Genomic DNA, 57,671 nt, shown 5'->3' with positions numbered 1-57,671 from the left:
AGCCTAACCTAACCTACGATGGAGGTCTGGAGAACGTGCCTAACCAGTCGCGTCCCAAGGTCAAGAAGAGCCGCGCGCTCGGCATTGCGCTGACGCCGAAGGCCGTCAAGTACTTCGAGGCCCGCCCCTACCCGCCGGGCGAGCACGGCCGCGGCCGCAAGCAGAACTCGGACTACAAGGTCCGTCTGCTGGAGAAGCAGCGTCTTCGCGCCCAGTACGACATCAGCGAGCGCCAGATGGCGCGCGCCTACGACCGCGCCAAGAAGGCCGAGGGCAAGACGGGCGAGGCGCTCGTCGTCGAGCTGGAGCGCCGTCTCGACGCCCTGGTTCTGCGTTCGGGCATCGCCAAGACCATCTACCAGGCCCGTCAGATGGTCGTCCACGGCCACATCGAGGTCAACGGTGGCAAGGTCGACAAGCCGTCCTTCCGCGTGCGTCCCGACGACGTCGTGCAGGTCCGCGAGCGCAGCCGTTCCAAGGTCCCCTTCCAGGTGGCCCGTGAGGGTGGCAACGACACCGACGGCGAGACCCCGCGCTACCTGCAGGTGAACCTGAAGGCCCTGGCCTTCCGCCTTGACCGGGACCCGAACCGCAAGGAAATCCCCGTGATCTGCGACGAGCAGCTCGTCGTCGAGTACTACGCCCGCTGATCCAGGCGTAGTCGTTTCAACGGCGCTCCGGCCCGCTTCCTCCCGATGTACGGGAAGGGGCGGGCCGGAGTGGTTTTCCGGGAGGCGCCACCGCTCCGGGCCGGGGCGCCGGGGGCTGCCGCCGGACCGCGGGGCCGTTCCCCAGCGCCCTGGCCACCGCCGCGTCCGGATCCAGCCGCCCACCCTCGCGCAGCCCGGACTCGTAGCGGGTGTCCCCCAGCTTCCGGCGGGCCAGCTCCTCGCACCGCGCCCGGACCTGCCCGAAGTGCGCCGAACCGAACAGCGGCAGCCCCACCGAGGGCCAGAGCCGGTCGGCGGCCCCCTGGAGCACCGCCGCCTCCGCCGCGTCGCCCTCCACCACCGTGACCAGCGCCAGCAGCTCCAGGGCGAGCACCGAACCGATCAGGTCGTGGAAGGCGCCACTGATCGTCAGTGACTGCCCGAGCAGTTCCCGGGCCCGTGCCGGACGGCCCTGCCGGGCGGCCGCGAAGGCCAGCACGTACCACGCGTACGACCGAGCCCACAGCTCCCCGTGGTCCTCGCACTCCGCCGTGATCTCCTCGCAGATCGCGGCCGCCCCGTCCGGGTCCCCGTCGAACCCGACCGCGGCCGCCAGCTCGACCCGGGCCATCAGCACATTGCTGTTCAGCTCGCCGAGCTCCCGGTAACGGCGCGCCGCGTCGTCCAGCAGCTCCCGCGCCCGGCCCAGGTCGCCGGTGACGAGCGCCAGGCTCCCGAGCCGGTGCGCCGCGTAGGCGAGCGCCACGGAGTCGTCGCCCCGTTCCGCCGCCTCCCGGCACTCCTGCAGCGCGGCGACCGCGCCGACCGGGTCGCCCTGGAGCACCGCCACGTGACCCAGCACCCACAGCGCCTTCAGCCGCGAGGAGTCGTACGGGGTCTCCTCCTCCAGCACGTGGTCCAGCCAGTGCCGCCCCTCCGAGAGCCGCCCGCAGCACACCCAGACGAACCACAGCGTGCCGGCCAGATGCTGCGCGAGATGGGCCTCGCCCGGATTCTCCAGCGAGCACTCCAGCGCCCGCCGCAGATTGGGCAGCTCGCTCTCGGCCCGCGCCGCCACCTCGGCCTGCCGGGGGCCGAACCAGTCCAGCTCGCACCAGGTCGCGAGCCCCAGGTACCAGTCCCGGTGGCGCCGGCGCAGCCGCTCCGTGTCCTCGGTGGCCGCCAGCCACTCGGCGCCGTACTCCCGCACCGTGTCCAGCATCCGGTAGCGGGTGCCGTGCGCCGAGTCCTCACGCACCACGACCGACTGCGCCAGCAGCCCGGAGAGCACGTCGAGCATCGCGTCGGCCGGCAGATCGGCCCCGCCGCAGACGTACTCCACGGCCTCCAGGTCGAACGGTCCGGCGAAGACCGAGAGCCGTGCCCAGAGCAGCCGCTGCTCCGGCGCGCACAGCTCGTGGCTCCAGCCGATGGCGGTACGCAGGGTCTGGTGGCGGGCGGGCGCGCTGCGGTTCGAACCGGTGAGCAGCCGGAAGCGGTCGTCCAGACGCTGCAGCAGTTGGACGGTGGACAGGGCGCGCAGCCGTCCGGCGGCCAGCTCCAGGGCGAGCGGGATTCCGTCCAGGCGGCGGCAGAGCTCCCGGGCGGCCTCGCGCTCGTCGTCGGCCGGCCGGAAGTCCGGGCGGACCGCGGCGGCCCGCTCCTCGAACAGCAGCACCGCGTCCGCGTCCGACATCGGCGGCAGCGGGAAGACCACCTCCCCGGCCAGCTCCAGCGGAAGCCGCCCGACGGCCAGCACCCGCAGCCCCGGGGCCCGGCGCAGCAGGTCCCGCACCAGCGAGGCGCAGGCGTCCACGAGCTGCTCGAAGCCGTCGATCACCAGCAGCAGCCGGCGCGTGGCCAGATGCTCGGCGAGGGTGGCGCGGGGCGCCCTGCCGACATGGCCGGAGAGCCCGAGCGCGTCGACCAGGGCGTGCTCCAGCAGCTCGGGGTCGTGGAGGGTGGTGAGCTCGGCCATCCAGACGCCGTCGCAGTACCGTTTCTCCAGAAGACCGGCGACGCGGACGGCGCAGCGGGTCTTGCCCACCCCGCCGACGCCGACCACCGTGACCAGCCTGGACTCCTCCAGGAGCTGGGCGAGGCGGACGAGTTCGCTCTCCCGTCCGACGAATCTGTTCAGCTCCGCCGGGAGGTTCCCGGGGCCGGTCCGGGCGTGGGGAACGTGGGGGGACGCAACGGGGCGCTGGGGGCGTCGCATGAAACACGCAGAGTACTGGTACGGCGGCTCTCCGTACAATCTCGTCCGGGTGCCCCTCGACGTTTCCCCGGGTAATGCGGTACGGGGTGCGACCACCGGCGCGATAGGCTCAAGGGACGACGACCGGCCGTGACCACGGCCGTCGCCGGACCGAACAAGAGACAGTACGAAGACAGCGACGACCGAGAGAGCGGTGCACTGTGTCCGGTGGAGAGGTGGCCGGGATCCTGGTGGCCGTCTTCTGGGCGATCCTGGTCTCGTTCCTCGCCGTCGTGCTGGTGAGGCTGGCCCAGACGCTCAGGGCGACGACCAAGCTCGTGGCGGACGTGACCGAGCAGGCCGTTCCGCTGCTCGCCGACGCCTCCGCCACCGTGCGTTCCGCGCAGACCCAGCTCGACAAGGTCGACGCGATCGCGACGGACGTCCAGGAGGTCACGTCGAACGCCTCCGCGCTGTCCACCACGGTCGCCTCGACCTTCGGCGGCCCGCTGGTCAAGGTCGCCGCGTTCGGTTACGGGGTGCGCCGGGCCATCGGCCGCAGGACCGGAGCCGAACCGGAGGCCCCCCGCCGGCAGGTGATCGTCGGCCGCGCGGTGCCGTCCGCGCGCGGCCGGAAGCGCAACGGCAGAAGTTCCCGCGGACCGAAGGACTGACGCAGCATGTTCCGCCGTACGTTCTGGTTCGCCGCAGGTGCCGCCGCCGGTGTCTGGGCCACGGCCAAGGTGAATCAGAAGCTCAAGCAGCTCACCCCCGAGAGCCTCGCGGCGCAGGCCGCCGACCGGGCGATCGAGACGGGACACCGGCTCAAGGACTTCGCTCTGGACGTCCGGGAGTCCATGGTCCGGCGCGAGGCCGAACTGGGCGAGGCGCTGGGGCTGGAGGCACCGGTCGACCAGGACCTTCCGGTCCGGCCGCACCTCGTCGTGACCACCGAACACCGCAAGCTCCCCTATAAGTCGTACAACCGGAATGAGGACCACTGATGGAGTCGGCAGAAATTCGTCGCCGCTGGCTGAGCTTCTTCGAGGAGCGCGGTCACACCGTCGTCCCTTCGGCGTCGCTCATCGCGGACGACCCGACTCTGCTCCTGGTCCCCGCGGGCATGGTCCCCTTCAAGCCGTACTTCCTCGGCGAGGTCAAGCCCCCGGCCCCGCGCGTCACCAGCGTGCAGAAGTGCGTCCGTACGCCGGACATCGAGGAGGTCGGCAAGACCACCCGGCACGGCACGTTCTTCCAGATGTGCGGCAACTTCTCCTTCGGCGACTACTTCAAGGAGGGCGCCATCACGCTCTCCTGGGAGCTGCTCACCAGCTCCGTCGAGGACGGCGGCTTCGGCCTCGACCCCGAGCGGCTGTGGATCACCGTCTACCTCGACGACGACGAGGCCGAGCGGATCTGGCGCGAGAAGGTCGGCGTCCCGGCCGAGCGCATCCAGCGCCTGGGCAAGAAGGACAACTTCTGGTCCATGGGCGTCCCCGGCCCCTGCGGCCCCTGCTCCGAGATCAACTACGACCGCGGCCCCGAGTTCGGCGTCGAGGGCGGCCCGGCCGTGAACGACGAGCGGTACGTGGAGATCTGGAACCTGGTCTTCATGCAGTACGAGCGCGGCGCGGGCGACGGCAAGGAGGACTTCCCGATCCTCGGCGACCTGCCGTCGAAGAACATCGACACCGGCCTCGGCCTGGAACGCCTCGCGATGATCCTGCAGGGCGTGCAGAACATGTACGAGACCGACACCCTGCGCGTCGTCATGGACAAGGCCACCGAGCTGACCGGCGTCCGCTACGGCGCCGAGCACGGCTCGGACGTCTCGCTCCGGGTCGTCGCCGACCACATCCGCACCTCCGTGATGCTCATCGGTGACGGCGTCACCCCGGGCAACGAGGGCCGCGGCTACGTGCTGCGCCGCATCATGCGCCGCGCCGTCCGCAACATGCGCCTGCTGGGCGCCACCGGGCCGGTCGTCAAGGACCTGGTCGACGTCGTGATCGACACGATGGGGCAGCAGTACCCCGAGCTGATCACCGACCGCAAGCGCATCGAGACCGTCGCCCTCGCCGAGGAGGCCGCCTTCCTCAAGGCCCTCAAGGGCGGCACCAACATCCTCGACACCGCCGTCACCGAGACCAAGGCCGCCGGTGGCAGCGTCCTCGCCGGTGACAAGGCGTTCCTGCTCCACGACACCTGGGGCTTCCCGATCGACCTCACCCTGGAGATGGCCGCCGAACAGGGCCTCGCCGTGGACGAGGAGGGCTTCCGCCGCCTGATGAAGGAGCAGCGGGACCGCGCCAAGGCGGACGCCCGCGCCAAGAAGACCGGCCACGCCGACCTGTCCGCGTACCGCGAGGTCGCCGACAGCTCCGGCGCCACCGACTTCACCGGCTACACGACCACCGAGGGTGAGTCGGTCATCGTCGGCCTGCTCGTCGACGGGGTCTCCTCCCCGGCCGCCTCCGAGGGCGACGAGGTCGAGGTCGTCCTCGACCGCACCCCGTTCTACGCCGAGGGCGGCGGCCAGATCGCCGACCAGGGCCGCATCCGGCTCGACACCGGCGCCGTCATCGAGGTCCGCGACGTGCAGAAGCCGGTCCCCGGCGTCCACGTCCACAAGGGTGTCGTCCAGGTCGGCGAGGTCACCGTCGGTGCCCCGGCGTACGCCTCGATCGACGTGAAGCGCCGCCGGGCCATCGCCCGCGCCCACTCCGCCACGCACCTCACCCACCAGGCCCTGCGCGACGCGCTCGGCCCGACGGCCGCCCAGGCCGGTTCCGAGAACCAGCCCGGCCGCTTCCGCTTCGACTTCGGCTCGCCGAACGCCGTCCCCGGCACGGTCATGACCGACGTCGAGCAGAAGATCAACGACGTGCTCGCGCGCGAACTCGACGTCCAGGCCGAGGTCATGTCGATCGACGAGGCCAAGAAGCAGGGCGCCATCGCCGAGTTCGGCGAGAAGTACGGCGAGCGGGTCCGGGTCGTCACCATCGGCGACTTCTCCAAGGAGCTGTGCGGCGGTACGCACGTCCACAACACCGCCCAGCTGGGTCTGGTGAAGCTGCTCGGGGAGTCGTCCATCGGTTCCGGCGTGCGCCGCATCGAGGCCCTGGTCGGCGTCGACGCGTACAACTTCCTCGCCAAGGAGCACACCGTCGTCGCCCAGCTCCAGGAGCTGGTCAAGGGACGCCCGGAGGAGCTGCCCGAGAAGATCGCCGGCATGCTCGGCAAGCTGAAGGACGCCGAGAAGGAGATCGAGAAGTTCCGCGCGGAGAAGGTCCTCCAGGCCGCCGCCGGACTGGCCGAGTCGGCCAAGGACGTACGGGGCGTCGCCCTGGTCACCGGTCAGGTGCCCGACGGCACCTCGGCCGACGACCTGCGCCGGCTCGTCCTCGACGTCCGCGGCCGCATCCAGGGCGGCCGGCCGGCCGTCGTCGCCCTGTTCACCACGGCCAACGGCCGTCCGCTGACCGTCATCGCGACCAACGAGGCGGCCCGCGAGCGCGGTCTCAAGGCCGGTGACCTGGTCCGTGCCGCGGCCAAGACCCTCGGCGGCGGTGGCGGTGGGAAGCCGGACGTCGCCCAGGGCGGTGGCCAGGACCCGGAGTCGATCGGCGCCGCCGTGTCCGCCGTCGAGCGCCTCGTCACCGAAACGGCGTGACGCCGGGCATGACGCAGATGCGCCGGGGCCGTCGCCTCGCGATCGACGTCGGGGACGCCCGGATCGGGGTCGCTTCCTGCGACCCCGACGGGATCCTCGCGACGCCGGTGGAGACCGTTCCGGGACGCGACGTCCCGGCGGCCCACCGGCGTCTCGGGCAGATCGTCGAGGAGTACGAGCCGATCGAGATCATCATCGGCCTGCCGAGGTCCCTCGGCGGCGGCGAGGGGCCCGCCGCCGCCAAGATCAGGGTCTTCGCCCAGGAGGTCGCCCGCTCGGCCGCACCCGTTCCGGTGCGATTGGTGGACGAGAGGATGACCACAGTGACGGCCAGTCAAGGGCTCCGCGCTTCGGGCGTGAAGTCCAAGAAAGGGCGATCCGTCATCGACCAGGCTGCCGCTGTGGTGATCCTTCAGAACGCTCTGGAGTCCGAACGGGCCTCTGGCCGTCCGCCCGGGGAAGCCGTCGAGGTGGTTGGCTGATCGCGATACGGTAACGTTCCGCGCGATGCGGCGGTGTGTCGAACAAATACCGCACAGCAAGAGACGGAACGTCGTCTCGCGGCTCTAGGGGATCGATGACTGAGTATGGCCGGGGCCCCGGCTCCGAACCGTGGCATCCCGAGGATCCCTTGTACGGGGACCAGGGATGGGGAGGACAGCAGCCCGCCCACGGCCAGAACCAGTACGGCGGCCAGCAGCAGTCCTACCCGCACGATCCGTACGCCCAACAGCCGCACGATCCGTACGCGCAGCAGCAGCCGCAGACGCACGACCCGTACGCCCAGCAGCAGTACGAGCAGCAGCCCGGTTACGGAGTCCCCCAGGACCCGTACGCCCAGCAGGGGCACCAGCAGCCCCAGCCCCAGCAGCCCGCTCAGCCGGGTTACGGCGACGGCGGCTGGCAGACCGGGCAGCAGCAGGGTGCGATGCCCTACGCCCCCCAGCCGGCCGACCCGTACGGCGGGGGGCAGGGCGGCTACCCGGAGGCGCACGACTACTACGGCACCCCGGAGGCCTACCCGCCGCCGCAGCCCCCGGGCCGCCGCGAGGCCGCCCCGCAGCAGGAACCGGCGCCGAACCCGGACTGGGACCCCGAGGTCCAGCCGGAGGAGACCCACCCCTTCTTCACGGGCACGGACGAGCGCGACGACGACGGGGACGACCGGGGCTCCCGCAGGCGCACCCGCGACCAGGACGACGAGGACGGCGACGAGGACGACTCGCGCGCGTCCCGCCGTGGCGGACGCGGCGGCGAGCGCCGCGGCAAGGGCAAGAAGAAGAGCCGCAACGGCTGCGCCTGTCTGGTCGTCTCGCTGGTCCTGGCCGGCGGCCTCGGCGGGGTCGTCTACCTCGGCTACGGCTTCTTCAAGGACCGGTACGGCTCGGCGCCCGACTACTCCGGCGCGGGCACCGGCCAGGTCGAGGTCGAGATCGAGAAGGGCGCCTTCGGGGCCGACATCGGCAACATCCTGAAGAAGAAGGGCGTCGTCAAGAGCGTCGACGCGTTCGTCGCGGCGCAGAACGAGAACCCCAAGGGCAATTCCATCCAGGCGGGCGTCTACCTGCTCCGCAAGGAAATGTCCGCGGCCGAGGCCGTGAAGATGCTGGTCGACCCGAAGAGCCAGAACCTTCTGGTGATTCCCGAGGGATGGCGCAACGCCGCCGTCTACGAGCTCATCGACAAGAGGCTCGGCCTCAAGAAGGGGACGACCGAGGACATCGCCAAGTCCGACGCGTCGAAACTCGGCCTGCCGGGCTGGGCGGGTAAGAACAAGGACATCAAGGACCCGCTGGAGGGCTTCCTCTTCCCGGCCGCGTATTCGGTCACCAAGGAGACCAAGCCGGAGGCCGTCCTCAAGCAGATGGTCTCCCGCTCCAACGAGGAGTACAAGAAGCTCGACCTCGAAAAAACGGCCAAGAAGTACAAGCTGGACGGCCCCTGGCAGGTTCTCACCGTCGCCAGCCTCGTCCAGGCGGAGGGGCTCACGCACGACGACTTCCGCAAGATGGCCGAGGTTGTCTACAACCGCCTCGAGCCCGACAACATCGTCACCAATCGCAAGCTCCAGTTCGACTCCTCGTTCAACTACCTGAAGAAGCAGAGCAAGATCAAGATCGGGTCGAACGAGGTCCACACCAACCCGGACCCGTACAACACCTATTACCACGCCGGTCTGCCGCCCGGGCCCATCAGCAACCCCGGCGACGAGGCCCTGCGCGCCACGCTCAACCCCACCGGCGACGGGTGGATGTTCTTCATCTCGCTCGACGGCAAGAAGACCCAGTTCACCAAGACGGCCGCCGAGCACGACAAGCTCAACGAGAAGTTCAAGGAACAGCATGGCCTCGGCTGACCGGCGGTGCCGTGCCGCCGTTCTCGGATCGCCCATCGCGCACTCGCTCTCCCCGGTCCTGCACCGGGCCGCCTATGCGGAACTCGGCCTCACCCACTGGACGTACGACCGGTTCGAGGTGGACGAGGACGGTCTGGCCGCATTCATGGCGGGGCTCGACCCGACCTGGGCCGGGCTCTCGCTGACCATGCCGCTGAAGCGGGCGGTCATTCCGCTGCTGGACTCCATCAGCGCGACCGCGGCCTCGGTGGAGGCCGTCAACACGGTCGTCCTCACCGAGGACGGCCGCCGGACCGGCGACAACACCGATATCCCCGGCATGGTCGCGGCACTGCGCGAACGGGGTGTGGAGAAGGTCGAGTCCGCCGCCGTGCTCGGCGCCGGGGCCACCGCCTCCTCCGCACTCGCCGCGCTGTCCAAGATCTGCGCGGGACCGGTCACGGCATACGTCCGCAGCCCGGAACGGGCCCGGGAGATGCGCGGCTGGGGCGAGCGCCTCGGCGTCGACGTCCGGACCGCCGACTGGGCGGAGGCCGGGCAGGCGCTGGGCGCCCCGCTGGTCGTCGCCACCACCCCCGCCGGAACCACGGACGCCCTGGCCGCCGCCGTGCCGGAGCGGCCCGGCATGCTCTTCGACGTGCTGTACGACCCGTGGCCGACCCGGCTCGCCGCCGACTGGGCGGCGCGGGGCGGCGCAGTGGTCGGAGGTCTCGACCTCCTGGTACATCAGGCCGTGCTCCAGGTCGAGCAGATGACCGGCCGTGCGCCCGCGCCGCTCCCGGCCATGCGGCTGGCCGGCGAAGCGGCTCTCGCGGGGCGCTGAGGCAGGGGCGGAGCCCGGCGAGGGCCGTCCGTCTGCTGGACCGGCGGGCGGGCCGGGGCCCCGGTCGTGGGAGGATCGGGGCGGCGGGCCAGGGCCGCGCACCCGGTCGCGCCGTCGCAGTTCCAGGCGCGAGCATGAGGAGCACCGTTGAGCAGGTTGCGCTGGCTGACCGCGGGGGAGTCGCACGGCCCCGCACTCGTGGCGACGCTGGAGGGTCTTCCCGCCGGTGTCCCGATCACCACGGAGATGGTGGCGGACGCACTCGCCCGGCGACGGCTCGGTTATGGCCGCGGTGCGCGGATGAAGTTCGAGAAGGACGAGGTCACCTTCCTCGGCGGGGTGCGCCACGGACTGACCATGGGCTCCCCGGTCGCCGTGATGGTGGGCAACACCGAGTGGCCCAAGTGGGAGCAGGTCATGGCGGCCGACCCGGTCGACCCCGCCACCCTGGCCGAGCTGGCCCGCAACGCCCCGCTGACCCGCCCGAGGCCCGGCCACGCCGACCTCGCGGGCATGCAGAAGTACGGCTTCGACGAGGCCCGGCCGATCCTGGAGCGCGCCAGCGCCCGGGAGACGGCGGCCCGCGTCGCGCTCGGCACCGTGGCGCGCTCGTACCTCAAGGAGACCACGGGCATCGAGATCGTCAGCCATGTCGTCGAGCTGGCCGCGGCCAAGGCGCCCTACGGTGTCTACCCGACGCCCTCCGACGTCGAGCGGCTCGACGCCGACCCGGTGCGCTGCCTGGACGCCGACGCGAGCGAGGCGATGGTCGCGGAGATCGACCAGGCCCACAAGGACGGCGACACCCTCGGCGGCGTCGTCGAGGTCCTGGCGTACGGCGTGCCCGTCGGCCTCGGCTCGCACGTGCACTGGGACCGGCGGCTCGACGCCCGGCTCGCCGCCGCGCTGATGGGCATCCAGGCCATCAAGGGCGTCGAGGTCGGCGACGGCTTCGACCTGGCCCGGGTGCCCGGCTCCCAGGCGCACGACGAGATCCTGGTCACCGAGGACGGCATCAAGCGCGCCTCCGGCCGTTCCGGCGGCACCGAGGGCGGTCTCACCACCGGTGAGCTGCTGCGGGTCCGCGCGGCGATGAAGCCGATCGCGACCGTCCCCCGCGCGCTCGCCACCGTCGACGTCGTCACCGGCGAACCGGCCAAGGCCCACCACCAGCGCTCCGATGTCTGTGCCGTTCCGGCCGCGGGCATCGTCGCCGAGGCGATGGTCGCGCTGGTCCTCGCCGACGCCGTCGCGGAGAAGTTCGGCGGCGACAGCGTCGCCGAGACCCGGCGCAACGTGGAGTCGTACCTCGACCACCTCCACATCCGATGAGCGGCCCGCTGGTCGTCCTCGTCGGCCCCATGGGCGTCGGCAAGTCCACGGTCGGGGAGCTGCTCGCCGGGCTGCTCTCCACCGGTTACCGGGACACCGACGCGGACGTGGTCGCCGTCGCCGGGAAGCCGATCCCGGAGATCTTCTTCGACGAGGGCGAGGAGCACTTCCGCGCGCTGGAGCGGCAGGCGGTGCGCACCGCCCTCGCCGAGCACACCGGCGTCCTCTCCCTCGGCGGCGGCGCGGTGCTCGACGACACCACCCGCGCGCTGCTCGCCGGACACCCCGTCGTCTACCTCTCGATGGACGTCGAGGAGGCCGTGAAGCGCGTCGGGCTGAACACCGCCCGCCCGCTGCTCGCCGTCAACCCGCGCCGGCAGTGGCGCGAGCTGATGGAGGCCCGCCGCCCTCTGTACACCGAGGTGGCGCGGGCGACCGTCGCCACCGACGGACGCACCCCCGACGAGGTCGCCCGCGCGGTCCTCGACGCACTGGAACCGCAGGAACGCGGGGACGGCCCCGCCGCCCCCGGCCAGGAGAAGACATGACCGAGCAGGCCCCCACCCGTATCGCGATCGCCGGCAGCGCGGGCACCGACCCGTACGAGGTGCTGGTCGGCCGGCAGCTGCTGGGCGAACTGCCCACGCTCATCGGCGACCGCGCCAAGCGCGTCGCGGTCCTCCACCCCGAGGCGCTCGCCGAGACCGGCGGGGCGGTCCGCCAGGACCTCGCCGACCAGGGCTACGAGGCCATCGCGATCCAGCTGCCGAACGCCGAGGAGGCCAAGACCGCCGAGGTCGCGGCGTACTGCTGGAAGGCGCTGGGCCAGACCGGCTTCACCCGCACCGACGTGATCGTCGGCGTCGGCGGCGGCGCCACCACCGATGTCGCCGGATTCGTCGCGGCGACCTGGCTGCGCGGGGTGCGCTGGATCGCCGTGCCCACCACCGTGCTCGGCATGGTCGACGCGGCCGTCGGCGGCAAGACCGGCATCAACACCGCCGAGGGCAAGAACCTCGTCGGCGCCTTCCACCCGCCGGCCGGGGTCCTGTGCGACCTCGCCGCGCTGGACTCGCTGCCCGTCCACGACTACGTCAGCGGCATGGCCGAGGTCATCAAGGCCGGATTCATCGCCGACCCCGTCATCCTCGACCTGGTCGAGGCGGACCCGGAGGGCGCCCGTACGCCCACCGGACCGCACACCGCCGAGCTGATCGAACGGGCCATCAGGGTCAAGGCCGAGGTCGTCTCCGGCGACCTCAAGGAGTCCGGGCCGCGCGAGGTCCTCAACTACGGCCACACCCTGGCCCACGCCATCGAGAAGAACGAGCGCTACAAGTGGCGGCACGGCGCGGCCGTCTCGGTCGGCATGGTCTTCGCCGCCGAACTGGGCCGGCTGGCCGGACGCCTCGACGACGCCACCGCCGACCGGCACCGCGCCGTCCTGGCCTCCGTCGGGCTGCCGCTCACCTACCGGGGCGACCAGTGGCCCCGGCTGCTGGAGACCATGAAGGTCGACAAGAAGTCCCGCGGCGACCTGCTGCGCTTCATCGTCCTCGACGGCCTCGGCAAGCCCACCGTCCTGGAGGGCCCCGACCCGGCCGTACTGCTCGCCGCGTACGGGGAGGTGTCGGCGTGACGCGCCGGGTGCTCGTCCTCAACGGGCCGAACCTCGGCCGCCTCGGCTCCCGCGAGCCGGACGTCTACGGAGCCACCTCCTACGCCGGACTCGTCGACGCCTGCCGGAGCCTCGGCAAGGAGCTGGGCTTCGACGTCGAGGTCCGGGAGACCAACGACGAGGGCGAGCTGATCCGCTGGCTCCACGAGGCCGCCGACGGTTCGATTCCGGTCGTTCTCAACCCGGGGGCCTTCACGCACTACTCGTACGGGATGCGGGACGCGGCGGCCCAGCGCACCGCGCCGCTGATCGAGGTGCACATCTCCAACCCGTACGCGCGGGAGGAGTTCCGCCACCACTCCGTGGTCGCACCGGTGGCCACGGGAACCGTCGCCGGGTTCGGCATCGACTCCTACCGCCTCGCCCTGCGCGCCCTGGCGGACGGGCCCGCCGACTGACGGACCGGAGGATTCCCGGCCGTTCGGGCACTGCGGCGGCTTCCCGCCCGTTGTCCCTGTGGCGGCCGGGAACGGTACGGTTGCCGTCCCACCAGCGCCAGTTGACTGTACGAGACGGAGTGGCACCGGATGCAGCACGCAGTGGGGGCCCCGCTGCCGCCGCCCCAGGGCCCCGCGGGCGGACCTGGCGGCTGGTCGCACCAGGCCCAGCACCCCGGCCCGCCCCTGCCGGCGGGCCCGCCGCCCGCCGCCCCGCCCGCCCCCGGCGGGTGGAGCGGCCCGGCCCCGCAGCACGCCCCCGGGCCTCCCCCCAGGGAGACCACCGGGCATGTCCAGCTGCCGCCGGGCGGCCCGGTGCCGCTGCCCGCGCCGCCCGCCGAGCCCGGCACCGGCAGCGCGACCCTCGCCGTCCTGCTGATCGGCCCCGCCGGCGCCGGCAAGACCACCGTCGCCAAGCTCTGGGCCAGCCGCCGCCGGGTCCCCACCGCCCATGTGAGCCTCGACGACGTCCGTGAGTGGGTCTGCTCCGGCTTCGCCGACCCGCAGGCCGGGTGGAACGACCACTCCGAGGCGCAGTACCGCCTGGCCCGCCGCACCTGCGGCTTCGCCGCCCGCAACTTCCTCGCCAACGGCATCTCCTGCATCCTCGACGACGCGGTCTTCCCCGACCGGCCGGTCGTCGGCCTCGGGGGCTGGAAGCGCCATGTCGGCCCCGGGCTCCTGCCGGTCGTCCTGCTGCCCGGCCTGGAGATCGTCCTGGAGCGCAACGCCGAGCGCAGCGGCAACCGCCGCCTCTCGGACGAGGAGGTCGCCAGGATCCACGGCAGGATGGCCGGCTGGTACGGCTCCGGGCTCCCGATCATCGACAACTCGACCTACGACGTCGAGACCACCGCCCGGGTCCTGGACGACATCCTCGCCCGGTCCATAGCCTCCCCGCCGAGCTGGTGAATTCCCACCCCCCGGTCGGCTGCGCTGACCGCGCGGGCGCGCGCCCCCGCTCGTAGGCTCGTGGCATGTCAGAGGTGTACGCCGTCCGCCGCGGAGCGCTCCGCGACCGGTGCGCCGCCGCGGGTGCCGCGGCCGCCCTGGTCTCCCGCCCCGCCAACGTCCGCTATCTCGCGGGCGGTGCGCCACCGGGAGCCGTGCTGCTGCTCGGCCCCGGCGAGGACGTGCTGTTCTCGCCGCGCGAACCGGGCGGCGAGCACACCGAGGGGCGGACCGACGACCGGCTGCGGGTGTCGGTGCTGCCCGTCGCGGGCGGGGACCCGGCGGTGGCGGCCGCCGATCTGGCCGGTTCCTCCGGAGTGGAGTCCCTCGCCGTGGAGGAGCACCATCTGACGGTCGCCCGCCACCGCGCCATGGGCTCCGTCGCGCCGAGACTGCGGCTGGCCGACCTCGGGACCGCCGTCGAGCAGCAGCGGGTGGTCAAGGACGAGGAGGAAATCGCCTGTCTGCGGATCGCCGCCGAGATCACCGACCAGGCCCTGGGCGAACTCCTGGAGTCCATCCTGGTCGGCCGCACCGAGCGGCATCTCGCCCTGGAGCTGGAGCGCCGTCTGGTGGACCACGGCGCCGACGGCCCCGCCTTCGCCACCTCGGTGGCCACCGGGCCGAATTCCGGCCGGGGCCGCCACCACCCCTCGGACCGACGGGTCGAGGAAGGGGATTTCCTCTCCGTCTGTCTGGGCGCGAGCTACCGCGGCTACCGTTGCGAGATCGGCCGCACCTTCGTCATCGGGACGGCGCCGGCCGACTGGCAGATCGAGCTCTACGACCTCGTTTTCGCCGCTCAGCGGGCCGGCCGCGAGGCGCTCGTGCCGGGCGCCGCCTACCGGGACGTGGACCACGCGGCCCGGAATCTGCTGGACTCCGCGGGGCACGGCGGGAGCCTGGCGCCCTGGACCGGGCACGGGGTGGGACTCGAAATCGACGAGGACCCGCAGTTGGCACCTGCGGCCATGGGTAAACTGGACGCTTGTGTGCCGGTCACCGTCGAACCGGGGGTCCACCTCCCGGGCCGGGGCGGAGTCCGGATCGATGACACGCTCGTCGTGCGCCCCGAGGCGGACGGCGGACCCGAGCTACTCACCATCACGACCAAGGAGCTGCTCGCGCTCTAGCGCGGATCCTCGGTCGTCCACCAGCTTCAGCCCAGGAGATTCCGCAACCGTGGCTTCCACGAACGACCTCAAGAACGGCATGGTGCTCAAGCTCGACGGAGGCCAGCTCTGGTCCGTCGTCGAGTTCCAGCACGTCAAGCCCGGCAAGGGCCCGGCCTTCGTGCGCACCAAGCTCAAGAACGTGCTCTCCGGCAAGGTCGTCGACAAGACGTTCAACGCCGGTGTGAAGGTCGAAACGGCCACCATCGACCGTCGCGACATGCAGTTCTCCTACATGGACGGCGACTACTTCGTCTTCATGGACATGGAGACCTACGACCAGCTCCACGTGGACCGCAAGGCCGTCGGCGACACCGCCAACTTCCTGATCGAGGGCTTCACCGCCTCCGTGGCGCAGCACGAGGGCGAGGTGCTCTACGTCGAGCTCCCGGCCGCCGTCGAGCTCGTCATCCAGGAGACCGAGCCGGGCGTCCAGGGCGACCGCTCCACCGGTGGCACCAAGCCCGCCACCCTGGAGACCGGCCACCAGATCCAGGTCCCGCTCTTCATCACCACCGGTGAGAAGATCAAGGTCGACACCCGCACCAGCGACTACCTCGGCCGGGTGAACAGCTAACCGTGGCCGCCCGGAACAAGGCCCGCAAGCGCGCCTTCCAGATCCTCTTCGAGGCCGACCAGCGCGGTGAGTCCGTGCTGACGGTCCTCGCGGACTGGGTGCGGCACTCGCGGTCCGACACCCGTCAGCCGCCGGTCGCCGAGTACACGATGGAGCTCGTCGAGGGGTACGCGAAGTACGCGAACCGGATCGACGACCTCATCGTGACGTACGCCGTGGACTGGGAGATCGACCGCATGCCGGTCGCCGACCGGAACATCGTGCGCCTCGGTGCCTACGAGCTGATCTGGGAGGACGGTACGCCGGACGCGGTGGTGATCGACGAGGCGGTCCAGATCGCCAAGGAGTTCTCCACCGATGACTCCCCGTCCTTCGTGAACGGGCTGCTGGCCCGCTTCAAGGACCTCAAGCCGAACCTCCGCCGGGAGCAGTAGCCCGGGGGCGTTCAGCCGACGAAGGGGCCCGCGGTCTCCGTGACCGCGGGCCCCTTCGGCATGCGACGGGCGGGGCGGCGGGCACGAAAAAACCGTGCCGGCACGGGCACCCGATGGGGTGAACCCGCGCCGGCACGGCGGTGGATCTTCTCTGCGGGCCTCAGCCCTCTTCGTGGGATACGGCGCGGCGCGCGTCCGCGTCCAGCACGCCCCAGCTGATCAACTGCTCCGTGAGCACGGAGGGCGACTGGTCGTAGATCACGGCCAGGGTGCGCAGGTCGTCCTGGCGGATCGACAGCACCTTGCCGTTGTAGTCGCCGCGCTGGCTCTGGATCGTCGCGGCGTAGCGCTGGAGCGGACCGGCCTTCTCCGGCGGCACGTGGGCCAGCCGCTCCAGGTCCAGGACCAGCTTCGGCGGCGGCTCGGCGGCACCGCCGGGCGTCGTACCGGGCAGCAGCTCCTGCACCGGGACCCCGTAGAAGTCCGCGAGCTCAGCGAGGCGCTGCACGGTCACGGCACGGTCGCCGCGCTCGTACGAACCGACCACGACGGCCTTCCAGCGGCCCTGGGACTTCTCCTCCACGCCATGGAGGGAGAGACCCTGCTGGGTGCGGATGGCACGGAGTTTGGCCCCGAGCTGTTTTGCGTATTCGCTGGACATAAAGCTCCCCGGACGCTGGGACGTTGCGCGGCTCCGCCGCGTTGCTGGTAACTCACTGTGAGGTTACGCAGCGTTACTTGGTTGCGTCAAGCTGAAAGGGTGCGGACGGGCATCCCGGGGGTCCCGCCAGGGGCCGACGCAAGCCCTGGTAACGTGGATGACGCAATTTCGACGTCCTTTAAGGTCCGTCCCGTGAGGCGGAGAAGGAGGTCCGTTTCTTATGGACGCACAGTACGAAGCCACCGGCAACGCGGCACGCCCCGTTCTGGAGGCCCCGGACATCGCCCGGGTTCTGACCCGTATCGCCCACGAGATCGTCGAACGCGCCAAGGGCGCCGACGACGTGGTGCTCCTCGGCATTCCGACGCGCGGCGTCTTCCTCGCCCGTCGGCTCGCCGAAAAGCTCGAAGAGATCACCGGCGGAAAGATGCCGGTCGGCTCCCTCGACATCACGATGTACCGCGACGACCTGCGGCTGCGCCCGGCGCGCGCCCTGGCCCGCACCGACATCCCCGGTGAGGGCATCGAGGGCCGCCTGGTCGTCCTGGTCGACGACGTCCTCTTCTCGGGTCGCACGATCCGCGCCGCGCTCGACGCCCTGGGCGACATCGGCCGCCCGCGCGCGGTGCAGCTCGCCGTCCTGGTCGACCGGGGCCACCGCGAACTCCCGATCCGCGCCGACTACGTCGGCAAGAACCTCCCCACGTCGCTGCGGGAGACGGTCAAGGTCCTGCTCGCCGAGGAGGACGGCCGGGACGCCGTGCTGCTCGGTGACGGCCGGACCGCCCCCACGGGCGAGCAGTAGCTCCCGCCACCCCCGTACGGCCCGTCGCAGGTCCGTACGGCTGCTCACGCACGCCCGCATGCCTGAACCCTCCATCCCTTCGGAGAACACCCAGATGAAGCGCCACCTCATCTCGGCCGCCGACCTCACCCGCGACGACGCCGTCCTGATCCTCGACACCGCCGAGGAGATGGCCCGGGTCGCCGACCGGCCGATCAAGAAGCTCCCCACCCTCCGCGGCCGTACCGTCGTCAACCTCTTCTTCGAGGACTCGACGCGTACCCGCATCTCCTTCGAGGCCGCGGCCAAGCGCCTGTCGGCCGACGTCATCAACTTCTCCGCGAAGGGTTCGTCCGTCTCCAAGGGCGAATCGCTCAAGGACACCGCGCTGACCCTGGAGGCGATGGGCGCCGACGCCGTCGTCATCCGGCACGGCGCCTCCGGGGCCCCGTACCGCCTCGCCACCTCCGGCTGGATCGACGGCGCCGTCGTCAACGCCGGTGACGGCACCCACGAGCACCCCACCCAGGCCCTCCTGGACGCCTTCACGATCCGCCGCCGGCTGCTCGGGGCCGACAGCGGCCTCGGCCGCGACCTCGAAGGCCGCCGGGTCACCATCGTCGGCGACATCCTGCACAGCCGGGTGGCCCGCTCCAACGTCCACCTGCTGAACACCCTGGGCGCCCGGGTCACCCTGGTGGCCCCGCCGACCCTGGTCCCGGTCGGTGTCGAGCAGTGGCCCTGCGAGGTCAGCTACGGCCTCGACGAGGTGCTGCCGAAGTCCGACGCGGTGATGATGCTGCGTGTGCAGCGTGAACGGATGAACGCCGCGTACTTCCCCACCGAGCGCGAGTACTCCCGCCGCTACGGCCTGGACGCCGACCGGATGGCGCGGATGCCCGAGGACGCCATCGTCATGCACCCCGGCCCGATGGTGCGTGGCATGGAGATCACCGCCGAGGTCGCCGACTCCGGCCGGTGCACGGCCGTCGAGCAGGTCGCCAACGGCGTATCCATCCGCATGGCCGTCCTGTACCTGCTGCTCGGCGGGTACGAATCCGCTGCCCCGTCCCGTACCGAGGAGAACAAGTAACCATGAGCAAGACCCTGATCCGCGGCGCGCGCGTCCTCGGCGGCGAGCCCCAGGACGTCCTCCTCGACGGCGAGACCGTCGCGGCCGTCGGCACCGGACTCGACGCCACCGGCGCGACCGTCGTCGAGGCCGCCGGGCAGGTCCTGCTGCCCGGCCTGGTCGACCTCCACACCCATCTGCGCGAGCCGGGCCGCGAGGACTCCGAGACGGTCCTGACCGGTACGAAGGCGGCCGCGGTCGGCGGCTTCACCGCCGTGCACGCCATGGCCAACACCTTCCCCGTCGCCGACACCGCCGGTGTGGTCGAGCAGGTCTGGCGGCTCGGCCGGGAGTCCGGCTACTGCGACGTCCAGCCGGTCGGCGCCGTCACCGTCGGCCTGGAGGGCAGGAAGCTCGCCGAGCTGGGCGCCATGCACGACTCGGCGGCCGGCGTGAAGGTCTTCTCCGACGACGGCAAGTGCGTCGACGACGCGGTGATCATGCGCCGGGCCCTGGAGTACGTGAAGGCGTTCGACGGCGTCGTCGCCCAGCACGCCCAGGAGCCCCGCCTCACCGAGGGCGCCCAGATGAACGAGGGCGTCGTCTCCGCCGAGCTCGGACTGGGCGGCTGGCCCGCCGTCGCCGAGGAGTCGATCATCGCCCGCGACGTGCTGCTCGCCGCCCACGTCGGCTCCCGGGTGCACATCTGCCACCTGTCGACCGCCGGTTCCGTGGACATCGTCCGCTGGGCCAAGTCCAAGGGCTGGAACGTCACCGCCGAGGTCACCCCGCACCACCTGCTCCTCACCGACGAGCTCGTGCGCACCTACGACCCGGTCTACAAGGTGAACCCGCCGCTGCGCACCGAGGCCGACGTCATGGCGCTGCGCGAGGCGCTCGCCGACGGCACCATCGACTGCGTCGCCACCGACCACGCCCCGCACCCGCACGAGGACAAGGACTGCGAGTGGGCCGCCGCCGCCATGGGCATGGTGGGCCTGGAGACCGCGCTCTCCGTCGTCCAGCAGACGATGGTCGACACCGGGCTGCTCGACTGGGCCGGGGTCGCCGACCGGATGTCGTTCCGTCCGGCCGTCATCGGACGGCTCGACGGACACGGCCGGCCCGTCGCGGCGGGGGAACCCGCCAACCTCACCCTGGTCGATCCGGCTTACCGTGGTGTCGTGGACCCCGCGGGCTTCGCCTCCCGCAGCCGCAACACTCCGTACGAGGGGCGCGAGCTGCCGGGCCGAGTCACCCACACCTTCCTGCGGGGCCGTGCAACGGTCGTCGACGGGAAGCTCGCGTGACATCACTCATCTCTCTCCACCAGCTCGCTGCCGAACGGAAGTCCGCCGAGGTCACCGACTGGTCCGCCCGGATCAGCTGGGTCATCGCACTGGCCGTCCTGATCGCCTTCGTCTACTGGCTGATGCGCCAGGGATGGAAGTGGCGGGGCAGCCTCCAGTCGGACCTGCCGGAACTGAGCACCACCCCGGAAGGGTTCGCGGACGACCAGCCGCTGCTCACCCTGACCGGCCGCTACCACGCCTCCACCACCGCGGGGCAGTGGCTCGACCGGATCGTCGCCCACGGGCTGGGCACCCGCAGCCGGGTGGAGCTCACCCTGACCCGGCGGGGCCTGGACGTGGTCCGCCCCGGTGCCGCCGACTTCTTCGTACCGGCCGAAGCCCTGCGCGAGGCCCGGCTCGACAAGGGCATCGCGGGCAAGGTCCTCCCCGAGGGCGGCCTGCTGATCATCACCTGGGCCCACGGCGACAAGCTGATCGACTCCGGCTTCCGCTCCGACCACTCGGCCGAGCACCGGGCCTGGGTCGAAGCCGTCAACCAACTCACCATCACCGCAACGGAAGGCGCCGCACGATGACGATCTCCACCCGGGGGGCCGCCAAGGCCCCCGCCGTACTCGTCCTGGAGGACGGCCGCACATTCCGCGGCCGTGCCTACGGGGCCGTGGGGGAGACCTTCGGCGAGGCGGTTTTCTCCACCGGCATGACCGGCTACCAGGAGACGCTGACCGACCCCTCCTACCACCGCCAGGTCGTCGTGATGACCGCCCCGCACGTCGGGAACACCGGGGTCAATGACGAGGACCCCGAGTCCGGCCGCATCTGGGTCTCCGGCTACGTCGTCCGCGACCCCGCCCGGACCCCCTCCAACTGGCGCTCGCGCCGCTCCCTCGACGAGGAGCTGGAGCGCCAGGGCGTCGTCGGCATCAGCGGCATCGACACCCGCGCCCTCACCCGCCACCTGCGCGAGCGCGGCGCCATGCGCGTCGGCATCTTCTCCGGCGACGCCGTCGCCGACGAGGCCACGCTGCTGGCCCGGGTCCAGGAGGCCCCCGAGATGGTGGGCGCCGACCTCTCCGCCGAGGTCGCCACCAAGGAGGCGTACGTCGTCCCCGCGATCGGCACCAAGAAGTTCACCGTCGCCGCGATCGACCTCGGCATCAAGGGCATGACCCCGCACCGGATGGCCGAGCGCGGCATCGAGGTGCACGTGCTGCCCGCCACCGCCACCCTGGAGGACGTCTACGCGGTCGGGCCCGACGGCGTGTTCTTCTCCAACGGCCCCGGCGACCCCGCCACCGCCGACCACCCGGTCTCCGTCATGCGCGGCGTCCTGGAGCGGAAGACCCCGCTCTTCGGCATCTGCTTCGGCAACCAGATCCTGGGCCGCGCCCTCGGCTTCGGCACCTACAAGCTGAAGTACGGCCACCGCGGCATCAACCAGCCCGTGCAGGACCGCACGACCGGCAAGGTCGAGGTCACCGCGCACAACCACGGCTTCGCCGTCGACGCCCCGCTCGACAAGGTGTCCGACACCGACTTCGGCCGCGCCGAGGTCTCCCACGTCTGCCTGAACGACCAGGTCGTCGAAGGACTCCAGCTGCTCGACCAGCCGGCCTTCAGCGTCCAGTACCACCCCGAGGCGGCAGCGGGCCCGCACGACGCCGCGTACCTCTTCGACCGCTTCGTATCCCTGATGGAGGGCCAGCGTGCCTAAGCGCTCCGATATCCAGTCCGTCCTGGTCATCGGCTCCGGCCCGATCGTCATCGGCCAGGCCGCCGAGTTCGACTACTCCGGCACCCAGGCCTGCCGCGTCCTCAAGGCCGAGGGCCTGCGCGTCATCCTGGTCAACTCCAACCCGGCGACGATCATGACCGACCCGGAGATCGCCGACGCCACCTACGTCGAGCCGATCACCCCCGAGTTCGTCGAGAAGATCATCGCCAAGGAGCGCCCCGACGCGCTGCTCCCCACCCTGGGCGGCCAGACCGCGCTCAACACCGCGATCTCCATGCACGAGAACGGTGTCCTGGAGAAGTACGGCGTCGAGCTGATCGGCGCCAACGTCGAGGCCATCAACAAGGGCGAGGACCGCGACCTCTTCAAGGGCGTCGTCGAGGCCGTCAAGGAGAAGATCGGGTACGGCGAGTCCGCCCGCTCGGTCATCTGCCACTCCATGGACGACGTCCTCGCCGGCGTCGAGACGCTCGGCGGCTACCCCGTCGTCGTCCGCCCCTCCTTCACCATGGGCGGCGCCGGCTCCGGCTTCGCCCACGACGAGGCGGAGCTGCGCCGCATCGCCGGCCAGGGCCTCACGCTCTCCCCGACCACCGAGGTGCTCCTGGAGGAGTCCATCCTCGGCTGGAAGGAGTACGAGCTGGAGCTGATGCGCGACAGGAACGACAACGTCGTGGTCGTCTGCTCCATCGAGAACTTCGACCCGATGGGCGTCCACACCGGCGACTCGATCACCGTCGCCCCGGCGATGACGCTCACCGACCGCGAGTACCAGCGGCTGCGCGACGTCGGCATCGCGATCATCCGCGAGGTCGGCGTCGACACCGGCGGCTGCAACATCCAGTTCGCGATCGACCCGAAGGACGGCCGGGTCATCGTCATCGAGATGAACCCGCGCGTCTCCCGCTCCTCGGCGCTGGCCTCCAAGGCCACCGGCTTCCCGATCGCCAAGATCGCCGCCAAGCTGGCCGTCGGCTACACGCTCGACGAGATCCCCAACGACATCACCGAGAAGACCCCGGCCTCCTTCGAGCCCACCCTCGACTACGTCGTCGTCAAGGCCCCGCGGTTCGCCTTCGAGAAGTTCCCGTCCGCCGACTCCACCCTCACCACCACCATGAAGTCGGTGGGCGAGGCCATGGCGATCGGCCGGAACTTCACCGAGGCGCTCCAGAAGGCGCTCCGCTCGCTGGAGAAGAAGGGCTCGCAGTTCGCCTTCACCGGCGAGCCGGGCGACAAGGCCGAGCTGCTGGCCGAGGCCGTCCGCCCGACCGACGGCCGGATCAACACCGTCATGCAGGCGATCCGGGCCGGAGCCACCCAGGAGGAGGTCTTCGAAGCGACGAAGATCGACCCCTGGTTCGTCGACCAGCTCTTCCTGATCAAGGAGATCGCCGACGAGATCGCCACCGCCGACGAGCTGGGCGCCGAACTGCTCGCCGAGGCCAAGCGGCACGGCTTCTCCGACGCCCAGATCGCCGACATCCGCAGCCTGCGCGAGGACGTCGTGCGCGAGGTGCGGCACGCGCTGGGCATCCGCCCGGTCTACAAGACGGTCGACACCTGCGCCGCCGAGTTCGCCGCGAAGACGCCGTACTTCTACTCCAGCTACGACGAGGAGACCGAGGTCGCGCCGCGCACCAGGCCCGCGGTGATCATCCTCGGCTCCGGCCCCAACCGCATCGGCCAGGGCATCGAGTTCGACTACTCCTGCGTCCACGCCTCCTTCGCGCTGAGCGACGCGGGCTACGAGACCGTGATGGTCAACTGCAACCCGGAGACCGTCTCCACCGACTACGACACCTCCGACCGCCTGTACTTCGAGCCGCTGACGCTGGAGGACGTGCTGGAGATCGTCCACGCGGAGACCCTCGCCGGCCCGGTCGCGGGCGTCGTCGTCCAGCTCGGCGGCCAGACCCCGCTCGGCCTCTCCCAGGCGCTCAAGGACAACGGCGTGCCGGTCGTCGGTACGTCCCCGGAGGCGATCCACGCCGCCGAGGACCGCGGCGCATTCGGCCGGGTCCTCGCCGAGGCCGGACTCCCGGCCCCGAAGCACGGCACCGCCACCACCTTCGACGGGGCCAAGGCCATCGCCGACGAGATCGGCTACCCCGTCCTCGTCCGCCCCAGCTACGTGCTCGGCGGCCGGGGCATGGAGATCGTGTACGACGAGGCGCGGCTCTCCTCGTACATCGCCGAGTCCACCGAGATCAGCCCCACCCGGCCGGTCCTGGTCGACCGCTTCCTCGACGACGCGATCGAGATCGACGTCGACGCGCTCTACGACGGCACCGACCTGTACCTCGGCGGCGTCATGGAGCACATCGAGGAGGCCGGTATCCACTCCGGCGACTCCGCCTGCGCGCTGCCCCCGATCACGCTCGGCGGCCACGACATCAAGCGGCTGCGGGTCTCCACCGAGGCCATCGCCAAGGGCGTCGGCGTCCGTGGGCTGATCAACATCCAGTTCGCGCTCTCCGGCGACATCCTCTACGTGCTGGAGGCCAACCCGCGCGCCTCGCGCACCGTCCCCTTCACCTCGAAGGCGACCGCGGTGCCGCTGGCCAAGGCCGCCGCCCGCATCTCGCTCGGCGCCACCATCGCCGAGCTGCGCGCCGAGGGCCTGCTCCCGGCCAACGGCGACGGCGGCACCCTGCCGATGGACGCGCCGATCTCCGTCAAGGAGGCCGTCATGCCGTGGTCGCGCTTCCGCGACATCCACGGCCGCGGTGTCGACACCGTCCTCGGCCCGGAGATGCGCTCCACCGGCGAGGTCATGGGCATCGACTCCGTCTTCGGCACGGCGTACGCCAAGTCGCAGGCGGGCGCCTACGGGCCGCTGCCGACCAAGGGCCGCGCCTTCATCTCGGTGGCCAACCGGGACAAGCGCTCGATGATCTTCCCGGCGCGCGAGCTCGTCGCCCACGGCTTCGAGCTGCTCGCCACCTCCGGCACCGCCGAGGTCCTCAAGCGCAACGGCATCAACGCCACCGTCGTGCGCAAGCAGTCCGAGGGCCCCGGCCCGCAGGGCGAGAAGACCATCGTCCAGCTCATCCACGACGGCGAGGTCGACCTCATCGTCAACACGCCGTACGGCACCGGCGGCCGCCTCGACGGCTACGAGATCCGCACCGCGGCCGTGGCCCGGTCCGTGCCCTGCCTGACGACGGTCCAGGCGCTCGCCGCCGCCGTCCAGGGCATCGACGCGCTCACCCACGGAGGCGTCGGCGTCGGTTCGCTCCAGGAACACGCCCGACACCTGACCGCGGCCCGCGACTAGCACACCGGCAGACGGGGGGACACCGGCAACGGTGTCCCCCCTCTCCACGAGGACACTTGCGATGTACAAGCTCTTCTTCCGGCTGTTCTTCAAGCGGATGGACGCCGAGCAGGCCCACCACCTGGCCTTCCGATGGATCCGCCTGGCCGTCCGCGTCCCGGTGCTGCGCACCTTCGTCGCCGCGGCGCTCGCGCCCCGCTACAAGGAGCTGCGTACCGAGGCGCTCGGCCTGCGGATGCACGGCCCCTTCGGCCTCGCCGCCGGCTTCGACAAGAACGCCGTCGCGATCGACGGCATGGCGATGCTCGGCTTCGACCACGTCGAGATCGGCACCGTCACCGGCGAACCGCAGCCCGGCAACCCCAGGAAGCGCCTCTTCCGCCTCGTCGCGGACCGCGCGCTGATCAACCGCATGGGCTTCAACAACGAGGGCTCCGCCGCCGTCGCCGCGCGGCTGGCGGCCCGCAGGCCGGTCTTCCGGACCACGGTCGGCGTCAACATCGGCAAGACCAAGGTCGTGCCGGAGGCCGAGGCCGCCGCCGACTACGTGAAGTCGACCGAGCGGCTCGCCGCCCACGCCGACTACCTCGTCGTCAACGTCTCCTCGCCCAACACGCCCGGCCTGCGCAACCTCCAGGCCACCGAGGCACTGCGGCCGCTGCTCGCCGCCGTGCGCGAGGCCGCCGACCGCACCGTCACCCACCGGCGCGTCCCGCTCCTCGTCAAGATCGCCCCGGACCTCGCCGACGAGGACGTCGACGCGGTCGCCGACCTCGCGGTCGAGCTGGGCCTGGACGGCATCATCGCCACCAACACCACCATCGCCCGCGAGGGCCTCGGGCTGACCTCCCCGCCCGCCCTGACCGGCGAGACCGGCGGGCTCTCCGGAGCGCCCCTCAAGGCCCGCTCCCTGGAGGTCCTCGGCCGCCTCTACGCCCGCGTCGGCGACCGGATCACCCTGATCGGCGTCGGCGGCGTCGAGAACGCCGAGGACGCCTGGCAGCGCATCCTCGCCGGCGCCACCCTCGTCCAGGGCTACAGCGCCTTCATCTACGAGGGCCCGTTCTACGCCCGGTCGATCCACAAGGGCCTGGCCGCACGGCTGGCCGCCTCCCCGTACGCCACCCTCGCCGAGGCCGTCGGCGCCGCAACCAGGAAGGCCACCGCATGAGCCCCGAACCGTTCGGCGCGCGTCTGCGCCGCGCCATGGACACCCGTGGCCCGCTCTGCGTCGGCATCGACCCGCACGCCTCGCTGCTCACCGGCTGGGGCCTGGCCGACGACGTCGCCGGGCTGGAGCGCTTCACCCGTACGGTCGTCGAGGCCCTGGCCGACCGGGTGGCGGTGCTCAAGCCGCAGTCCGCGTTCTTCGAGCGCTTCGGGTCGCGCGGCATCGCCGTCCTGGAGAAGGCGGTCGCGGAGGCGCGGGCGGCCGGCGCGCTGGTGCTGATGGACGCCAAGCGGGGCGACATCGGCTCCACGATGGGCGCCTACGCGGCGACCTACCTGGACCCGGCCTCGCCGCTCTTCTCGGACGCCGTCACTGTCTCGCCGTACCTCGGCTTCGGTTCGCTGCGCCCGGCGCTCGACGCGGCCGCCGCCTCCGGCGCCGGGGTCTTCGTGCTCGCCCTCACCTCCAACCCGGAGGGCGCCGAGGTGCAGCGGGCCACCGCCGCCGACGGCCGCCCGCTGGCCCAGTTGATGCTCGACCGGATGGCCGAGGAGAACGCCGGGGCGCGGCCGCTCGGCTCGGTCGGCGCGGTGGTCGGCGCCACCCTCGGGGACGCCGGGGTGGACCTGGCGATCAACGGCCCGCTGCTCGCCCCCGGGATCGGGGCGCAGGGCGCGACCCCCGCGGACCTGCCCGGGGTCTTCGGCGACGCGGTGGGCAACGTCGTGCCCAGTGTGAGCCGGGGCGTACTGCGCGCGGGACCGGACGCGGCGGGGCTGCGCGGGGCCGCCGAACGGCTGACGGACGAGATCCGAACGGCCCTGGCGGGCCGTTGACGGCACCCTGTAACAGGCTGTTGACCAACTCCTGACCAAAAAACTCGGTTGTTATGCCTGGATTGTCCTGGTCGGGCAAGGCTGACCAGGACTTTTCGTTGGTTCTCGCTGACTCGGGCGGCCCTGGCCGCTAGTCTCCGTCGAGAGCCGACGTACACGAGTGGTCCGTCGCTCACCTGGTGTGGGGCATCCAGCTTCCTCACCGGTCCGTATCCGACAGATCGACATCCGAGGTGACGTAGGCGTGGCTCTTCCGCCCCTTACCCCTGAACAGCGCGCAGCCGCGCTCGAAAAGGCCGCCGCGGCTCGCCGGGAGCGGGCCGAGGTCAAGAATCGACTGAAGCACTCCGGCGCCTCCCTCCACGAGGTCATCAAGCAGGGCCAGGAGAACGACGTCATCGGCAAGATGAAGGTCTCGGCCCTCCTGGAGTCCCTGCCGGGCGTGGGCAAGGTCCGCGCCAAGCAGATCATGGAGCGGCTCGGCATCTCCGAGAGCCGCCGGGTCCGTGGTCTCGGCTCCAACCAGATCGCGTCCCTGGAGCGGGAGTTCGGCGGCAGCCCCGCCTGACGTTCTCAGGCACCCCTGAGAACCTGGATAATCGCTCCATGGCTGCAACATCCCGGGGGACGTCCCCCGTACCCCCGGACGTACGTCCGCGGCTGACCGTGCTCTCCGGCCCCTCCGGGGTCGGCAAGAGCACGGTCGTCGCCCATATGCGCAAGGTCCACCCCGAGGTCTGGCTCTCGGTGTCGGCGACGACCCGCAAGCCGCGCCCCGGCGAGCGCAACGGCGTCCACTACTTCTTCGTGGACGACGAGGAGTTCGACAAGCTGATCGCCAACGGCGAGCTGCTGGAGTGGGCCGAGTTCGCGGGCAACCGCTACGGCACGCCCCGCCGCGCCGTGCTCGACCGCCTGGAGGCGGGCGAGCCGGTGCTGCTGGAGATCGACCTCCAGGGCGCCCGGCTGGTCCGGCAGTCGATGCCGGACGCCCAGCTGGTCTTCCTGGCACCGCCGAGCTGGGAGGAGCTGGTCCGCCGGCTCACCGGCCGGGGGACGGAGGCACCCGAGGTGATCGAGCGCCGGCTCGCCGCCGCCCGGGTCGAGCTGGCCGCCGAGGCCGAGTTCGACACGACGCTGGTCAACACCTCCGTCGAGGACGTGGCGCGCGAGCTGCTAGCCTTGATGCTGGAGGTTTCCGGCCGCAGTGCCGACAGCGACTGAACGAGCACCAACGAGCCACTAACGGGCACTGAAACAAACCCGAACAGACGCTGGCACACACTGACGCGGATCTCCGCACCGTCAAAGGTTTCTTTGATTCTCACCCCCCTTCGGAAGGCAGAGAGTGTCCTCTTCCATCACCACGCCCGAGGGCATCATCAACCCGCCGATTGATGAGCTCCTCGAGGCCACCGACTCGAAGTACAGCCTCGTGATCTACGCCGCCAAGCGCGCGCGCCAGATCAACGCGTACTACTCGCAGCTCGGCGAGGGCCTCCTGGAGTACGTCGGTCCGCTCGTCGACACCCATGTGCACGAGAAGCCGCTCTCGATCGCGCTCCGCGAGATCAACGCGGGCCTGCTCACCTCCGAGGCCATCGAGGGCCCCGCGCAGTAAGCAGGTACCACGTCCTCACTCCGGGCCCGGCAGCCACTGGCTGCCGGGCCCGAGGTGTGTCCGGGGCGCTCTCGGCCGGACGGCCGGGGTGAGGCAGCATGGGGGTGTTCGTATCCGAGTGCGGGGAGACGCAGTGGACAAGCCGAAGGTCGTTCTGGGGGTCAGCGGGGGCATCGCCGCGTACAAGGCGTGCGAGCTGCTGCGCCGGCTGACCGAATCCGGTCACGACGTCCGGGTGGTGCCGACCGCGTCGGCGCTGCACTTCGTGGGGGCCGCCACCTGGTCGGCGCTCTCCGGCCACCCGGTCTCCACCGAGGTCTGGGACGACGTCCACCAGGTGCCGCACGTCCGGATCGGGCAGGAGGCCGACCTGGTGGTCGTCGCCCCCGCCACCGCGGACACGCTCGCCCGGGCGGCCCACGGCCTCGCCGACGACCTGCTCACCAACACGCTCCTCACCGCCCGCTGTCCGGTCGTCTTCGCGCCCGCCATGCACACCGAGATGTGGGAGCACCCCGCCACCCGGGAGAACGTCGCCACCCTGCGGCGCCGGGGCGCCGTCGTCATCGAGCCCGCCGTCGGCCGGCTCACCGGCGTCGACACCGGCAAGGGCCGGCTGCCCGACCCCGGGGAGATCTTCGAGGTCTGCCGCCGGGTCCTGGCCCGGGGCCCGGTCGGGCCCGACCTGGCCGGCCGCCACGTGGTGATCAGCGCGGGCGGTACGCGCGAGCCCCTCGACCCGGTCCGCTACCTCGGCAACCGCTCCTCCGGCAAGCAGGGCTACGCCCTGGCCCGCACCGCCCTGGCCCGTGGCGCCCGGGTCACGCTGATCGAGGCCAACACCGGGCTGCCCGACCCGGCCGGCGCCGACGTGCTGCGCGTGGGGACCGCCGTCCAGTTGCGCGAGGCCGTGCTGAAGGCCGCCGCCGACGCCGACGTGGTCGTGATGGCCGCGGCGGTCGCCGACTTCCGCCCCGCCGAGTACGCCCAGGGGAAGATCAAGAAGAAGGACGGGCAGGAGCCCGCCCCCGTCGCCCTGGTCCGCAACCCCGACATCCTCGCCGAGGTGTCCGCCGAGCGCGCCCGGCCGGGGCAGATCGTCGTGGGCTTCGCCGCCGAGACCGACGACGTCCTAGCCAACGGCCGGGAGAAGCTCCGTCGCAAGGGCTGCGACCTCCTGGTCGTCAACGAGGTGGGGGAGCGCCGGACCTTCGGCTCCGAGGAGAACGAGGCGGTGGTGCTCGCGGCCGACGGTGGCGAGACCCAGGTGCCGCACGGACCCAAGGAAGCGCTTGCCGACACGGTCTGGGACCTCGTGTCGCCGCGACTCGGATGAAATTTTTTATTTCGTGCGAGAGTGCGCGAATGCCTTGGAAAATGGGGGTAAAAGCCCGTTCCCCAAAGGGATTCCTCCCACGTCGGAGGGGAGTGTGGCGGGTCACAGATGGCTCAAAGAGCGAGACGTACTGTCCGCCGGACGAATACGACCGATAAACTGGCTCCGGATTGTGCCGGGCGCAGCTCCCGGCGGTCCGCCCAATGATTCAGCCAGCAGCCGCTGCAACCCCAGGGAGCGATGTGTCCCGCCGTCTCTTCACCTCGGAGTCCGTCACCGAGGGCCACCCCGACAAGATCGCCGACCAGATCAGCGACACCATTCTCGACGCGCTGCTCCGCGAGGACCCGCGGTCCCGCGTCGCCGTCGAGACCTTGATCACCACGGGTCTGGTCCATGTGGCGGGTGAGGTCACCACCAAGGCCTACGCCGACATCCCGACGCTTGTCCGCAACAAGGTCCTGGAGATCGGCTACGACTCCTCGAAGAAGGGCTTCGACGGGGCCTCCTGCGGCGTCTCGGTCTCCATCGGGGCGCAGTCGCCCGACATCGCGCAGGGCGTCGACACGGCGTACGAGCAGCGGGTCGAGGGCGACGAGGACGAGCTCGACAAGCAGGGCGCCGGCGACCAGGGCCTGATGTTCGGCTACGCCTGCGACGAGACGCCCGAGCTGATGCCGCTCCCGATCCACCTGGCGCACCGGCTCTCCCGCCGGCTCTCCGAGGTCCGCAAGAACGGGACCATCCCGTACCTGCGCCCGGACGGCAAGACCCAGGTCACCATCGAGTACGACGGCGACAAGGCCGTCCGCCTCGACACGGTCGTGGTCTCCTCGCAGCACGCCAGCGACATCGACCTCGACTCGCTGCTCGCGCCCGACATCCGTGAGTTCGTCGTCGAGCACGTGCTCGGGCAGCTCATCGAGGACGGCATCAAGCTGGACACCGACGGCTACCGGCTCCTGGTCAACCCGACCGGGCGCTTCGAGATCGGCGGCCCGATGGGCGACGCCGGACTGACCGGCCGCAAGATCATCATCGACACGTACGGCGGCATGGCCCGGCACGGCGGCGGCGCCTTCTCGGGCAAGGACCCGTCGAAGGTGGACCGCTCGGCCGCGTACGCCATGCGCTGGGTCGCCAAGAACGTCGTCGCCGCGGGCCTCGCCGCCCGCTGCGAGGTCCAGGTCGCCTACGCGATCGGCAAGGCCGAGCCGGTCGGCCTCTTCGTCGAGACCTTCGGTACCGCCGCCGTCGACACCGAGAAGATCGAGCACGCCATCGGCGAGGTCTTCGACCTCCGCCCGGCCGCGATCATCCGCGACCTCGACCTGCTCCGCCCGATCTACGCCCAGACCGCGGCCTACGGCCACTTCGGCCGGGAGCTGCCCGACTTCACCTGGGAGCGCACCGACCGCGTGGACGCGCTGCGCGCGGCGGCCGGGCTGTAGCCAGCCGCCGTCCCGTCCGTACGCCGGGGCCCGGACACCGCACGAGGTGTCCGGGCCCCGGCGTGTTCGGCCCCGGAATCCTCCGATGGGGCCGCTGTCGGTGCCCTCTGGTAGGAATTTGGCTGTGAGCAGCGAGAACGAGCGGCCGAAGGACCCCGGCGCCGGGGCCCCGGAGCAGCTTGCGCTGATCCGGGAGACGGTGCGCAGGGCCGAGGTGCCCCGCGCCAAGCCGCGCACCTGGCGCGGCGCCCCGCTCGCCAAGGAACTGCCGGTCGCCCGGGTGGTGGTCAACAAGGGCGCCCTCCATCTCGACCAGTACTTCGACTACGCGGTGCCCGAGGAACTGGACTCCCAGGCGAGGCCCGGGGTGCGGGTGCGGGTCCGGTTCGGGGCCGGGGGACGTCAGGTCCGGGGCGGGCGGCGCGAGGGCGGCGGGCTGGTCGACGGCTTCCTGATCGAGCGGCGTGCCGAGTCGGACTACCAGGGCGCGCTCGCCGCGCTCGCCTATGTCGTGTCGCCCGAGCCGGTGCTGGGGCCGGAGCTGCTGGCCCTCGCCCGCGCCGTCGCCGACCGGTACGCGGGCAGCCTCGCCGACGTCCTCCAGCTCGCCGTGCCGCCGCGCAACGGGCGGGCCGAGGCGAAGCCCTCGCCCGCGCCGCTGCCGCCGCCGCCCGCGCCGCCGACGGGGAGCTGGCAGCGGTACGCGCAGGGACCGGCGTTCCTGCGGGCGCTGGCGGAGGGCGGTGCGCCCCGGGCCGTCTGGACGGCGCTGCCGGGGCCCCACTGGCCCGAGGAGATCGCCCGCGCCATGGCCGCCACCCTCGCGTCCGGGCGTGGCGCCCTGCTCGTCGTGCCCGACGGCCGGGCCGCCGCCCGGGTGGACGCCGCGCTCACCGGGCTGCTCGGCGCGGGCCACCACGCCCTGCTCACCGCCGATTCCGGACCGGAGAAGCGGTACCGCGAGTGGCTCGCCGTCCGGCGCGGCTCGGTACGGGCGGTCGTCGGCACCCGGGCGGCGATGTTCGCCCCGGTCGCCGATCTCGGCCTGGTCGCCGTCTGGGACGACGGGGACGCCAGCCACAGCGACGACAACGCCCCCTTCCCCCACGTGCGCGAAGTGCTGGAACTGCGCGCCGCGCACAGCCGGTGCGCCTTCCTCCTCGGCTCCACGAGCTGCACGGTGGAGGCCGCGCAGCTCGTGGAGAGCGGCTGGGCCCTGCCCCTGCGCGCCGACCGCGAGCAGCTCCGGGCCGCCGCCCCCCTGGTCCGTACGGTCGACGACGGGGAGCTGGCCCGGGACGGCGCGGCCCGGGCGGCCCGGCTGCCCAGCCTGGCCTGGCAGACGGTCCGGGACGGGCTGCGCCGGGGCCCGGTCCTGGTCCAGGTGCCCCGGCGCGGCTACGCGCCCCGGCTGGCCTGCGAGCGCTGCCGCGAGCCCGCCCGGTGCCGTCACTGCGCCGGGCCGCTCCAGGCCCCGGACGAGCGGGACCTCGACTGTGCCTGGTGCGGGCGGCCCGAGACCGCCTGGCACTGCCCGGCCTGCGGCTCCGGCCGGCTGCGCGCCCGGATCGTCGGTGCCCGGCGGACCGCCGAGGAGCTGGGCCGGGCCTTCCCCGCCGTGCCGGTGCGGACCTCCGGCCGCGACCACGTCCTCGACGCGGTGCCGGACGCGCCCGCGCTGGTCGTCAGCACCCCGGGCGCCGAGCCGGTGGCCGAGGGCGGTTACGCGGCGGCGCTGCTGCTGGACGGATGGGCGATGGTCGGCCGCCCCGATCTGCGGGCCGGTGAGGAGGCGCTGCGGCGGTGGACGGCGGCCGCCGCGCTGGTACGCGGGCAGCCGGAGGGCGGCACGGTGGTGGTCGTCGCCGAGCCGACGCTGCGGCCGGTGCAGGCGCTGGTGCGCTGGGACCCGGTGGGGCACGCCCGCCGCGAGCTGGCGGACCGGGCCGAGCTGGGCTTTCCGCCGGTGTCCCGGATGGCCTCGGTGACCGGTACGCCGGAGGCGCTGGCCGGATTCCTCGCGGCGGCCGAGCTGCCGTCGGAGGCCGAGACGCTGGGCCCGGTCCCGGTGGCCGCCGCCGCGCCCGGCCGGCCCCGAAGACCCGGTCAGGCGCCGCCGGGGGAGTCCTGGGAGCGGGTCCTGCTCCGTGTGCCGCCGGGCAGCGGCGCGGCGCTGGCGCACGCTCTGAAGGCCGCTCAGGCGGCACGGCTGTCCCGGGGCGGCGACCGGGTCCGGATCAGGGTCGACCCGCCGGACATCGGCTGACGGCCGGGGCACGGGAAGCCCCCGGGCGTGGGGCTGCCCCGCCACGCGGGACTCGCGCGACGGGGCAGCGGACGGACGGGGTGGCGGTCAGCCGTTGCGTGGTCCGGGGAAGGCGCCCGGGCGCAGGTCCTCGCGCAGTGACGGGCGGTCCGTCGACGGCTGCGGCGGCATGGACCGGGCCGCGGGCACGGCGGGCAGCGCCGACGGACCACCGGAGCCCGGGACGGGCAGGCCGCGCGGCACGGCGGTCTCCCCGGCGGTCTCGGCCGCCCCCGGCTGCCGGGCGTTGCGGCGCGCTCCGTAGCGGCGGTGCACCGCCTGCTTGGTGACCCCGAGCGCGGAGCCCACCGCGTCCCAGGAGAAGCCCAGCGAGCGGTCGAAGTCGACCGCGGCGGTGACCAGCGTCTCGACGCTGTCGCGCAGTTCCTGCGCCAGCCTGACGGTGGGGGCCGGGGCCCTGCCGTAGACGACGAAGCCCGTGGACGGGCCGGAGCGGCGCGGACGGTAGACGTTGCCCAGTTGGGCGGTGAGCGTACGCAGCGCGTCCACCTGCCGCCGGACCCGCTCGATGTCCCGCACCAACAGATGCAGACTGGCCCTCGCTTGGGCGTCGTGGGTTGCGTGGTCGGCCATGAAGAAGCCTCTCGAACCGGCGTTGAAAGGGATCGGGCCGCACCAGGGCGGCTCGCTTCGGTCAATCTCTCTTGACCAACGCCCGAGCTGTGGTTCTGGTCACGCTTCAGGGGCGCGTACGCCCTTCAAAGGGGCGCGCGGGCATGCGTACGCCCCCTGGCGCCCCGCCCCATAGACTTGTGCGCTGCTCGTCACCGCACTTCGGCCCGAGAGGCAGTCAGCCACCCATGAAGCTCGTCTTCGCAGGCACCCCCGAGGTCGCCGTACCCGCCCTGGACGCCCTGATCGCCTCCGACCGGCACGAGGTGGCCGCCGTCGTGACCAGGCCCGACGCCCCCGCCGGGCGGGGCCGCCGTCTGGTCGCCAGCCCGGTCGCCGAGCGGGCCGAGGAGGCGGGCATCGAGGTGCTCAAGCCCGCCCGCCCGCGCGACGAGGACTTCCTGGCCCGGCTGCGGGAGATCGCCCCGGACTGCTGCCCGGTCGTCGCCTACGGGGCGCTGCTGCCCAAGGAGGCGCTCGCCGTGCCCGCCCGCGGCTGGGTCAACCTGCACTTCTCGCTGCTGCCCGCCTGGCGCGGCGCGGCCCCGGTGCAACACGCGGTGATGGCCGGGGACGAGCTGACCGGCGCGTCGACCTTCCTGATCGAGGAGGGGCTCGACTCCGGACCGGTCTACGGCGTCCTCACCGAGGAGGTGCGCCCCACCGACACCAGCGGCGACCTGCTCACCCGGCTGGCGTTCGCCGGCGCGGGGCTGCTCGCGGCGACGATGGACGGCATCGAGGACGGCACCCTGCACGCCGTGGAGCAGCCGGCCGACGGCGTCACCCTCGCCCCGAAGATCACCGTGGAGGACGCCCGGATCCAGTGGTCGGCGCCCGCGCTCCGGGTCGACCGGGTGGTACGCGGCTGCACGCCCGCCCCCGGTGCGTGGACCCTGTTCCGCGGCGAGCGGCTCAAGCTGATCCAGGCCGTCCCCGTCCTCGACCGCACCGACCTGGCCCCCGGCGAGATCTCCGCCGCCAAGAACAACGTGTACGTGGGCACCGGATCGCACGCCGTCGAACTGCTCTGGGTCCAGCCGCAGGGCAAGAAGCCGATGCGCGCCGCGGACTGGGCGCGCGGGGTGCGGATCGTCCACGGCGAGCTGCTGGGGAGCTGAGGCGGATCCCGTCCGGGGCGGCGACGTAGGGGCTGTCCCGTGACCCCTGGCGGGCGTGCGACGACAGCCACGGCGCCTCGCCGCGTTGTCGAACGCCCGCATGCGTCCCGTATGCGGGCGTCCCTCCGCCCCGCGATGCACCGCGTCCGACGCCGCACACCGATCCATCAGGGATGTCGGGACAGCCCTTAGGCTGGGAGGGTTCGTCCCCTCACCTTCAGCGGAGCACCTTTCACGTGAACGACCAGCAGCGTCGCCGTCCCGCCAAGCCCCATCGCCGACCGAAGAAGGACCCGGTCCGCTTCCTCGCCTTCGAGGCCCTGCGGGCGGTCGACGAACGCGACGCGTACGCCAACCTCGTCCTGCCCCCGCTGCTGAAGAAGGCCCGCGCCAAGGGCGACTTCGACCACCGGGACGCGGCCCTGGCGACCGAGCTGGTCTACGGCACGCTGCGCCGCCAGGGAACGTACGACGCGATCGTCGCGGCCTGCATCGACCGGCCGCTGCGCGAGGTCGACCCGCCGGTCCTGGACGTGCTGAACATGGGCGTGCACCAGCTCCTCGGCACCCGCATCCCCACCCACGCGGCGGTCTCCGCCAGTGTGGAGCTGGCCCGGGTGGTGCTCGGCGAGGGGCGCGCCAAGTTCGTCAACGCGGTGCTGCGCAAGGTCGCCGCGGACGACCTCGACGGCTGGGTGGCCAAGGTCGCCCCGCCCTACGAGGAGGACGCCGAGGACCACCTCGCGGTCGTGCACTCGCACCCGCGCTGGATCGTCTCGGCGCTCTGGGACGCGCTGGGCGGCGGCCGGGCCGGTATCGAGGACCTCCTGGAGGCGGACAACGAGCGCCCCGAGGTCACGCTGGTCGCCCGCCCCGGCCGTGCCACCACCGGGGAGCTGCTCGACGCGCTCGGCGAGGAGAACGGTCTGCCCGGCCGCTGGTCGCCGTATGCCGTGCGGATGGCCGAGGGCGGCGAACCCGGCGCGCTGGAGGCGGTGCGCGAGGGCCGGGCCGGGGTCCAGGACGAGGGCAGCCAGCTGGTGGCCGCCGCGCTGGCCGCCGTACCGCTGGAGGGCGGCGACAGCCGCTGGCTCGACGGCTGCGCCGGCCCCGGCGGCAAGGCCGCCCTGCTCGCCGCGCTGGCCGCGGACCGGGGCGCCACCCTGCTCGCCGCCGAGAAGCAGCCGCACCGGGCCCGGCTCGTCGAGCGCGCCCTGGCCGGGAACCCCGGCCCGTACCAGGTGGTCACCGCCGACGGCACCCGGCCGCCGTGGCGCCCCGGCAGCTTCGACCGGGTGCTGATGGACGTGCCGTGCTCGGGGCTCGGTGCCCTGCGCCGCCGCCCGGAGGCGCGCTGGCGCCGCCGCAAGGAGGACCTGGAGCAGTTCGCCCCGCTGCAACGCGGCCTGCTCCGCGAGGCGTTGAAGGCGGTCCGGGTCGGCGGCGTGGTCGGCTACGCGACCTGCTCGCCGCATCTCGCGGAGACCCGGACGGTGGTCGAGGACGTGCTCAGGGGCCGCGGCGGCGCCGGGGCCGTCGAGGCCGAGTGGATCGACGCCCGCCCGCTGATGCCGGACGTCCCCGCGCTGGGCGACGGCCCCGACGTCCAGCTCTGGCCGCACCTGCACGGCACGGACGCGATGTACCTGGCCCTGCTGCGACGCACCGCCTGACCGACGAGAGGCCATGGGCACCCCGGTGAACCCCGAAGCGCTGTCGGTCCTCGGCACCCCGCTCCCGGCCGGACGGACGATCACGTCCGACGAGGGGGACGGGGACGAGCGGCCGCTCTGGCTCGCCGACGTACCGGCCACCGCCGGCCTGTGGGCGCGGGTGCACGCCGAGCACCCGCGCACCGGGCGAGGTCTGCCCGGAGGACATGCCCGTGGTGGGCGGCGCACCCGGCCCCCGACGCGGACGGCCCGCTCCCGGCGGCGGAGCGGGCCGCCGCCGCGGCTGAGGAGTCTCCCGCGGTGGCGGCCGGACACCGTCCGCCAGGGCCGGCGGCCGTACACCCTGGCCGCGTACGCCGGGCGGATCGTCGGGGCCGACCGGTGGGACTTCCGGTGGGACTGACCGGCCCGATCCGTACGAGCCCGCCCGAAACGCCCCTGCCGGGCGGCCGGAACCCCATGATCACGCGAACTGTAATGATCCCGTGAGGCTTTGGCCCGCACCGAGGCGGGGAAGTGGCGCGGAACATGGCAGGCTTGGGGCATGGCCCAGATCAACCCCAGCATCCTGTCCGCCGACTTCGCCCGCCTCGCCGAGGAGGCCGAGGCCGTCAGGAGCGCGGACTGGCTCCACGTCGATGTGATGGACAACCACTTCGTGCCCAATCTGACCCTCGGTGTGCCGATCGTCGAATCGCTCGCCCGGGCCACGGACACCCCGCTGGACTGCCATCTGATGATCGAGGCCCCGGACCGCTGGGCCCCGGCCTACGTCGAGGCGGGCGCCGGTTCCGTCACCTTCCACGCCGAGGCCGCGGCGGCCCCGGTGCGCCTCGCGCGGGAGATCCGCGCCAAGGGGGCCCGGGCGTCCATGGCGCTCAAGCCCGCGACGCCGATCGAGCCGTACGAGGACCTGCTCCCCGAGCTGGACATGCTGCTGATCATGACGGTGGAGCCGGGCTTCGGCGGCCAGGCGTTCCTGGACATCATGCTGCCGAAGATCCGCCGCACCCGGGAGCTGATCTCCAAGCACGGGCTCGAACTCTGGCTCCAGGTCGACGGCGGGGTCTCCGCGTCCACCATCGAACGGTGCGCCGAGGCCGGTGCCGACGTCTTCGTCGCGGGTTCGGCGGTGTACGGGGCCGAGGACCCGGACGCGGCGGTGCGCGCGCTGCGCGCCCGGGCGGAGCGGGCCACGGCCTCGGCGGCCTGGGCGTGCGGCCACTGACACCTGCGCGGGAGCGCGGCCACCGGCCCGGGGGGCGGGCGGGCCAAGAGCAGATGAACGCGGTCCCACGGGGCCGATCAGGGGGCGCCGGATCTGACAGGATGAACGGCGTATCGAGAGTGTGAACAGCAGTGAGGAGAGCGCGGTGTCTGCAATGTCGGCGGGCCGGTCCGCCCTGCGGATGGGGCCCGCGGAGCTGGTGCAGGCGGCGGCCATGGCCCGCCGCTTCTACCTCGAGGGAAAGTCGAAGATCCAGATCGCCGAGGAGTTCGGCGTCAGCCGCTTCAAGGTGGCCCGGGTCCTGGAGACGGCGCTGGAGCGCGATCTCGTACGCATCGAGATCCGCGTCCCCGCCGAGCTGGACGCCGAGCGCTCCGACGCGCTCCGGGCCCGCTACGGGCTGCGCCACGCGGTCGTCGTCGAATCGCCGGCCGAGGAGCAGGACGACGCACCGGATCCGGAGAACCTGGGCGAGGTCGCGGCCGATCTGCTCGGCGAACTGGTGAACGAGGGCGATGTGCTGGGGCTGGCCTGGGGCCGCTCCACCATCCACATGGCAGCGGCGCTCGACCGGCTGCCGCCGTGCACGGTCGTGCAGCTCACCGGGGTGTACGACGCGGGGACGGCGGAGCGCGGCTCCGTCGAGGCGGTCCGGCGGGCCGCCCAGGTCGCCGGCGGCGAGGCCCACCCCATCTACGCGCCGATGCTGCTGCCGGACCCGGCCACGGCCGCGGCCCTGCGCCACCAGACGGGCATCGCCCGCGCCTTCGAGTACTTCGACAAGGTGACCGTCGCGGCGGTCTCCATCGGTTCCTGGGAGCCGGGTATCTCGACCGTCCACGACATGCTCTCCGACCAGGAGCGGGCGCACTACGCCTCGCTCGGTGTCGCGGCGGAGATGTCGGCGCACCTCTTCGACACCGAGGGACGGCGGGTCGGCCGGGACCTGGGGGAGCGGTGCATCACGGTCGAGGCCGACCGGCTGCGCAGGATCCCCGAGGTGGTGGCGATCGCGGGCGGTCAGCGCAAGGCCGCGGCGATCGGGGCGGTGCTGCGCTCCGGACTGGTCACCAGCCTGGTGACGGACACGGCCGCGGCGGACTATCTGCTGACCGAGTCGGCGGCCCCGCTGCGCCCGGCGCTGGAGCGTGCCGACCCGGACGGCGACTGATCGGCCCCGGACACGGTTCCGCCCGGACGGCAGGCGCGCCGTCCGGGCGGAACCATGTCCGGACGGTTCAGTCCTGGGCGACGCCCAGCACCCGTGCCTCCAGGTACTCCTGCGGCTCCTTGTACTGGCTCACGTCGGCCGGGTTGTAGCGCGGGGTCTGCCGCGACCAGTCGAGGTTGCCGCGCATCCAGCTGCGCATGCCGTCGAGATACGGCCGGAGCATCCAGGACAGCTGCGGATAGGCGGACAGCAGCTCGGCCTCGGCGGTGAGGAAGCGCTCCGTCTCGGCCGTGATCTCCGCGCAGACGTGCTCCAGGGCCTGCCGCTCGTCGTGGCCGCGGTGGTGCCGGACCAGGTGGACGAGGTTGTGGATCTCGCCGAGCACCTGTTCCTTCTCGTACGAGTACACGTCGTTGGCCCAGCACACGACGTTGCACGAGGCTTCCAGCGCGGTGATGAACCGGGGGTCGTTGTGGATCGACTCGGGCGCCTCGATGCCGGCCACGATCTCTATCAGGTCCATGCAGACATGTATCGCACCGGTGTGGCGCCGCTTGGCGATATAGGTCTCCTCGGACGGCACCGTGCCCGAGGCGCGGTTCCCCGCCTCCCAGGTGGTGGTGGTCGTGAGGTAGGTGGTGAGGTGCCAGCCGAAGCGGGCGCGCCAGTGCGGGGCGGCCATCGGCGTCGTGCGTTCCCACAGATCGGCCAGGGCGGTCACGGCCGCCGGGAGCTCGCCCTCGGGCAGGGTGCCGGGGGTGTCGCTGCGGATGACGTCCCGCATCATCTCGACCACGTCCCGCACCCGTTCCGGGCTGCGGCCGAGGTGTCCGTCGTCGAGCTGGTCGTCGACGAGGAAGAGCCAGACGAACCAGTCGGCCACCAGGTCGAGGTTCTTGCTGTCGGCGGTCGGGTACACCATCCCGACGAACGCGCCGAAGTCCGCCTGGACGAAGCGGGCCCTGGCCGAATCGCGGTGCACCAGACCGGTGTCGCGGGTCCACTCCTCCAGATGGACTCTGGTGTGCGGCACGTTCGGGTTGGTGAGCTGGGGGAACGGGCAGTAGATGTCCGGCAGTTCGCTCTCCACGAGTGGGTCGTGATCCTCTCCGGTCGTACGTATGACGGAAGTTGTAGCTCTTCCGGCTGTTCCTCCGGGGCGTTGGTGAGACCCACGGGACCTGCGGATTTGAAGCTACCGGACCCCTTGTCACCAGGTCCAGGGCAGACGATCGGGGATTGATCCGGGCGACTTCGGGTAAGGTCCGCGGGCAAGACGGACGGATTCCGTCCGTCCGGGACTCCCGCCGGACCTCTTTCGGAGGAACGTACCAACGCGGGTGCTCTTTGTTGTGCCATTGTGGACGCGACCTGCGGCGATTCGTGTGAAAAAATGAGCGTTATGCGTTTTCTTGAGCCCGGTACTGGTCGTTACACAGAGTCCCCCGCGGTCCCCTACGACCTCACGTACGACGACGTCTTCATGGTCCCGGGCCGTTCGGCAGTCGGTTCCCGCCAGGGCGTCGACCTCTCCTCGCCCGACGGCACCGGCACCACCATCCCGCTCGTCGTGGCGAACATGACGGCCATCGCGGGCCGCCGGATGGCCGAAACGGTCGCTCGGCGCGGCGGGCTCGTCGTCATCCCGCAGGACATCCCGATCGAGGTCGTCACCGACGTCATCACCTGGGTGAAGTCGCGGCACCTGGTCCTCGACACCCCGATCGTGCTCGCCCCCGGCCAGACGGTCGCCGACGCCCTGTCGCTGCTGCCGAAGCGCGCGCACGGCGCGGGCGTCGTCGTCGACGACGAGCGCCGGCCGGTCGGTGTCGTCACCGAGCACGACCTGGCCGGTGTGGACCGCTTCACCCAGCTCACCGAGGTCATGTCCAAGGACCTGGTGCTGCTCGACGCGGACATCGACCCGCGGGACGCGTTCAACAGGCTGGACGGCGCCAACCGCAAGCTCGCCCCCGCCGTCGACGCGGAGGGCCGGCTCGTCGGCCTCCTCACCCGCAAGGCCGCGCTGCGCGCCACCCTGTACACCCCGGCCACCGACGCCGAGGGCCGGCTGCGGATCGCCGCCGCCGTCGGGATCAACGGGGACGTCGCGGGCAAGGCCAAGCAGCTGCTGGACGCGGGCGTCGACACGCTCGTCGTGGACACCGCCCACGGCCACCAGGAGTCCATGATCAGTGCGGTCCGGGCGGTCCGCGCGCTCGACCCCTCGGTCCCGATCGTGGCGGGCAACATCGTCGCTGCCGAGGGTGTGCGCGACCTCATCGAGGCGGGCGCCGACATCATCAAGGTGGGCGTGGGCCCCGGCGCCATGTGCACCACCCGGATGATGACCGGCGTGGGACGGCCGCAGTTCTCGGCCGTCCTGGAGTGTGCCGCCGAGGCGAAGAAGTACGGCAAGCACGTCTGGGCCGACGGCGGCGTCCGCCACCCCCGCGATGTCGCCATGGCGCTCGCCGCGGGCGCGTCCAACGTGATGATCGGCTCCTGGTTCGCCGGTACGTACGAGTCGCCCGGCGACCTCCAGCAGGCCGCCGACGGCCGCTTCTACAAGGAGTCCTTCGGCATGGCGTCGGCGCGCGCCGTGAAGAACCGCACCTCGGACGAGTCCGCCTACGACCGGGCCCGCAAGGCGCTCTTCGAGGAGGGCATCTCCACCTCGCGGATGTTCCTCGACCCGGCCCGGCCCGGCGTCGAGGACCTGATCGACTCGATCATCGCGGGCGTCCGCTCCTCCTGCACCTACGCCGGGGCGGCCTCCCTCGCCGAGTTCGCCGAGAAGGCGGTCGTCGGGGTGCAGAGCGCCGCCGGATACGCCGAGGGCAAGCCGCTGCACGCCAGCTGGAGTTGATCCTCCCCGTCCTCCAACACCGTTGCCCCGCCGGGCCGTTCGCGCCCGGCGGGGCAACGGCGTTTCCGGGGTCCGGACGGCGGCTGTCCGGATCACGGCGGCAACCGGCCTATCACCGTCAACCGCGGTGGAATGTAAGTAATATGAACACCAATCAGTTGCCCGTTCCTCTGTGGTAAGGGATCCCATGTCCTTCTTCACCGATCTGGCCCAGCAGTACATCGACGGGGAATGGAGGCAGGGCAAGGGCTCCTGGGACATCATCGACTTCAACCCGTACGACGGTGAGAAGCTCGCCTCGATCACCGTCGCCACGGCCGAGGAGGTCGACCAGGCGTACCGCGGTGCGCAGGAGGCCCAGCGGGCCTGGGGCGAGACCAACCCGTACGCCCGGCGCACGGTGCTGGAGCGGGCGCTGCGCATCGTCGAGGAGCGCGAGGCGGAGATCAGCGACGCGATCGTCGCGGAGCTGGGCGGCACCCGGCTGAAGGCCGCCTTCGAACTGCACCTCGCCAAGGAGTTCCTGCGCGAGTCGGTCCAGCTGGCGCTGCGGCCCACCGGGCAGATCCTGCCCTCGCCGACCGAGGGCAAGGAGAACCGCGTCTACCGGGTGCCGGTCGGCGTCGTCGGCGTCATCAGCCCCTTCAACTTCCCCTTCCTGCTCTCGCTGAAGTCGGTCGCCCCGGCCCTGGCGCTCGGCAACGCCGTGGTGCTCAAGCCGCACCAGAACACCCCGGTCTGCGGCGGCACGCTGGTGGCGAAGGTGTTCGAGGACGCCGGGCTGCCGGCCGGGCTGCTGAACGTCGTGGTCACCGACATCGCCGAGATCGGCGACGCCCTGCTGGAGCACCCCGTGCCGCAGGTCATCTCCTTCACCGGCTCCGACAAGGTGGGGCGGCACGTCGCCACGGTCTGCGCGGCCCAGCTCAAGAGCGCCGTGCTGGAGCTCGGCGGCAACAGCGCGCTGATCGTCCTCGACGACGCCGATCTGGACTACGCCGTGGACGCGGCCGTCTTCAGCCGGTTCGTCCACCAGGGCCAGGTCTGCATGGCCGCCAACCGCATCCTGGTCGACCGGGCGGTGGAGAAGGAGTTCACCGAGAAGTTCGTCGCCAAGGTGGCCTCGCTGCCGGTCGGCAACCCGGCCGACCCGGCCACCGTCATCGGCCCGCTGATCAACTCCTCGCAGGCCGAGGCCGTCTCCGCGGTCGTCGAGCAGGCCGTGGCCGCCGGTGCGACGGCGCTGCTGCACGGCCCGACCGAGGGCAACCTGGTGAGCCCGTCCGTGCTGACCGGACTGGCCGCCGACGCGCCCGTCCTCTCCCAGGAGATCTTCGGCCCGGTCGCCCTGCTCATCCCCTTCGACGGCGAGGACGAGGCCGTCCGGATCGCCAACGACACCCCGTACGGCCTGAGCGGCGCGGTGCACACCGGGGACGTCGAGCGCGGTGTCCGGGTCGGCCGGCGCATCCACACCGGCATGATCCACATCAACGACGGCACGGTCCACGACGAGCCGATCGTCCCCTTCGGCGGCGAGAAGAGCTCCGGCCTCGGCCGGCTCAACGGCGACGCGATGGTCGAGGCGTTCACCACCCAGAAGTGGATCTCGGTGCAGCACGGCCGCTCCGGCTTCCCCTTCTGACCGGCGGCCCCGGCCGCGCCCGGCCGGGGCGCGGCCGTGGTCTACTTCGGGGGCGGCCCGCGCCGCCCCCGGAACCGGCCATCGCAGAGAAGTGAACCGCCCGACGTGCGCCTGAACGACCTCGACGAACGCATCGTCCACGCCCTCGCCGAAGACGCCCGGCGCTCCTACGCCGACATCGGCGCCAAGATCGGCCTGTCCGCCCCCGCGGTGAAACGCCGCGTGGACCGGCTGCGCGCCGAGGGCGCCATCACCGGCTTCACGGTCCGGGTGGACCCGGCGGCGCTGGGCTGGGAGACCGAGGGCTTCATCGAGATCTACTGCAGCCGCAACACCTCGCCGGAGGCGATCAGACAGGGACTGGAGCGCTACCCGGAGATCGCCTCGGCGTCCACGGTGACCGGCGAGGCCGACGCGATCGTGCAGGTCTTCGCCGCGGACATGCGCCACTTCGAGCAGGTCCTGGAACGGATCGCGGGCGAGCCGTACGTGGAGCGGACCAAGTCCGTCCTGGTGCTCTCGCCGCTGCTGCGCCGCTACTCCGCCGGCGCCCCCGAACAGGCCCGGAGCGCGGGCCCGGCGTGAGAGCCGGATCACCTCGGTGACCTGCGAGGACGCCATGTGCAACGAATCGCCGCCCAGGGGCTTCGGCGCGCAATGGATCGACGGTGGACGCGCAACACTCGCGCCTTGTCCGGTGCGAGCGGCGGCCCGTACCGTCGATACGTCCCCGCCCGCCCGTATCGCCCGAGGTCACCCATGCCGCCGTTGCGCACCGCCCTGCTCCAGAGCTCCGGATGTCCCGGGCGGGTCGACCGGAACATCGACGCACTCGACGCGGCCGCGCGGCGGGCGGCCGGGGCCGGTGCCCGGCTGCTGGTCTGCCCCGAACTCTTCCTGACCGGATACGCGATCGGCGCCGACGTGCCGCTGCTGGCCGAGCCCGCCGACGGGCCGTCCGCCCGGCGGATCGGCGAGATCGCCGCCCGGCACGGGCTCGCCGTCCTCTACGGCTACCCGGAGCTCGCGGACGAGAAGATCTACAACGCCGCCCGGCTGATCGGCCCGGACGGCGCCCCGCTCGCGAACTACCGCAAGACCCACCTCTTCGGCGACTTCGAGCAGAAGTGGTTCACCCCGGGCCGGCAGCCCGTCGTCCAGGCCGAACTGGACGGCGTCCGGATCGGCATCCTGATCTGCTACGACGTCGAGTTCCCGGAGAACGTCCGCGCCCACGCCCTGGCCGGCACCGATCTGCTGCTGGTGCCGACCGCGCTGATGCACCCCTTCCCGTTCGTCGCCGAATCCCTGGTGCCGGTCCGCGCCTTCGAGAGCCAGCTCTACGTGGCGTACACCAACCGGACCGGTCAGGAGGGCGGGTACGAGTTCGTCGGGCTGAGCTGCCTGGCGGGCCCCGACGGCACCGTCCGCACCCGGGCCGGGCGCGGCGAGGAACTCGTCGTCGGCGAGGTGGACCCGGCGTTCCTGCGCGCCTCGCGCGCCGCCAACCCGTATCTGCGGGACCGCCGTCCGGGCCTCTACCGCCCGCTGGTCTGAGACCGCCCCGCGACCGTTCCACCGCACCACCCCTCACCCGCGCAAGGAGTCCGTACCCCATGACGTCCACGGTGCCCAACGCCGTCCAGCACACCGACGCCACCGAGCCGATCACCATGTTCGGACCGGACTTCCCCTACGCCTACGACGACTTCCTGGCCCACCCCGCGGGCATCGGCCAGATACCCGCGACCGCGCACGGCACCGAGGTCGCCGTCATCGGCGGCGGACTCTCCGGGATCGTCGCCGCCTACGAGCTGATGAAGATGGGCCTCAAGCCCGTCGTCTACGAGGCGGACCGGATCGGCGGACGGCTGCGCACCGTCGGCTTCGAGGGCTGCTCCGCCGCAGGCGAAGAAGGGGCCCTCACCGCGGAGATGGGCGCGATGCGCTTCCCGCCGTCCTCCACCGCGCTCCAGCACTACATCGACCTGGTCGGCCTCACGACCAGGCCGTTCCCCAACCCGCTCGCCGAGGCCACCCCGTCGACCGTCGTCGACCTCAAGGGGGAGTCGCACTACGCGCGGACCATCGACGACCTGCCGCAGGTCTACCGCGATGTGATGGACGCCTGGAACCGCTGCCTGGAGGAGGGCGCCGACTTCTCCGACATGAACCGGGCGATGCGCGAACGCGACGTGCCGCGCATCCGGGAGATCTGGTCCGAGCTGGTCCGCAGGCTCGACAACCAGACCTTCTACGGCTTCCTCTGCGACTCCGACGCCTTCGCGTCGTTCCGGCACCGGGAGATCTTCGGACAGGTCGGCTTCGGCACCGGCGGCTGGGACACCGACTTCCCCAACTCCATCCTGGAGATCCTCCGCGTCGTCTACACCGAGGCCGACGACCACCACCGGGGCATCGTCGGCGGCAGCCAGCAGCTCCCGCTGCGGCTCTGGGAACGCGAACCGCGGAAGATCGTCCACTGGCCCGCCGGTACGTCGCTCTCCTCGCTGCACGACGGCGAGCCGCGGGGCGCGGTGACCCGGCTGCACCGCACCGCGGGCAACCGGATCACCGTCACCGACGCCACCGGCTCCATCCGCACCTACCCGGCCGCGATCTTCACCGGCCAGTCCTGGCTGCTGCTGTCGAAGATCGACTGCGACGACGCGCTCTTCCCGATCGACCACTGGACGGCGATGGAGCGCACCCACTACATGGAGTCGTCCAAGCTCTTCGTCCCGGTCGACCGCCCGTTCTGGCTGGACAAGGACCCGGTCACCGGCCGCGACACCATGTCCATGACGCTCACCGACCGGATGACCCGGGGCACGTACCTGCTGGACGACGGACCCGACCGGCCCGCCGTCATCTGCCTCTCCTACACCTGGTGCGACGACAGCCTGAAGTGGCTGCCCCTCTCCCCGCACGAGCGCATGGAGGTCATGCTCAAGTCGCTCGGCGAGATCTACCCGGGCGTCGACATCCGGGGGCACGTCATCGGCGACCCGGTGACGGTCTCCTGGGAGAACGAGCCCTGGTTCATGGGCGCCTTCAAGGCCAACCTGCCCGGCCACTACCGCTACCAGCGGCGGCTGTTCACCCACTTCATGCAGGACCGGCTGCCCGCCGACCGGCGGGGCCTGTTCCTCGCCGGAGACGACATCTCCTGGACGGCCGGCTGGGCCGAGGGCGCCGTGCAGACCGCGCTCAACGCCGTCTGGGGCGTGATGGCCCAGTTCGGCGGCGCGACCGACCCGACCAACCCCGGCCCCGGCGACGTCTTCGACGACATCGCCCCGGTCGAGCTCCCGGAGGACTGAGCCCTACGCGGGCCGGCAGACGCTGCGCTGCCGGCCCAGGCCGGAGATCTCGACCTCCATCACGTCGTCCGGGCCCAGGTAGGGGAAGCGGCCGGAGAGCGCCACGCCCTGCGGGGTACCGGTGTTGATGACGTCACCGGGCTCCAGCACCAGGTACTGCGACAGGTGGTGCACCAGATGCGCCACGCCGAAGATCATGTCCGCGGTGCGGGAGTCCTGCCGGGGCTCGCCGTTGACATGGCTGCGCAGCCGCAGGTCCTGCGGGTCGCCGGCCTCGTCGGCGGTCACCAGCACCGGACCCAGCGGGTTGAACGTGGCGCAGCTCTTCCCCTTGGACCACTGGCCGCCCGACTCCTCCAGCTGGAAGGCCCGTTCGGAGACGTCGTTGCTGACGGCGTAGCCCGCGATGTGCGCGGCGGCGTCGGCGGGGGAGTCCAGGTAGGAGGCGCGCCGCCCGATGACGACGGCCAGCTCCACCTCCCAGTCCGTCTTCTTCGAGCCGCGCGGGATCAGCACGTCGTCGTACGGGCCGACCACGGTGTTCGGCGACTTGTAGAAGAGGATCGGCTGCTCGGGCGGTTCGGCCCCGGACTCGGCGGCGTGCGCCGCGTAGTTCTGGCCGATGCAGAGCAGTGCGGAGGGGCGGGCCACCGGGGCGCCGATCCGCTCGCCGGTGATGTCGGTCTCCGGGAGCGCCGACACGTCGGGCACCAGGCCCGGGTCGTCCGCGAGGGCGGCGAGGAACGCGCCGTCGATGTCGCCGGTGATGCCGGACAGGTCGTAGTGGCGGCCTTCGGGGCCGACGAGGACCGGGCGTTCGTGGCCGGGCTCGCCGATGCGCATCAGTCGCATGTGCGGGGTTCTCCTGACGGGTACGGGGGAGGTCGGGGCGGGTCAGTGCAGGCGGGCGAGGGCCTCGGCGGTGACCGCGTGGAGCGGCGGCCGCCCGGCGAGCAGCCGCAGCACCTCGTCGGCGGCGCTCGCCCCGAGCCGGTGGCGGCACTCGACGGTGCCCGCCGCCTGGTGCGGGGTGAGCAGGACGTTGGGCAGGGCACGGAAGGGGTGGTCCGCCGGCAGCGGCTCCGCGTCGAAGACGTCGATGGCCGCGTCCAGCCGGCCCGTGGCCAGTTCGGCCAGGAGCGCTTCCTCGTCGACCAGCCACGACCGGGCGGTGTTCACCAGCCCGGCCCCGTCCGGCATCAGCGCCAGTCGGTCCGCGCTAAGCATCCGGTGCGTCGCCTCGGTGACCGGGGCGTGCACGGCCACGATCCGGCTGCGCCGCAGCAGGGTCTCCAGGGGCACCGGCTCCACCCCGAGCTCCCGGGCGTCCGCCTCGGAGAGGTACGGGTCGGTGACGGACACCCGCGCCCCCATGGCCCGCGCCAGGGCGATGTAGGCGCGGCCGGTGCGGGAGGCGCCGATCACCCCGATGTCGCTGCCGTGGATCTCGTGGCGCGGCGGGGCCTCGCTCGCGGCCGCCCAGTCGGCCCCGCCGCGCAGGGAGTGGTCGAAGCGGTGGACGCGGTGGAGCAGCGCGAGGGTGAACGCCAGGGCCACCTCGGCGACCGGGCGGGCCATCGCGTCCCCCGCCTGGGTGACCAGGACGCCCCGCTCGAACACCTCCTCGGCGACGTAGGGGGCGACCGCCGAACCGGTGTGCGCCACCAGCTCCAGCCGGTCGGCCGACGCCAGGAGTCCGGCGTCCACCTTCGGCGCCCCCCAGGCGGTGATCAGCGCCCGGGACCCGGGCAGCGCGGCCGCGACCGCCGCCCGGTCGCGGTGGTCGTCCGGGACCACCAGCTCCGCCGCCCGCCCCAGCTCCGCCCACACCTCGGCGGTGAAGAGCTGCGCCCGCAGCCCCGGCGGTACGGCGACGACCACCCGGGGGCGGCCGGAGGGATCAGGAGAGCCAGTCATCGAGGTGCTCCGCGACGAAGGCGTCGTCGGTCAGCCAGGGGTAGGCCGCGGCCACCCGGTCGATCTCCTCGGCCTGCCCGGGGGAGAGCGTCTCGGCCGGGTCCAGGCAGCGGATGTTCGCCAGCAGGCCCTGGCGGCGCAGCACCTCGTGGACCCCGGCGATGCAGCCGCGGAACGCGCCGCGCACGTCGAAGACCGCGCTGTTGGCGTCGGTCAGCTCGGGGCGCCGGGCCAGGCAGCGGACCATCGCCGCGTGGTCCCCGCCGCGCGCCCGGCGGACGTCCTCCAGGAGCGTGACCGCGGAGCCCGTCCAGACCGCCCACTGGCCCAGCAGCCCGCCCGCGAACCAGCGCGGCGCGCCGCCGGCCGTCTCGTACGGGGTGAGCAGGTCGCCGATGATGTCGTCGTCGTTGCCGGTGTACAGCGCCACCTCGGCGGCGCGGTCGGCGGTGGCGACGGCCCGGATCACGTCGGCGGTGCGGTACCGGTCGAACGGGGCGATCTTCACGGCGACCGTGTTCGGCAGATCGGTGAACGAGGACCAGAAGCGCGGCGACAGGTACCGGCCGCCGACGGCCTCCTGGAGGTAGAAGCCGATCACCGGCAGGACCTCGCCGACCGCCCGCGCCCGCTCCAGCAGGCCCTTCTCGTCGGCGCCGGGCACGGCCGGACTGAGCAGCACCGCGTCGTACCCCAGCTCGGCCGCGGTCTCCGCCTCCGCCACCGCCTGCGCGGTGTACCCGCAGGCCCCGGCGACCTTGACGAACGGGCGGTCGGCCTCGGCGTCGATCGTCTCGGCGGCCAGCTCCAGCACCGGCCGGAACAGGCCGACCGAGGGCTCGCGGATCTCGAACTGGGTGGTGTGGACGGCGACGGCGGCGCCGCCCGCGCCGGAGGCCAGGTAGTAGCGGGTCAGCGCGCGCTGGCGGCGCTCGTCGAAGGAGCCGTCGTCGTGCAGGGCGAGCGGGTGGGCGGGGATCACCGCACCCTGGGCGAGGGCGTCGAGGGCGGGGGTCCGCACGGGGGAGGGAGTGGACATGGGGTGGATCAGAACCTTCCGTCGCGGACCTGGAACTTGGTGGGCTTGCCGGAGAGCGGCAGCCCGCGGCGCAGCCAGTCGGCCTGCCACTCGACGAGGGTGCGCAGCGTCACGTCCGGGTAGCCGAACAGGGCGTGGCAGCGGCTCGCGTCGGAGAGCAGCGCGGTCGGCGCCTCCTGGCCGGCGAGGACCGGCTCGGTGCCGAACTCCTCGCCGAACCACTGGGCGAGGCGGCGCACGGACGCGGTCTCGGGGCCGGTGAGATTGAGGGTGAACGCCTCGCCGTCGGTGGCGTGCAGCAGCGAGCGCAGGGCGACCTCGTTGGCGTACCCCTGCCACACCACGTTGGCGTGACCGGTCGTCACGTCGACCGGCTCGCCGGTGTGCACCCGGTGCGCGATGTCGGCGAGGACGCCGTAGCGCAGGTCGACCGCGTAGTTGAGCCGGATGTTGGCGACCCGGGTGCCCCGGGTCAGTGCCGCGTGGCCGAAGATCCGCTCCCGGCCCAGGCACGACATGGCGTACTCGCCGACCGGGCCGACCGGGTCGGACTCGGTGCAGCCGCCGGAGGCGACCGGCACCAGCGGGTAGACGTTCCCGGTGGAGAACGCGGCGATCCGCGCGTCCGACCAGCGGCGTGCCACCCGGTCCGGCATGGCGGCGTTGACCGCCCAGGCGTGCGAGGGGGCTCCGGCGGAGCCGAACTTGGCGCCGACCATGAAGACGACGTTCCCGGCGTCGGGCAGCGCCGCCAGGTCGGCGGCCGGGTCCATCAGGTCGAAGGCGACGGTGCGTACCCCGGCGGCCTCCAGCTCCTCGGCGGCGGTCCGGTCCGACCAGCGGGAGACCGCGTACACGGTCACGTCCGCGCGGCCCGCGGCGTCCAGCGCCCGCCGGGCGAGGCGGCAGAGGCTGGGGCCCATCTTGCCGCCCGCGCCGAGCACCAGCAGATCGCCTTCGAGGCGGCCGAGGTCGGCGACGAGCGCGGGGGAGGGGGTGGCGAGCCGCTCTTCGAGCGCGGCCTCATCGGTGAACATGTGTGACTATCCCTTGATTCCGGACGCGGTGACGCCCTCGGTGAAGTAGCGCTGGCCCACCATGTACGCGGCGAAGATGGGCACGAACGCGATGACGGAGCCGGAGAGCACCACGTTGAGCGGCACGTTCTGCTGCTGGAGCGAGGCGATGCCGACCGTCAGGGTGCGCATGTCGGTGGACTGGCCGATGACCAGCGGCCACAGGAAGTCGTTCCAGTGCCACAGGAAGACGAAGACGCCGAGCGTGGCGAGGATCGGCTTCAGCAGCGGCAGCACGATCCGGTAGAAGATCTGCCACTCGTTGCAGCCGTCGAGCCGGGCCGCCTCGAACAGCTCGTCCGGCAGCCCCTGGATGAACTGCCGCATCAGGAACACGGCCTGGGCGTTGGCCAGGGTCGGCACGATCAGACCCCAGTACGTGTCCACGCCGCCCAGCTTCGCGATCATCGCGAAGGTCGGGATCATCGTGACGTGGTACGGCACCATCACCATCGACAGGAACGACCAGAACATCGTCTCCCGGCCCGGGAAGCGCTTCTTGGCGAAGGCGTACCCGGCGAGCGAGGCGAGCAGCAGCACGCCGATGACCGAGACGACCGAGTAGAGCAGCGTGTTGACCAGCCAGCGCGGCACGTCCTGGGCGTTCATGACGGTGTCGTACGCCTCGCCGCTGAGCGGCCACGGCACCAGGCTGCCGGGGAACTCGACGGCGGCGGACGGCTTCAGGGAGAGCACGACCATCGCGTAGAATGGGAAGATCGTGACGAGCGCGGCCACCGTCAGCAGGACGGCGCGCCCGATCCGGCCGGCCCGGGTGGGCCGCATGCCGTGCGGGACGGTCTCCCGGTCGGCGAGCTTGCGCAGCCTGCGTTCGGCGCGGCGGGCGGCCCGGTCCGGGGTCCTCGGGGCCGGCGCGGCGGGCGGGGCCTTCGGGGTGGCGGGTGCTGCGGTCATGGTCACTGGTCCTTCCCGATCACGAGCCGCTGGATCACCGCGACCACCACGGTCAGCGCGAAGAGCGCGACGCCGATGGCGGAGGCGTAACCCAGGTCGAAGTACTTGAAGCCCGCGTCGTAGAGCTGGAAGACGAGCGTGTAGCTGGCGTTGGCGGGGCCGCCGCCGGTCATCGTGTAGACCGCGTCGAAGACCTGGAAGGAGGCCGTCGTCTCGATCACGGCGAGGAAGAACAGCGCGGGCTTGAGCTGGGGCAGCACGATGTACCGGAACCGCTGCCAGGCCCCCGCCCCGTCGGTGAGGGCCGCCTCCTCCAGCTCCCGGGGGATGTCCTGCATCCGGGCCAGCAGGATCAGCATCCCGTAGCCGAACCGGGACCAGACGCCCACCACCGCGAGCGCGGGCAGCACCAGCACGTCGTCGGAGAGCCAGGAGCCCTCGGACATCCCGAACCAGCCCATCAGGGTGGACCAGGGGCCGCCGGTCGAGAAGATCCAGACGAAGACGGTGGCGGCGAGCACCAGCGAGGTGACCACCGGCAGGAAGAACACCGAGCGGAAGAACTTGGCGCCGCGGAACGCGCGGCGGGTGATCAGGGCCAGCGACACCGAGGCGATCAGCGTGCCCGGCACCGCGAGGACCGTGTAGAGCACGGTGACCTTCAGCGCCTGCCAGAACAGCGGGTCGTCCCAGAGCCGGGTGAAGTTGTCCAGCCCGATGAAGCTGCCGCCCCCGGTGAGGGTGTAGTCGGTGAAGCTCATCAGCACCCCGGCGATGCCCGGACCGAACCGGAACGCCAGGAAGAGCAGGAAGCAGGGGAGGACGAAGAGCAGGCCGATCCGGGCCTCGCGGCGCGCCTGCGGCCCGCTGCGACGGCCCCGGCGGGTGGGTTCCGCGACGACTGCCACGGGGATCTCCTTGCGGTACGGGGGAATTGCGGGGGTCGGGGTGGGTGCGGGGGCCGGTCCGGGTGCGGCCGGACCGGCCCCCGCACCGGCCTTCTAGCGGCCGAGCATCGCCTGGGCGGCCTTCTGCGCGGCGTTCAGCGCCTCCTGCGGGCTCTTCTTGCCCAGCAGCGCCGCCTGGATCTCCGGGGCGAGGACGCCCTGGACCTCGCGCGCCTTGTCGTGCAGCGGGCCCACGGTCATGCTCGGCAGGGTGGCGCCGACGGCCGCCTGGAGGGCGTTGCCGGGGTAGAGGTCGCCGGCGGACTTGCGGGCCGGGAAGTAGCCCGCCTCCTTCTCCAGACCGGCCGCGTTCTTCGCCTCGGCGACGAAGTTCAGCCAGTCGCCGGTGTTCTTCTTGTCGGCGCCCTTGAGCATCGAGAGCGCGCCGACCGTGCCGTAGCCGACCGACTCGACGTCCTTCAGGGGCGGCTGGACGACGATGTTCTCCTTGCCCCAGAACGGTTCCACGTCGGTCGGGGTGTTCTGCCAGGTGCAGGCCACCTTGCCCTTGGCGGTCGGGGTCTGCTCCAGCTTGGGCGTGGTGGTGACCAGGTCCTTGTCGGTGTAGCCGCCGTCGACGAGCTTCTTCAGGTACGTCAGGGCCTTGACGCCGGCCGCGTCGTTGAAGGTGACGGTCTTGCCGTCCTCGGAGAAGACGTCGCCGCCCGCCTGCCACAGCAGCGGGTAGAACGTCGAGTTCAGGGTCTGCTGGGTGTCGCCGCTGTAGCTGGTCGCGTAGTAGCCCTTCGCCTTCAGCTTGGGGGCGAGCGCCTCCAGGTCCGACCAGCTCGTCGGGTAGTTCTTCTCGCCGATCGCGGTGAACACCCGCTTGTCGCAGATCAGCGGGTTGGCGCTGGTCAGGACCGGGACGCCGAGCGCCTTGCCGTCGGCGGTGACGGAGGTCAGCGCGAAGTCGGTGTAGTCCGACTTGGCGTCGGCCGGCATGTACTCGTCGGCCGGGACGATGCTCTTGGCGTACTTCGGCAGCTGGTCGGGGATGAGGTAGACCGCGTCCGGGCCCTTGCCGGAGGCGATCGCGGTGGCCAGGGCGGTGTCGCGGTTGGCCCAGGGGAAGGTCTCCACCTTCACCTCGACGCCCTCGTGGTCCTTCTCGAACGCCTTGATCAGACCGTCCCAGTAGGCCTTGTTCTTGGCCTCGTCGAAGATGACCGGGTAGGTCCACATGGTGACGGTGTTGCCGTCGCCGTCGCTGCTGGAACAGCCGGCCAGCACCCCGGCGGCGAGCGCGGTGGCCACCACGGGGGCGGCGACGGCGCGGACTCTGGAACGGCGGGTGAGGAGACGGGACATGAGGTGGTCCTCCGAGGACGTGAGGGTGGGGCGGGGAAGAGGGGGAGTCACTGCGCCGGGACCGTCTGGACGGTGCCGGTGTGCCGGGCGCGTTCGGCGGCGAAGGCCGCGAGATGGCTGCCGAGCGAGGTGGCCGGACCGGAGCGGACCGCCCCGGCGTCACCGGTGGCGACGGCGGTGACGAACGCCTCGACGAGCGCGGCGTCCCCGCCGCCGTGCCCGTCCGCCGCGTTCGAACCGGACGCGCCGAGTTCATGGACGGTGGTGGTGCCGGTCCGGAAGTCCTGCACCGTGACCCGCTCGCCGTCGCCGATCAGCCAGCCGTGCGAGCCGAAGATCCGGGTCTGGCGGTGGGTCTGCTCGGTGAACGCCACCATCTGGAAGGTCGCGGTCACCCCGCCGGTCAGCGTCATGGCCAGGACCTGGTGGTCGACCACGTCGTTGTCGCTCCGGTACGCGCAGACCCCGTACGGGCCCTCGCGCAGCGCCTGGACGAGACCGGCCTCGTCCTTCGCCTCGGTGACATGGGTGACCGGCCAGACCGCGCCCTTCTCGCGCAGCGTCGGCATGTACAGCTTCAGCGCGCTGTACGGGCAGCCGTCCTCGACCGCACAGTCGAGGCAGCGTTCGGCGGACCCGGCCGGGGCGTTCTCCGGGCGGAAGTGCTTCAGCCCGCCGAAGCTGGACACCTGCTCGATCCGGCCGCCCATGACGTACGTGATCCAGTCGAGGTCGTGGCAGGACTTGGCGAGCAGCATCGGGGAGGAGTCCTTCTCGCTGCGCCACGGCCCGCGCACATAGCTGTGCGCGTAGTGCCACCAGCCGACCGGCTCCAGATGGTCGAGGGAGATCAGCTGCCCGAGCACACCGGAGTCCACGACCTCCTTCACCAGGTCGGTGTACGGGGTGTACCGCATGACGTGGCACACCGCGAAGAGGACCCCGGCCCGCTCGACCCCCTCGACGATCCGCCGGGTCTCCTCCTCGGTCGGGGCGAGGGGCTTCTCGGTGAGGATCGCGTATCCGGCCTCGGCCAGGGCCAGTACCGGTTCCAGGTGGAAGCGGTCCTGGGTGGCGACGACGACGGCGTCGGCGATCCGGTTCTCGACCAGCGGGCGCCAGTCGTCGAACTCGACGGGGGCGCCGGCGGCGGCCCGCGCCGCGGGGCGGGGGTCGGCGACGGCGACCAGTTCGGCGCGCTCGGGGTGCGCCTTGATCCACTCGGCGTACGTCAGTCCGCGGTTGCCGGCGCCGACGAGCGCGACCCGTACGGGCCGGCCGGTGATCGGGGTATGCGTGGACACGGGGAATCCCTGGTGCTCGATGGGGTGAGTCAGATGCGCAGCGTGGCCGCGCTGTGGGCGACGCGCTCGCCCTCGTCCGGCATCGCGGTCCGCTCGGTGCCGTCCTCGACACAGCCGGTGTGCAGCAGGTGGCCGCCTCCGGTGAAGGCCGCGGGCCGCAGTTCGAGCCGGCCGCCGGTGAAGGTGGAGCCGGTGGCCCGGTAGCGGTTGGTGCCCTCGGTGACCAGGACGTGGGCGGTGCCCTTGGGGGCGGTCGAGTCGAGACCGGACAGCTGCCAGTCGACGGTGCGTCCGCCGCCGGTGCGCGCGAGCAGGGCGCCGTCCTTGTTGGTGCCCTTGAGCAGGGTGCCGTCGACGCGCAGCCGCTGGTCCTTGTCGGAGGCCAGCTTGATCCCGGTGTCGCGGAGTTCGCCGCCCACCACGGTGACGTCGGTGTGCTTGACGGTGACGGGGGCGGTGTCCTTGGAGCCGGTAAGGACGCACTGGTCCAGGACGAGCGGCCCGGTGCCGTTGAACACCGCGCCGTCGACGCCCTTCAGCGTGGAGCGCTGGACGGTCAGCGGGGCGGTGACGTTGGCCTGGGTGATCTCCGCGTCGGCCGCGAAGGCGAACGAGGAGTCCGCGATCACATTGGGCCGGGCCGACAGGTCCGAGGCCCGGGAGACGATCAGCGGACCGGTGGCGGTGCAGCCGCGCATCTGGACGCCGTCGGCGTTGACCCAGAGCATCCCGGAGCCGGAGAGCGACTTCTTGCCGATGACCAGCACGTCCTCCAGGGTCAGATCGGTGATCTTGACCCGGGCCACGAACCAGGAGCAGGCGTGCCGGCGTACGGTGATCCGCTTCGCCCGGCCGCCCCAGGCGGCACCGGAGTTGGCGAAGGTCATCAGACCGGAGTTGCCGGTGTAGACCAGGTCGTGCTCGAACTGGCCGTGCGTCACGAACGGGCCCTCGTCGTCGCCGTCGCCGTGGCAGTTGGTGACGTAGCAGTAGGCCGACGCCGTGAAGTCGTTGAGGTGGCGGGCGTTGGAGGTGTGGCAGTCCTCGACGTGCCCGTACAGGCAGTAGATCTGCTGGGTGAGGTAGCCCGCACCGCCGTAGGTGACCGACTTGGGGTTGGTCAGCGAGCACTGCTCGGTGCGGTAGTAGGTGCACCAGCGGCGCATCACGACCGGCCAGAAGGTGCCGATCGCCTCGATGCCGGAGACGTCGCAGCGCACCGCGTACTCGTAGGCGACCGGGTGCGAGCCGGTCATCTCGTCGTCGCCCCAGCCCTCGAAGACCATGTTGCGGACGTGGGCGCGCTCGACGGGCTCGACGCGGGTCCAGGTCAGGGTGCGGCCCGCGGCCAGGTCCCAGCCGATCTGGTAGTTGACCCGGATGCGCTGTCCGTCGACGACGTCGGTGACCTGGACGAGCCGCTGGATCTCCTTCTCGTACTTCCCCGCCAGGGCGTTGATCTCCACCGCCCACCACTGGCCGACGGCGAACTTCGAGGAGTCACCGACCTCGAAGAGGTCCGACAGGTCCGGCATCGCCGCGCCCAGGGTGTGGCTGATGGTGGTGTCGGTGACGGTGCCGCGGAAGGAGAGGACGGCGCCGAAGGGGTTGTCGTGGGTGTTCTTCTCGATGTTCTCGGTGCGTATGCGGTGGC

General features: G+C 72.1%; 52 protein-coding genes. 39 read left to right on the top strand and 13 right to left on the bottom strand.

Annotated elements, in window-relative coordinates; translation table 11 throughout:
• Positions 1-35: 35 nt before the first annotated feature.
• Positions 36-650 carry a 30S ribosomal protein S4 gene (rpsD, locus tag ACWC97_RS17460; protein ID WP_352277422.1) on the top strand — a complete coding sequence of 205 codons (615 nt, stop codon included), beginning with the start codon at positions 36-38 and terminating at the stop codon, positions 648-650.
• A 16-nt stretch (positions 651-666) separates the two neighbouring features.
• Here rpsD and ACWC97_RS17455 read toward each other — a convergent pair whose 3' ends face one another.
• On the bottom strand, positions 667-2,868 hold the full coding sequence (locus ACWC97_RS17455) for an ATP-binding protein (protein WP_450650143.1): 2,202 nt from the start codon (positions 2,866-2,868) through the stop codon (positions 667-669).
• A 215-nt stretch (positions 2,869-3,083) separates the two neighbouring features.
• Between ACWC97_RS17455 and ACWC97_RS17450 the strand changes: the two genes are divergently transcribed.
• The 14 genes from ACWC97_RS17450 to nusB all read left to right on the top strand — a co-directional run bounded on the left by ACWC97_RS17450 (position 3,084) and on the right by nusB (position 16,280).
• Positions 3,084-3,521 (top strand): DUF948 domain-containing protein, encoded by a 438-nt coding sequence (locus ACWC97_RS17450; protein ID WP_352277601.1) that lies wholly within the window; start codon positions 3,084-3,086, stop codon positions 3,519-3,521.
• 6 nt (positions 3,522-3,527) lie between these two features.
• Positions 3,528-3,851, top strand: a complete 324-nt coding sequence (locus tag ACWC97_RS17445; RefSeq protein WP_352277418.1) for a hypothetical protein — start codon at positions 3,528-3,530, stop codon at positions 3,849-3,851.
• Complete coding sequence (gene alaS, locus ACWC97_RS17440; RefSeq protein WP_450650142.1) at positions 3,851-6,520, top strand: alanine--tRNA ligase; 2,670 nt, start codon at positions 3,851-3,853, stop codon at positions 6,518-6,520. Before ACWC97_RS17445 ends, alaS begins: the two co-directional genes overlap by 1 nt.
• Positions 6,521-6,528: 8 nt before the next feature.
• A complete protein-coding gene (ruvX, locus tag ACWC97_RS17435) occupies positions 6,529-7,002 on the top strand; it encodes a Holliday junction resolvase RuvX (protein ID WP_352277415.1) in 474 nt (157 codons plus the stop codon).
• Between the two features lie 95 nt (positions 7,003-7,097).
• The gene (mltG, locus tag ACWC97_RS17430; protein ID WP_450650139.1) at positions 7,098-8,876 is read left to right on the top strand and encodes an endolytic transglycosylase MltG; all 1,779 of its coding nucleotides are present in this window, start codon (positions 7,098-7,100) and stop codon (positions 8,874-8,876) included.
• Positions 8,863-9,699 (top strand): shikimate dehydrogenase, encoded by an 837-nt coding sequence (locus ACWC97_RS17425; protein WP_450650137.1) that lies wholly within the window; start codon positions 8,863-8,865, stop codon positions 9,697-9,699. The genes mltG and ACWC97_RS17425 overlap by 14 nt, the downstream gene beginning before the upstream one ends.
• 147 nt (positions 9,700-9,846) lie before the next feature.
• Entirely contained in the window at positions 9,847-11,031 is a 1,185-nt protein-coding gene (aroC, locus tag ACWC97_RS17420) for a chorismate synthase (RefSeq protein ID WP_352277412.1), read from the top strand.
• Entirely contained in the window at positions 11,028-11,579 is a 552-nt protein-coding gene (locus ACWC97_RS17415) for a shikimate kinase (RefSeq protein ID WP_352277411.1), read from the top strand. The genes aroC and ACWC97_RS17415 overlap by 4 nt, the downstream gene beginning before the upstream one ends.
• A complete protein-coding gene (gene aroB / locus ACWC97_RS17410; RefSeq protein ID WP_352277409.1) occupies positions 11,576-12,670 on the top strand; it encodes a 3-dehydroquinate synthase in 1,095 nt (364 codons plus the stop codon). Before ACWC97_RS17415 ends, aroB begins: the two co-directional genes overlap by 4 nt.
• Entirely contained in the window at positions 12,667-13,107 is a 441-nt protein-coding gene (gene aroQ / locus ACWC97_RS17405; protein WP_352277408.1) for a type II 3-dehydroquinate dehydratase, read from the top strand. Before aroB ends, aroQ begins: the two co-directional genes overlap by 4 nt.
• A 129-nt stretch (positions 13,108-13,236) precedes the next feature.
• Positions 13,237-14,058 (top strand): Pro-rich N-terminal domain-containing protein, encoded by an 822-nt coding sequence (locus tag ACWC97_RS17400; protein WP_352277407.1) that lies wholly within the window; start codon positions 13,237-13,239, stop codon positions 14,056-14,058.
• A gap of 65 nt (positions 14,059-14,123) precedes the next feature.
• Positions 14,124-15,230, top strand: coding sequence for a M24 family metallopeptidase (locus ACWC97_RS17395; protein ID WP_450650134.1), 1,107 nt, complete (start codon positions 14,124-14,126; stop codon positions 15,228-15,230).
• Positions 15,231-15,279: 49 nt separating this feature from the next.
• On the top strand, positions 15,280-15,846 hold the full coding sequence (gene efp / locus ACWC97_RS17390; protein WP_352277403.1) for an elongation factor P: 567 nt from the start codon (positions 15,280-15,282) through the stop codon (positions 15,844-15,846).
• Positions 15,847-15,848: 2 nt separating this feature from the next.
• Complete coding sequence (gene nusB, locus ACWC97_RS17385) at positions 15,849-16,280, top strand: transcription antitermination factor NusB (protein ID WP_352277401.1); 432 nt, start codon at positions 15,849-15,851, stop codon at positions 16,278-16,280.
• Positions 16,281-16,440: 160 nt separating this feature from the next.
• Here the strand turns inward: nusB and bldD are convergent, their stop codons facing one another.
• Positions 16,441-16,941, bottom strand: coding sequence for a transcriptional regulator BldD (gene bldD / locus ACWC97_RS17380; protein ID WP_326696507.1), 501 nt, complete (start codon positions 16,939-16,941; stop codon positions 16,441-16,443).
• A 220-nt stretch (positions 16,942-17,161) separates the two neighbouring features.
• Between bldD and pyrR the strand changes: the two genes are divergently transcribed.
• The 14 genes from pyrR to ACWC97_RS17310 all read left to right on the top strand — a co-directional run bounded on the left by pyrR (position 17,162) and on the right by ACWC97_RS17310 (position 33,806).
• Positions 17,162-17,746, top strand: a complete 585-nt coding sequence (gene pyrR, locus ACWC97_RS17375) for a bifunctional pyr operon transcriptional regulator/uracil phosphoribosyltransferase PyrR (RefSeq protein ID WP_352277400.1) — start codon at positions 17,162-17,164, stop codon at positions 17,744-17,746.
• Between the two features lie 94 nt (positions 17,747-17,840).
• Complete coding sequence (locus tag ACWC97_RS17370) at positions 17,841-18,818, top strand: aspartate carbamoyltransferase catalytic subunit (RefSeq protein ID WP_450650386.1); 978 nt, start codon at positions 17,841-17,843, stop codon at positions 18,816-18,818.
• A 2-nt stretch (positions 18,819-18,820) separates the two neighbouring features.
• Positions 18,821-20,107, top strand: a complete 1,287-nt coding sequence (locus ACWC97_RS17365; RefSeq protein WP_352277399.1) for a dihydroorotase — start codon at positions 18,821-18,823, stop codon at positions 20,105-20,107.
• Positions 20,104-20,685: a PH-like domain-containing protein gene (locus ACWC97_RS17360; protein WP_450650130.1), complete on the top strand. Its 582-nt coding sequence runs from the start codon at positions 20,104-20,106 to the stop codon at positions 20,683-20,685. Before ACWC97_RS17365 ends, ACWC97_RS17360 begins: the two co-directional genes overlap by 4 nt.
• Entirely contained in the window at positions 20,682-21,824 is a 1,143-nt protein-coding gene (carA, locus tag ACWC97_RS17355) for a glutamine-hydrolyzing carbamoyl-phosphate synthase small subunit (RefSeq protein WP_352277396.1), read from the top strand. Before ACWC97_RS17360 ends, carA begins: the two co-directional genes overlap by 4 nt.
• A complete protein-coding gene (gene carB / locus ACWC97_RS17350; protein WP_352277395.1) occupies positions 21,817-25,125 on the top strand; it encodes a carbamoyl-phosphate synthase large subunit in 3,309 nt (1,102 codons plus the stop codon). Before carA ends, carB begins: the two co-directional genes overlap by 8 nt.
• A gap of 61 nt (positions 25,126-25,186) precedes the next feature.
• Entirely contained in the window at positions 25,187-26,296 is a 1,110-nt protein-coding gene (locus ACWC97_RS17345) for a quinone-dependent dihydroorotate dehydrogenase (RefSeq protein ID WP_352277394.1), read from the top strand.
• Positions 26,293-27,132 carry an orotidine-5'-phosphate decarboxylase gene (pyrF, locus tag ACWC97_RS17340; protein WP_385210913.1) on the top strand — a complete coding sequence of 280 codons (840 nt, stop codon included), beginning with the start codon at positions 26,293-26,295 and terminating at the stop codon, positions 27,130-27,132. The genes ACWC97_RS17345 and pyrF overlap by 4 nt, the downstream gene beginning before the upstream one ends.
• Before the next feature lie 244 nt (positions 27,133-27,376).
• Positions 27,377-27,700 (top strand): integration host factor, encoded by a 324-nt coding sequence (locus ACWC97_RS17335; protein ID WP_003970367.1) that lies wholly within the window; start codon positions 27,377-27,379, stop codon positions 27,698-27,700.
• A gap of 38 nt (positions 27,701-27,738) precedes the next feature.
• Positions 27,739-28,356 carry a guanylate kinase gene (gene gmk / locus ACWC97_RS17330; RefSeq protein ID WP_352277390.1) on the top strand — a complete coding sequence of 206 codons (618 nt, stop codon included), beginning with the start codon at positions 27,739-27,741 and terminating at the stop codon, positions 28,354-28,356.
• 124 nt (positions 28,357-28,480) lie between these two features.
• A complete protein-coding gene (gene rpoZ / locus ACWC97_RS17325) occupies positions 28,481-28,753 on the top strand; it encodes a DNA-directed RNA polymerase subunit omega (protein WP_003970369.1) in 273 nt (90 codons plus the stop codon).
• 133 nt (positions 28,754-28,886) lie between these two features.
• Positions 28,887-30,089, top strand: a complete 1,203-nt coding sequence (gene coaBC, locus ACWC97_RS17320) for a bifunctional phosphopantothenoylcysteine decarboxylase/phosphopantothenate--cysteine ligase CoaBC (protein ID WP_352277389.1) — start codon at positions 28,887-28,889, stop codon at positions 30,087-30,089.
• 242 nt (positions 30,090-30,331) lie between these two features.
• Positions 30,332-31,540, top strand: coding sequence for a methionine adenosyltransferase (metK, locus tag ACWC97_RS17315; protein ID WP_352277388.1), 1,209 nt, complete (start codon positions 30,332-30,334; stop codon positions 31,538-31,540).
• 124 nt (positions 31,541-31,664) lie between these two features.
• Positions 31,665-33,806 carry a primosomal protein N' gene (locus tag ACWC97_RS17310; RefSeq protein ID WP_450650125.1) on the top strand — a complete coding sequence of 714 codons (2,142 nt, stop codon included), beginning with the start codon at positions 31,665-31,667 and terminating at the stop codon, positions 33,804-33,806.
• A gap of 87 nt (positions 33,807-33,893) precedes the next feature.
• On the opposite strand, the gene ACWC97_RS17305 is transcribed toward ACWC97_RS17310, so the two are convergent.
• Entirely contained in the window at positions 33,894-34,439 is a 546-nt protein-coding gene (locus tag ACWC97_RS17305) for a hypothetical protein (protein WP_352277386.1), read from the bottom strand.
• 227 nt (positions 34,440-34,666) lie between these two features.
• On the opposite strand from ACWC97_RS17305, the gene fmt reads away from it, so the two are divergent.
• The 5 genes from fmt (at position 34,667) to ACWC97_RS17280 (ending at position 39,671) form a co-directional block, all read left to right on the top strand.
• Positions 34,667-35,599, top strand: coding sequence for a methionyl-tRNA formyltransferase (fmt, locus tag ACWC97_RS17300; RefSeq protein WP_352277384.1), 933 nt, complete (start codon positions 34,667-34,669; stop codon positions 35,597-35,599).
• 236 nt (positions 35,600-35,835) lie between these two features.
• Positions 35,836-37,272: an RsmB/NOP family class I SAM-dependent RNA methyltransferase gene (locus ACWC97_RS17295; protein ID WP_450650122.1), complete on the top strand. Its 1,437-nt coding sequence runs from the start codon at positions 35,836-35,838 to the stop codon at positions 37,270-37,272.
• A gap of 13 nt (positions 37,273-37,285) precedes the next feature.
• Positions 37,286-37,675 (top strand): hypothetical protein, encoded by a 390-nt coding sequence (locus tag ACWC97_RS17290; RefSeq protein WP_450650120.1) that lies wholly within the window; start codon positions 37,286-37,288, stop codon positions 37,673-37,675.
• 141 nt (positions 37,676-37,816) lie between these two features.
• Positions 37,817-38,500, top strand: a complete 684-nt coding sequence (gene rpe, locus ACWC97_RS17285) for a ribulose-phosphate 3-epimerase (protein WP_450650118.1) — start codon at positions 37,817-37,819, stop codon at positions 38,498-38,500.
• Between the two features lie 154 nt (positions 38,501-38,654).
• The gene (locus tag ACWC97_RS17280) at positions 38,655-39,671 is read left to right on the top strand and encodes a sugar-binding transcriptional regulator (protein WP_352277599.1); all 1,017 of its coding nucleotides are present in this window, start codon (positions 38,655-38,657) and stop codon (positions 39,669-39,671) included.
• A gap of 67 nt (positions 39,672-39,738) precedes the next feature.
• Here the strand turns inward: ACWC97_RS17280 and ACWC97_RS17275 are convergent, their stop codons facing one another.
• Positions 39,739-40,761, bottom strand: a complete 1,023-nt coding sequence (locus ACWC97_RS17275) for a terpene synthase family protein (protein WP_385210930.1) — start codon at positions 40,759-40,761, stop codon at positions 39,739-39,741.
• Positions 40,762-41,073: 312 nt separating this feature from the next.
• On the opposite strand from ACWC97_RS17275, the gene ACWC97_RS17270 reads away from it, so the two are divergent.
• The 5 genes from ACWC97_RS17270 to ACWC97_RS17250 all read left to right on the top strand — a co-directional run bounded on the left by ACWC97_RS17270 (position 41,074) and on the right by ACWC97_RS17250 (position 47,508).
• Positions 41,074-42,540: a GuaB1 family IMP dehydrogenase-related protein gene (locus ACWC97_RS17270; protein ID WP_352277377.1), complete on the top strand. Its 1,467-nt coding sequence runs from the start codon at positions 41,074-41,076 to the stop codon at positions 42,538-42,540.
• A gap of 187 nt (positions 42,541-42,727) precedes the next feature.
• Positions 42,728-44,185 carry an aldehyde dehydrogenase family protein gene (locus tag ACWC97_RS17265; protein ID WP_450650115.1) on the top strand — a complete coding sequence of 486 codons (1,458 nt, stop codon included), beginning with the start codon at positions 42,728-42,730 and terminating at the stop codon, positions 44,183-44,185.
• Positions 44,186-44,290: 105 nt separating this feature from the next.
• Complete coding sequence (locus ACWC97_RS17260; RefSeq protein WP_450650113.1) at positions 44,291-44,770, top strand: Lrp/AsnC family transcriptional regulator; 480 nt, start codon at positions 44,291-44,293, stop codon at positions 44,768-44,770.
• Positions 44,771-44,944: 174 nt separating this feature from the next.
• The gene (locus ACWC97_RS17255; protein ID WP_450650111.1) at positions 44,945-45,742 is read left to right on the top strand and encodes a carbon-nitrogen hydrolase family protein; all 798 of its coding nucleotides are present in this window, start codon (positions 44,945-44,947) and stop codon (positions 45,740-45,742) included.
• 59 nt (positions 45,743-45,801) lie between these two features.
• Positions 45,802-47,508 (top strand): flavin monoamine oxidase family protein, encoded by a 1,707-nt coding sequence (locus tag ACWC97_RS17250; RefSeq protein ID WP_450650109.1) that lies wholly within the window; start codon positions 45,802-45,804, stop codon positions 47,506-47,508.
• A 3-nt stretch (positions 47,509-47,511) separates the two neighbouring features.
• Here ACWC97_RS17250 and ACWC97_RS17245 read toward each other — a convergent pair whose 3' ends face one another.
• From ACWC97_RS17245 to ACWC97_RS17205, 9 genes are all read right to left on the bottom strand, one after another.
• Complete coding sequence (locus ACWC97_RS17245; RefSeq protein ID WP_352277369.1) at positions 47,512-48,360, bottom strand: fumarylacetoacetate hydrolase family protein; 849 nt, start codon at positions 48,358-48,360, stop codon at positions 47,512-47,514.
• Positions 48,361-48,402: 42 nt separating this feature from the next.
• Entirely contained in the window at positions 48,403-49,425 is a 1,023-nt protein-coding gene (locus ACWC97_RS17240; RefSeq protein WP_450650107.1) for a hydroxyacid dehydrogenase, read from the bottom strand.
• Positions 49,409-50,464 carry a dihydrodipicolinate synthase family protein gene (locus tag ACWC97_RS17235; RefSeq protein ID WP_352277367.1) on the bottom strand — a complete coding sequence of 352 codons (1,056 nt, stop codon included), beginning with the start codon at positions 50,462-50,464 and terminating at the stop codon, positions 49,409-49,411. Before ACWC97_RS17235 ends, ACWC97_RS17240 begins: the two co-directional genes overlap by 17 nt.
• Before the next feature lie 8 nt (positions 50,465-50,472).
• Complete coding sequence (locus ACWC97_RS17230; protein ID WP_352277366.1) at positions 50,473-51,501, bottom strand: NAD-dependent epimerase/dehydratase family protein; 1,029 nt, start codon at positions 51,499-51,501, stop codon at positions 50,473-50,475.
• Positions 51,502-51,507: 6 nt separating this feature from the next.
• Positions 51,508-52,455 (bottom strand): carbohydrate ABC transporter permease, encoded by a 948-nt coding sequence (locus ACWC97_RS17225; RefSeq protein WP_352277364.1) that lies wholly within the window; start codon positions 52,453-52,455, stop codon positions 51,508-51,510.
• 2 nt (positions 52,456-52,457) lie between these two features.
• A complete protein-coding gene (locus ACWC97_RS17220; protein ID WP_352277363.1) occupies positions 52,458-53,363 on the bottom strand; it encodes a carbohydrate ABC transporter permease in 906 nt (301 codons plus the stop codon).
• Positions 53,364-53,456: 93 nt separating this feature from the next.
• Positions 53,457-54,713 (bottom strand): extracellular solute-binding protein, encoded by a 1,257-nt coding sequence (locus ACWC97_RS17215; protein ID WP_352277362.1) that lies wholly within the window; start codon positions 54,711-54,713, stop codon positions 53,457-53,459.
• 47 nt (positions 54,714-54,760) lie between these two features.
• Positions 54,761-56,017, bottom strand: a complete 1,257-nt coding sequence (locus ACWC97_RS17210; protein ID WP_450650103.1) for a Gfo/Idh/MocA family protein — start codon at positions 56,015-56,017, stop codon at positions 54,761-54,763.
• Positions 56,018-56,046: 29 nt separating this feature from the next.
• Positions 56,047-57,671, bottom strand: a 1,625-nt coding sequence (locus ACWC97_RS17205) for a peptidase C14 (RefSeq protein ID WP_450650101.1), incomplete at its 5' end; no start/stop codon positions are given.

It is taken from the genome of Streptomyces sp. NPDC001108 (genome assembly GCF_053598535.1).
Note: the sequence above shows the minus strand (reverse complement) of the source record. Positions and strands in the feature narration are given on the sequence as shown.

Excerpts from the sequence above, each read along its gene's own strand:
- ACWC97_RS17455 (WP_450650143.1), bottom strand. The coding sequence starts at position 2,868 with ATGCGACGCCCCCAGCGCCCCGTTGCGTCCCCCCACGTTCCCCACGCC.
- ACWC97_RS17445 (WP_352277418.1), top strand. The coding sequence starts at position 3,528 with ATGTTCCGCCGTACGTTCTGGTTCGCCGCAGGTGCCGCCGCCGGTGTC.
- alaS (WP_450650142.1), top strand. The coding sequence starts at position 3,851 with ATGGAGTCGGCAGAAATTCGTCGCCGCTGGCTGAGCTTCTTCGAGGAG.
- ruvX (WP_352277415.1), top strand. The coding sequence starts at position 6,529 with ATGACGCAGATGCGCCGGGGCCGTCGCCTCGCGATCGACGTCGGGGAC.
- mltG (WP_450650139.1), top strand. The coding sequence starts at position 7,098 with ATGACTGAGTATGGCCGGGGCCCCGGCTCCGAACCGTGGCATCCCGAG.
- ACWC97_RS17425 (WP_450650137.1), top strand. The coding sequence starts at position 8,863 with ATGGCCTCGGCTGACCGGCGGTGCCGTGCCGCCGTTCTCGGATCGCCC.
- ACWC97_RS17415 (WP_352277411.1), top strand. The coding sequence starts at position 11,028 with ATGAGCGGCCCGCTGGTCGTCCTCGTCGGCCCCATGGGCGTCGGCAAG.
- aroB (WP_352277409.1), top strand. The coding sequence starts at position 11,576 with ATGACCGAGCAGGCCCCCACCCGTATCGCGATCGCCGGCAGCGCGGGC.
- ACWC97_RS17400 (WP_352277407.1), top strand. The coding sequence starts at position 13,237 with ATGCAGCACGCAGTGGGGGCCCCGCTGCCGCCGCCCCAGGGCCCCGCG.
- ACWC97_RS17395 (WP_450650134.1), top strand. The coding sequence starts at position 14,124 with ATGTCAGAGGTGTACGCCGTCCGCCGCGGAGCGCTCCGCGACCGGTGC.
- bldD (WP_326696507.1), bottom strand. The coding sequence starts at position 16,941 with ATGTCCAGCGAATACGCAAAACAGCTCGGGGCCAAACTCCGTGCCATC.
- pyrR (WP_352277400.1), top strand. The coding sequence starts at position 17,162 with ATGGACGCACAGTACGAAGCCACCGGCAACGCGGCACGCCCCGTTCTG.
- ACWC97_RS17370 (WP_450650386.1), top strand. The coding sequence starts at position 17,841 with ATGAAGCGCCACCTCATCTCGGCCGCCGACCTCACCCGCGACGACGCC.
- ACWC97_RS17365 (WP_352277399.1), top strand. The coding sequence starts at position 18,821 with ATGAGCAAGACCCTGATCCGCGGCGCGCGCGTCCTCGGCGGCGAGCCC.
- carA (WP_352277396.1), top strand. The coding sequence starts at position 20,682 with ATGACGATCTCCACCCGGGGGGCCGCCAAGGCCCCCGCCGTACTCGTC.
- ACWC97_RS17345 (WP_352277394.1), top strand. The coding sequence starts at position 25,187 with ATGTACAAGCTCTTCTTCCGGCTGTTCTTCAAGCGGATGGACGCCGAG.
- pyrF (WP_385210913.1), top strand. The coding sequence starts at position 26,293 with ATGAGCCCCGAACCGTTCGGCGCGCGTCTGCGCCGCGCCATGGACACC.
- gmk (WP_352277390.1), top strand. The coding sequence starts at position 27,739 with ATGGCTGCAACATCCCGGGGGACGTCCCCCGTACCCCCGGACGTACGT.
- ACWC97_RS17305 (WP_352277386.1), bottom strand. The coding sequence starts at position 34,439 with ATGGCCGACCACGCAACCCACGACGCCCAAGCGAGGGCCAGTCTGCAT.
- fmt (WP_352277384.1), top strand. The coding sequence starts at position 34,667 with ATGAAGCTCGTCTTCGCAGGCACCCCCGAGGTCGCCGTACCCGCCCTG.
- ACWC97_RS17290 (WP_450650120.1), top strand. The coding sequence starts at position 37,286 with ATGGGCACCCCGGTGAACCCCGAAGCGCTGTCGGTCCTCGGCACCCCG.
- rpe (WP_450650118.1), top strand. The coding sequence starts at position 37,817 with ATGGCCCAGATCAACCCCAGCATCCTGTCCGCCGACTTCGCCCGCCTC.
- ACWC97_RS17280 (WP_352277599.1), top strand. The coding sequence starts at position 38,655 with ATGTCGGCGGGCCGGTCCGCCCTGCGGATGGGGCCCGCGGAGCTGGTG.
- ACWC97_RS17270 (WP_352277377.1), top strand. The coding sequence starts at position 41,074 with ATGCGTTTTCTTGAGCCCGGTACTGGTCGTTACACAGAGTCCCCCGCG.
- ACWC97_RS17265 (WP_450650115.1), top strand. The coding sequence starts at position 42,728 with ATGTCCTTCTTCACCGATCTGGCCCAGCAGTACATCGACGGGGAATGG.
- ACWC97_RS17255 (WP_450650111.1), top strand. The coding sequence starts at position 44,945 with ATGCCGCCGTTGCGCACCGCCCTGCTCCAGAGCTCCGGATGTCCCGGG.
- ACWC97_RS17250 (WP_450650109.1), top strand. The coding sequence starts at position 45,802 with ATGACGTCCACGGTGCCCAACGCCGTCCAGCACACCGACGCCACCGAG.
- ACWC97_RS17245 (WP_352277369.1), bottom strand. The coding sequence starts at position 48,360 with ATGCGACTGATGCGCATCGGCGAGCCCGGCCACGAACGCCCGGTCCTC.
- ACWC97_RS17240 (WP_450650107.1), bottom strand. The coding sequence starts at position 49,425 with ATGACTGGCTCTCCTGATCCCTCCGGCCGCCCCCGGGTGGTCGTCGCC.
- ACWC97_RS17235 (WP_352277367.1), bottom strand. The coding sequence starts at position 50,464 with ATGTCCACTCCCTCCCCCGTGCGGACCCCCGCCCTCGACGCCCTCGCC.
- ACWC97_RS17230 (WP_352277366.1), bottom strand. The coding sequence starts at position 51,501 with ATGTTCACCGATGAGGCCGCGCTCGAAGAGCGGCTCGCCACCCCCTCC.
- ACWC97_RS17225 (WP_352277364.1), bottom strand. The coding sequence starts at position 52,455 with ATGACCGCAGCACCCGCCACCCCGAAGGCCCCGCCCGCCGCGCCGGCC.
- ACWC97_RS17215 (WP_352277362.1), bottom strand. The coding sequence starts at position 54,713 with ATGTCCCGTCTCCTCACCCGCCGTTCCAGAGTCCGCGCCGTCGCCGCC.